We start from the raw sequence: 57,671 nt of genomic DNA on the forward strand, positions 1-57,671 counted from the left end.
TGGAGGCGCATTATAGGGAGCTGCCGAGGAATGACAAGCGGAAATATGCATTTTTATTTCGACCGCTCACCTTTTCGCCAAAAAGGCTATTTCTGATGCTTTTTTATCTCTTTTGGCAGCTCTGCCAGACTATTAATCACCCAATCCGCTGCACTTTCTGCTTCTGGCGTTACGGGCTTACCGGTACGCACTAATATTTTGGTACCCACTCCCGCCGCTGCGGCCGCCTGCATATCTTCCAGCTTATCGCCCACCATATAAGAAGCAGCCATATCAATATGCAAGAACTCCTGCGCAGAGTTAAACATGCCCGGATGCGGTTTACGGCAGTCACAGGTCTGACGATATTCTTCTACCGTTCCCTGCGGGTGGTGCGGGCAGTAGTAAATGCCATCAAGATCGACACCGCGATCGGCCAGCGACCAGTCCATCCACTCCGTCAGCGTCTCAAACTGCGCTTCGGTGAACTTACCGCGCGCGATGCCGGACTGGTTCGTTACGACCACCAGCGCATAGCCCATCTCTTTTAGCTGGCGCATTGCCTCTATAACGCCGTCGATAAATTCGAATTCATCGATCTCATGCACATAACCGTGATCCACATTAATAGTGCCATCACGGTCGAGAAAAATTGCGGGTACTGATTTTGCCACCGGTTTGCTCCTGAAAAAGGCCTGTTGAGCTAGTATCTCATGAATCGCAGCGCAATAAAGTGCTCATCGTACAGAGTTGGATTGATTTAGACGTCTGGATGCCTTAACATCCGTTTTGTTTACGGTCATCACCCGTATCTGGCAGAAGAAAATGCCACGGCTAACTTACATACGATAAAAATAATCTAATGATTAAACTTTCCAATATCACCAAAGTGTTCCAGCAGGGGAACCGAACCATTCAGGCGCTGAACAACGTCAGCCTGCATGTTCCTGCTGGTCAAATTTATGGCGTCATTGGCGCATCGGGTGCGGGTAAAAGCACGCTGATCCGTTGTGTTAACCTGCTTGAGCGCCCAACCCAGGGCAGCGTAGAAGTTGGCGGTCAGGAACTTACCGCCCTTTCAGAAAAAGAACTCACCAAAGCGCGCCGTCAAATTGGCATGATCTTCCAGCACTTTAACCTGCTGGCTTCCCGCACGGTGTTCGGCAACGTCGCCTTACCGCTGGAGCTGGATAACACGCCGAAAGAAGAAGTGAAGCGTCGCGTTACCGAACTGCTCGACCTCGTGGGTCTGGGTGATAAGCATGATAGCTACCCGGCAAATCTGTCCGGTGGGCAGAAGCAGCGTGTTGCTATTGCCCGCGCGCTGGCCAGCAACCCAAAAGTACTGCTGTGCGACGAAGCTACCAGCGCACTGGATCCGGCCACCACGCGTTCTATTCTGGAACTGCTGAAGGACATTAACCGTCGCCTGGGCCTGACGATCCTCCTTATTACGCACGAGATGGACGTGGTGAAACGCATCTGCGACTGCGTGGCGGTCATTAGCAATGGTGAACTGATCGAGCAGGACACGGTAAGCGAAGTGTTTTCCCATCCGAAAACGCCGCTGGCGCAGCAGTTTATTCAGTCCACGCTGCATCTGGATATTCCAGAAGATTATCTGGAGCGTTTGAAAACCGAGGCAACGGCGGACAGCGTCCCGATGTTGCGTATGGAATTCACCGGTCAGTCCGTTGATGCCCCTCTGCTTTCCGAAACCGCGCGTCGCTTTAACGTGAACAACAACATTATTAGCGCGCAGATGGATTACGCCGGTGGCGTGAAGTTCGGCATCATGCTGACGGAAATGCACGGCACTCAAGAAGAAACCCAGGCCGCAATCGCCTGGCTGCAAGAACATCATGTAAAAGTAGAGGTACTGGGTTATGTCTGAGCCGATGATGTGGCTACTGGTTCGCGGCGTTTGGGAAACGCTGGCAATGACCTTTGTATCGGGTTTCTTTGGTTTTGTGATTGGCCTGCCGGTAGGCGTACTGCTGTACGTGACGCGTCCGGGTCAAATCATTGAGAACGCGAAGCTCTACCGTACGCTCTCCGCGCTGGTGAATATCTTCCGTTCCATCCCGTTTATTATTCTGCTGGTGTGGATGATTCCGTTTACCCGCGTGATCGTCGGCACATCGATTGGTCTGCAGGCGGCTATCGTTCCGCTGACCGTAGGCGCTGCGCCGTTTATCGCCCGTATGGTGGAGAACGCCCTGCTGGAGATCCCAACCGGTTTGATTGAAGCTTCTCGTGCAATGGGGGCAACACCTATGCAGATCGTCCGCAAGGTTCTGCTGCCTGAAGCACTGCCGGGCCTGGTGAACGCGGCAACGATTACGCTTATTACTCTGGTAGGGTATTCCGCGATGGGCGGTGCAGTTGGCGCTGGCGGTTTAGGACAGATTGGTTATCAGTACGGCTATATTGGATATAACGCTACCGTGATGAATACCGTTCTGGTATTGCTGGTTGTTCTGGTTTACTTAATCCAGTTCTCTGGCGATCGCATCGTCCGGGCTGTTACTCACAAATAACGTTACACACAACACAAACTCGACGAGTTAAGGATAAAACATGGCGTTTAAATTAAAGACCTTTGCAGCAGTAGGCGCGCTGATTGGCTCTCTGGCACTGGTGGGTTGCGGTCAGGACGAAAAAGATCCAAACCATATTAAAGTGGGCGTTATCGTAGGTGCAGAACAGCAGGTTGCTGAAGTTGCTCAGAAAGTGGCGAAAGAAAAATACGGTCTGGACGTTGAGCTCGTAACCTTCAACGATTACGTTCTGCCGAACGAAGCGCTGAGCAAAGGCGATATCGACGCCAACGCCTTCCAGCATAAGCCATACCTGGATCAGCAGATCAAAGATCGCGGCTATAAACTGGTAGGTGTCGGTAACACCTTCGTCTACCCGATTGCAGGCTACTCCAAGAAAATTAAATCGCTGGACGAACTGCAGCCGGGTTCTCAGGTAGCCGTGCCTAACGATCCAACCAACCTCGGACGCTCCCTGCTGCTGCTGCAGAAAGTGGGCCTGATCAAACTGAAAGACGGCGTTGGCCTGCTGCCAACCGTTCTGGATGTCACCGAGAACCCGAAAAATCTGAAAATTGTTGAACTGGAAGCACCGCAGCTGCCGCGTTCTCTGGACGATGCGCAGATCGCCCTGGCCGTTATCAACACCACTTACGCCAGCCAGATTGGCCTGACGCCAGCGAAAGACGGTATCTTCGTTGAAGATAAAGACTCTCCGTACGTTAACCTGATCGTGACTCGCGAAGATAACAAAGACGCGGAAAACGTGAAGAAGTTCGTCCAGGCCTATCAGTCAGACGAAGTTTACCAGGAAGCCAACAAAGTGTTTAACGGCGGCGCTGTTAAAGGCTGGTAATCTCACCTCAGTGTAATATCATCAGGACGGGCTTATGCCCGTCTTGTCATTTGTGCAGTCACCTGATTCAATATCTGACGTTTTGATTATCCATTGAGGAATTATTATGCGTGCTTTACCGATCTGTCTTTTAGCACTCATGCTGAGCGGCTGTTCTATGCTAAGCAGATCTCCTGTTGAACCCGTTCAAAGCACGGCAACCCCGCCAAAAACAGAGCCTGCAAAACCGAAAGTGGTTCGCCCTGCGCCGGTTCGCATTATCACCAAGGCTGACGAACTGGTCGGCAAACCGTTCCGTGAACTGGGTGAAGTGAGCGGTGAATCCTGTCAGGCAACCAATCAGGACTCTCCACCGAATATCCCGACTGCGCGTAAACGCATGCAGATTAACGCCGCAAAAATGAAAGCTAACGCGGTGCTGCTGCACAGCTGCGAAGTCACCAGCGGCACGCCGGGCTGCTACCGTCAGGCGGTTTGCATCGGTTCTGCGCTGAACATTACGGCGAAATGAGTGCATTTCAGTTTGAGCAAATAGGCGTTATCCACTCTCCGTATAAAGAGAAGTTCGCCGTGCCCCGCCAGCCCGGTCTGGTCACCAGCGGCAGCGGCGAGCTTCATCTTCAGGCACCTTATAACCAGGCCGATGCGGTACGCGGGCTCGAGTCTTTCAGTCACTTATGGGTGGTATTTGTTTTTCACCAGACAATGGAAGGCGGCTGGCGTCCCACCGTGCGTCCCCCGCGCCTGGGCGGAAATGCGAGAATGGGCGTGTTTGCGACTCGTTCGACCTTCCGCCCAAATCCGATCGGGATGTCGCTGGTTGAACTGAAAGGCATACGTTGCCAGAAGGATCAGGTCATCCTTGAGCTGGGCAGCCTGGACCTGGTTGACGGCACGCCGGTTATCGACATTAAACCCTATTTGCCTTTCGCCGAATCCCTCCCGAATGCGCGTGCAAGCTACGCTCAGGACGCACCGCAGGCGGATATGCCAGTCTCGTTTACGCCTGAGATAGCCTTACAGCTGAGTCAGCTGGAGAAACGCTATCCTCGCTTACGGCATTTCATCACTGAAGTTCTGGCACAGGACCCCCGTCCGGCCTACCGTAAAGAAGAGGAAGCAGGAAAGACGTACGCCGTCTGGCTGCTGGATTTTAACGTGCGCTGGCGCGTCACTGGGGCAGGTTTCGAAGTGTTTGCCCTTGAACCCAGGTAATTTTGTTCTCCTCTCTTTTGGCATCTTTGCCACACTGGTAAACTAAACCACTTTTTTTGTGTCAGGCTGGCGTTTCAGCCTGTTCCAATCGTCGAAATGGAACCGTAACAACATGCGTACTAGCCAATATCTGCTCTCCACTCTGAAGGAGACACCTGCCGACGCCGAAGTGATCAGCCATCAGCTGATGCTGCGCGCCGGGATGATCCGCAAGCTGGCCTCCGGGTTATACACCTGGCTGCCGACCGGCGTGCGCGTCCTGAAAAAAGTCGAAAACATCGTGCGTGAAGAGATGAACAACGCCGGTGCTATCGAGGTGTCCATGCCCGTCGTTCAGCCCGCTGACCTGTGGCAGGAGAGCGGTCGTTGGGAGCAATATGGCCCAGAACTGCTGCGCTTCGTCGATCGCGGCGAGCGTCCGTTCGTTCTCGGTCCAACGCATGAAGAAGTCATTACCGATCTGATTCGTAACGAGCTGAGCTCTTACAAACAGCTGCCGCTGAACTTCTTCCAGATCCAGACCAAGTTCCGTGACGAAGTGCGCCCACGTTTCGGCGTGATGCGCTCTCGCGAATTCCTGATGAAAGATGCCTACTCTTTCCATACGTCACAGGAATCGCTGCAAGAGACCTACGACAAAATGTACGAGGCTTACAGCAAAATCTTCTCCCGCATGGGTCTGGATTTCCGCGCTGTGCAGGCTGATACCGGCTCCATCGGCGGTAGCGCGTCCCATGAGTTCCAGGTTCTGGCGCAGAGCGGTGAAGACGATGTGATCTTCTCTGACTCTTCAGACTACGCGGCGAACATCGAATTTGCAGAAGCGCTGGCACCAAAAGAACCTCGCGGCGCGGCAACGCAAGAGATGACGCTGGTTGATACGCCAAATGCGAAAACCATCGCCGAGCTGGTTGAGCAGTTCAGTCTGCCAGTCGAGAAAACCGTGAAAACGCTGCTGGTGAAATCCACCGAAGGCAGCGCTTACCCGCTGGTTGCCCTGCTGGTGCGTGGCGATCATGAACTGAACGAAGTGAAAGCCGAAAAGCTGCCGCAGGTCGCCAGCCCGCTGACGTTCGCCACGGAAGCGGAAATCCGCGCCGTCGTGAATGCCGGCCCAGGCTCTCTCGGTCCGGTGAATATGCCGGTTCCTGTCGTTATTGACCGCACGGTTGCTGCAATGAGCGACTTCTCCGCGGGTGCTAACATCGACGGTAAACATTACTTCGGCATTAACTGGGATCGCGACGTGGCGACGCCAGAAGTGGCAGACATCCGTAACGTGGTTGCAGGCGACCCAAGCCCGGACGGCCAGGGTACGCTGATGATCAAGCGCGGTATCGAAGTGGGCCACATCTTCCAGCTGGGTGATAAATACTCTCGTGCGCTGAACGCCGCCGTTCAGGGTGAAGATGGCCGTAACCAGATCCTGACCATGGGCTGCTACGGTATCGGGGTAACGCGCGTGGTGGCTGCGGCCATCGAGCAGAACTACGACGAGCGCGGCATCGTCTGGCCGGACAATATCGCGCCGTTCCAGGTGGCCATTCTGCCAATGAACATGCACAAGTCTTACCGCGTGCAGGAGCTGGCCGAGAAGCTGTACGCCGAGCTGCGCGCTCAGGGTATCGAAGTGCTGATGGATGACCGTAAAGAGCGTCCGGGCGTGATGTTTGCCGATATGGAACTGATCGGTATCCCGCACACCGTCGTCATCGGCGACCGTAACCTCGACAGCGAAGAGATTGAATACAAATACCGTCGCAGCGGCGAAAAACAGATGATCAAGACCGGCGATATTCTTGATTACCTGGTGAAAGCCATCAAAGGCTAAACAAAAAACCCCGCTCTGGCGGGGTTTTTTAATGGCTCAACGTCAATTTATTTACTGTTACAGTCTTTACCCGCGACAAACTTCGCGTCTTTATCTGCCACCAGCGTTTTCACCATCTCCCCGCTATCCGGGTTTGGCTCCAGCGTAAAGTGGCCATCAACCGTCAGCAATACCGGCTTGCTGTCATTGCCGCGCGCCACGGCGTAATCACGTTCAAGCTGCGCATTGTTTGCCACGCTGACTTTCTTACCGGTAGCGCAGTCGGTAAAGATCGCCGCATCCGCCATATAGAAATACATCCCCCGCATCGCCATTGGCGTGGCTGGCAGCGACGCTTTCACCGGCGTCAGCGTGTAGTTGAGCTGGGATTCAATCGGATTGCCTTCCCGGTCGAGCATTTCCATGTTCTCACCTTTTGGGCGGAACCAGGTTTTGTCACCGGAGGTATCCGTCAGGACCAGCTTCTCCGCCGTACGCGCCCATGTCCCGTAGGTGGCAAATGAAGAGGGTTCTTTCGCCCCCTGGTAGCGCTGGTTCATCACCCAGGTACCGTCTTTTTGCAGGAACAGTGACGTTTCAATGCCTTCGCAGTCCGCGCAAGGCAATACGCCGCGCCAGCTCTGCTGCATTGGCTTTAACTCTTCATTCTGCGCTGGCTGCAAAACCTGCGTTTCAGAACGGTTGTTACACCCGAAAAGCGCAAACAGTGTACTCACTGCCAGCGCTGAAAATAATGCTTTTTTCACAATGAATTCCTTATGAAAATTGTGTTCCCTTTCGTCACTCCATCGGGCGACGAACTTTACCGCGTAATGCTTTCACTGTGGATTTTTGGGCTTTCGAGGACAGCCGACGCTCTTTCGATGCGCGGGTTGGCCGCGTTGCCCGGCGGCTTTTTTGTACTGCCGTTAACTCTTTGATGACCGCCACCAGCCTGGCTAGCGCCGCTTCCCGGTTTAATTCCTGGCTGCGGTACTCCTGGGCTTTGATCACAATCACGCCATCGCTGGTAATCAGATGATGGCTGGCGGCAAGCAGACTTTCTTTATAATACTCTGGCAGGCTTGAGGCCCGAATGTCAAAACGCAAATGGATAGCCGTCGACGCCTTGTTGACGTGCTGCCCGCCCGCGCCCTGAGCACGGATGGCGGCGATCTCCAGCTCGCTATCAGGGATGCTGACGCTTCGGGACAAGACGATCATGGCGCAGGCTGCCAGGCTGTCAGATGAATTTCCAGATTATTCTGAGAATCAGAAAGCCAGATGGCTCCGTCCTGAATCGTTGCCTGCAGCGCCATCGTCCGGCTGGCGAACTCGCTCAGCTGCGCCAGCTGTTCATCATCCAGATACCAGACGGCGAGATTTTTAAACTGCGCGCATTTATTCTTATTTTGCTGCCACCAAATCTCCGCCGCGCGCTGGTTATAGGCGAATAACGCCACTTCCGCAGACTGAGTACACGCCTTTTTAATCCTGCGCTCATCCGGCAGACCGAGTTCAATCCATAAATCGATCCCCAGATGGTCGTTGCGCAGCCAGGCTTCAGGCTCGTCTTCCGCGCTTAACCCACGGGTAAACTGCAGACGTTCATCAGCATACTTAATCCACGCCAGCAGGCGCAGCATCATACGCTCCTGTGTTTCGGAGGGGTGGCGTGCCAGCGTAAGCGACGCGTCCAGAAACTGGTTGCGATCAAGATCGGCCACGTTGACCACTGCTTTATAAATTGTCGCTTTCAGCGCCATGAGAGAACTCCATTCGAATCAGCCGCACATTGTAGCGAAAACGGAGGCAAAAGGCTGTTACGGAGTAATAAATACACCGCTATCAAGGCGCTGATATTGCTTAGATGAGTATGGTATAGTCACCTTGCTAAACCGAGTTTATCTTCGTAGGCTTAATGATATCTCACAGTAAGTCAGTGCGCTGGCGGGAGGGGATGTGAATAATTATTGTGAGTTAATTCGCAAACGGTATGCGGAAATCGCCAGCGGAGATCTGGGGTATGTCCCGGACGCGTTGGGCTGTGTATTGAAGGTGCTTAATGAAGTGGCCTCTGATGAGAGCCTTTCAGAGTCGGTCAGGGAAAAAGCAGCGTATGCTGCGGCGAATTTACTGGTGAGCGATTATGTCGATGAATGATACTTATCAACCCATCAATTGTGATGACTATGACAACCTCGAACTCGCCTGCCAGCATCATTTAATACTGACGCTGGAGCTAAAAGATGGCGAAGTGTTGAAGGCGAAGGCCAGCGATCTGCTTTCACGCAAGAATGTGGAATACCTGGTCGTGGAAGATGCTGGTGCGACGCGCGAGCTGCGTCTGGACAAAATAGCCAGCTTCAGCCACCCGCAAATCGGCACCGTCGTGGTGAGCGAATCCTGATGACACTAACGGGCAGCCGGGCTGCCCGTTACGCTTTCCGCCACTCGAAGCTGGCACCCTCTTCTGTCCACCCCTCTTCCGTGATGAACACCCCTGCAGCAGCAATCAGCGTTTCACCGTAGAACAGCAGCGGCGTGGTGTCGCGCAGCCACGGCGGCACGTTGTACTCTTGCCATATCTTTTTCAGCTTCCGTCCCCCGTTGCGTCCGACGATATGCAGCAAGCCGCCAGCCTTAAAGCGCACGCTGACGGGTTCACCGGGCTTTGGCAGACGCACATGACCAGTCGGCATCAGAGAGACACTCCCCGCGTCCTGGGGCAATATCAGCGGTGCCTCTGGTGAGGTCCAGTGAAGCACCACATCGGTCAGCGAGGGGGAGTATTTTACCCACCAGAGTTTGCCTTTATAGCGTCTGACCTCATATCCACTCAGGTGTACGCAGGGGGAAGCATCTTCCCGCGCCTGCGCGACTTCGTCCCAGATACGGCTAAGCATTGCCCGCGACGGCATCGCAGCATGATGCGTGGCGAGCCAGCGACGTAACAGCGCGGCCCGACGCGCCGGGCTTATCGCCTCCAGAGGCGCAATTGCCAGCGCTCCGTCTTCTGAAATGAGGTCAGACAGCTCCTCGCTGAGTAACTCATCCAGCAGGCTCTCCTGTTCGGCACACAGCATGGCGCTTCTTGCCGTCGCGTCGGCGAAATGCGGCCAGCGCTCGCTTAAAAGCGGGAGGACGCGCAGACGCAGGAAGTTACGATCGTAGCTATCGTCCTGGTTGCTCTCATCTTCGATCCAGCTCAGCTGATGTTCCCGCGCCCAGGCTTCCAGCGACGCGCGTGTCTCGCCAAGCAGCGGCCGTAATAATTGCGTTCCGGCAAAATCAGAACGCGCCGGCATGGCGGAAAGCCCCGCGGGTCCGCTGCCACGCTTAAGCGCCAGCAAAAAAGTTTCGCACTGATCGTCCAGATGCTGCGCCGTGACCAGCGCTTCGCCGGGCAGCAATACGCCGGCAAAAGCGGTATAGCGGGCTTTACGCGCCTGCGCCTCAATACCCAATCCTTCATCAGCAAGCGTGACGCGCTCAACGATGAGCGGGATAGCCCACGCCTCACACAAAGCTTCACAGTGCGCCACCCACTCCTCTGCATGACGGCTTAGTCCGTGGTGGATATGTATAGCCCGAAGCTGGACGCCAGGGTCCCGGTCGCGCCAGCACTTAAGGCGATGTAGCAACACGGTGGAATCCAGGCCACCGCTAAACCCCACCAGCAGCTGGCGGTACGGTGAAACGGCTTGTGCGATAGCAGGTAAGGTCATAGGAAATTACACATAAAAAATGCCCGAACTGAGCGGGCATTATCACACAGGACAAACATTACTGCTGGTAAAGCTCCAGCGGCAGGCCGTCCGGATCGTTGAAAAAGGTGAAACGCTTATCGGTAAACGGATCGACGCGAATCGCTTCACAGGCCACGCCGTGGGCTTCCAGATGTTTTACTGCGCTATCAAGGTCATCAACGCTGAAAGCCAGATGACGCAGGCCGCAGGCTTCCGGGCGGGACGGACGCGAAGGCGGGAAAGGAAAAGAGAACAGCTCAATCACATACTGCCCGTTTAGCGCGAGATCGCCCTTCCAGGAGTCACGCTCCTCGCGGTAGGCCTCGCTCATGAGCGTAAAGCCAAGAATGTCGCAGTAGAAGGCCTTACTTTTCGCGTAATCGGTGGCGATGATCGCAATATGGTGAACCGCTTTTAAACCCAGCATAGCTTCTCCTTTTTATGATGCCTGAACGTTACAACCGAAAACCCACACCTGGCAAGCGGTCACCTTTATTTTAGGACTCGCACCCAGTACACGCCGTTTTCATCGCGTTTCGCGCCGTGGATATCCGTTTCAAAGCCTGGATAGTGACGTCCTACCGAACAGAGCATCAGCAGAAAATCGAGCACCGCCCGGCTCTCCTCGGTGATCATCTCACCCGGCATCAGCAGCGGCACGCCCGGCGGATACGGCAGGATCATGTTGGCCGATACCCGCCCGACCAGATTTTCCAGCTCAACGGTTTCGACTTCGCCTTTCACCTGCCGCTGCCAGGCTTTGTGCGGCGTCAGCTTCATATCAGGCAGGACGTCAAACGCCTGGAGCATCAGGCGCGGCAGATCGTGCTGGCGGATCAGCCGGTGGATCCCCTGGGCCAGATCCTGAATGCGCATGTTGCGGTAAAAGTCAGGATCTTCCGCGTAGAGATCCGGCAGCATGTTCTTCACCCGCAGGTTGAGATCATAGGCGCGCTTGAACTCCATCAGCCCGCGGAGCAAACCCATCGCCCGTGTTTTATCGATCCCGATGCTGAACAGGAACAGCAGATTGTAAGGACCGGTTTTTTCCACCACCACGCCGCGCTCGTCAAGGAACTTCGCTACCAGTGCAGCAGGGATCCCCTCCTCGCCCATCACGCCCTGTTCGTCCATGCCCGGCGTCAGGATCGTCACCTTAACAGGATCGAGAAACATGTGGTCCGCATCGGCATCCCGGAAGCCGTGCCAGCTCTCTCCCGGCGCGACGGGCCAGCACTCCGCCTCGTCGATCTCTTCCGGCTGCCAGATATCGAAGAACCAGCCGTCGGCCTCATCCTTCAGCCGCTGGACCTCTTTACGGAAATGCAGCGCCCGTTCCACCGAGCGGTTAATCAGGCGTTTACCCGGATTGCCGCGCAGCATCGCCGCCGCCGTCTCGATAGAGGCCACCAGCGGATAGCTCGGTGAGGTGGTGGTGTGCATCATAAAGGCTTCGTTAAACGTATCCTCGTCGTACTCGCCTTTAATATGGATTAACGAAGCCTGCGAAAACGCGGCCAGCATTTTGTGCGTCGACTGCGTTTCGAAAAAGACCTTGCCCGGCACGCGCTCGCCGCTCATCCCGCTTTTGCCCGAGTAAATCGGGTGGAAGTTGGTATAGGGCACCCACGCGGAATCGAAGTGGATCGACGGTACGTCCAGCGTCTGCTTGATCCAGTTCGTGTTATACAGCAGACCGTCATAGGTGGAGTTGGTGATTACCGCATGGACAGGCCACCTTGCGTCGGGGATCGCCGCAACCTTACTTTCGATGGCCTGGTGCGTGAACTCCCGGCGCGGAATGCCGCCGAGGATACCGAGCGCGTTACGCGTGGGTGACAGCCAGATCGGGACGACGTCGCTCATCATCAGCAGGTGCGCCAGCGATTTATGGCAGTTACGGTCAATCAGCAACGTGCTTCCGGTTGGCGCGGCGTACATCCCGACGATTTTGTTCGAGGTCGAGGTGCCGTTGGTCACCATATAGCTCTGCTCGGCGCCAAAGGTGCGGGCGATATACTCTTCAGCTTCAAGATGTGGGCCGGTGTGATCCAGCAGAGAACCCAGTTCTGTCACTGAAATCGACACGTCTGCTTTCAGGGTGTTGCCGCCGAAGAAATCATAGAACAGGCACCCCACCGGGCTTTTTTGATAGGCCGTTCCGGCCATGTGTCCCGGCGTACAGAAGGTGTATTTCCCCTCTTTCGCATAGGTGAACAGCGCGCGCGTAAACGGCGGCGTGATGTTATCCAGGTATTCACCGGTGTACTGCTGAATGCGGGTCGCAATGTCCTCGGCCACGCCGAGCGCGTATTCGAAGAACCACAGCGCCATGCGCATATCGTGCGCGCTGACGTCCATGGTCGAGTGAGTGTTGATAAAGGCGTAGAGCGGAAGGTATTCATTCAGCCTGTTGATCTCGCTGCACAACTCCATGTCGTATTCGTCCCAGTCGAATATCACGCCACAGATGCGCGGATTATGTTCGATGAATTTCAGCAGATCGGCGCTGTTTTGCGGCCAGATTAGCTGATATCCGCGTGCTTTAAGAGCTTGCTCCAGCTCCTTGATGGGCTCGTCTTTATAAAAGACGCCGTGTGGCCCCATGATGGCAATGATGTTCATGGTTTACCTCCTTGAAAAACATCAGATAAGCATAGTTAAGGTAAACGGCAGGTATAAAAAAAGCCGCAACAATGTGCGGCTTTTCAGATAATTGTGAAGCTTACGCGTAACCGTAGGTCATCAGACGCTGGTAACGACGGTTGAGCAGGTCTTCTTTGCTCAGGACGTCCAGATCGGCCAGGTCGGCCAGCAGCTGTGCTTTCAGGGAAGCAGCCATCACTTCCGGCTTACGATGCGCGCCGCCCAGAGGCTCCGGGATAACGGTGTCGATCAGCTTCAGCTCTTTCAGACGCGGCGCAATGATGCCCATCGCTTCCGCGGCCAGCGGCGCTTTGTCGGCGCTTTTCCACAGAATGGACGCACAGCCTTCCGGGGAGATAACGGAATAGGTGCTGTACTGTAGCATATTCACTTTATCGCCCACGCCAATCGCCAGCGCACCGCCGGAACCACCCTCACCGATAACGGTACAGATGACCGGAACCTTCAGGCGAGACATCTCGCGCAGGTTGCGTGCGATAGCTTCAGACTGGCCGCGCTCTTCCGCGCCTACGCCTGGATATGCACCCGGGGTGTCGATGAAGGTGATGATTGGCATGTTGAAACGCTCAGCCATCTCCATCAGACGCAGGGCCTTACGGTAGCCTTCTGGTGCTGGCATACCGAAGTTACGACGGATCTTCTCTTTGGTTTCACGGCCTTTCTGGTGACCAATGATCATCACCGGACGTCCGTCCAGACGCGCGATACCGCCAACGATAGCTTTATCGTCAGCGTATGCGCGGTCTCCTGCCAGTTCGTCAAATTCGTCAAACGCCAGGCGGACATAATCCAGGGTGTACGGACGCTGTGGATGACGCGCCAGCTGCGCGATCTGCCATGCGCCGAGATCGGCAAAGATTTTGCGCGTCAGCTCTACGCTTTTTTCGCGCAGACGATGCACTTCTTCGTCGATGTTAATATCCAGTTTTTCATCCTGACGGCTTACCGCTGTCAGAGAATCGATTTTCGCTTCCAGCTCAGCAATCGGCTGTTCGAAATCAAGGAAATTCAGACTCATAGTATTCCTGTATTAGTCAAACTCCAGTTCCACCTGCTCCGAACCAATGAGGCCACGGAGATCGTTCAGTAAACGATCGCTCGGAGAGACACGCCACGTTGCACCAAAGCGCAACCGCGCACGTGCATCCGCCCTCTGATAGTAGAGATGTACTGGAATGGTCCCCGAGCGGTGGGGTTCCAGAGACTGACGGAGTCGGTTTAAAAGCTGGTCATCAATTTGCCTGTCCGTCAGCGAGATAGCAAGCCCGCGAGCATATTTTTCCCGGGCTTCGTCAATGTCCATCACTTCGCGGGCGGTCATTTTAAGCCCCCCGCTGAAGTCATCAAAGCTGACCTGTCCGCTGACGATAAGTATGCGGTCTTTTTCCAGCAATTGCTGGTATTTATCCAGCGCGTCGGTGAACAGCATCACCTCCAGACGCCCGGAACGGTCATCTAACGTACAGATGCCGATACGATTGCCGCGCTTGGTGACCATTACCCTTGCAGCAATCACGAGCCCCGCAGCCGTGGTGATCTTACCACGTTCTGTCGGATGCATGTCTTTGAGCCTGTGGCCGCCGACATAGCGCTCAATTTCTTTAAGATACTGGTTGATCGGGTGACCCGTCAGGTACAGACCTAACGTTTCCCGCTCTCCATCCAGCACCACCTGTTCTGGCCACGGCTGGCAGTTGGAATAGGACTGCTCGATCTGCTCTGGCTCTTCCGCCAGCACGCCGAACATATCCGCCTGTCCAATGGCTTCCGCTTTTGCATGCTGATCTGCAGCTTTAAGCGCATCGCCGAGCGAGTTCATCAGCGCGGCACGGTGTGGCCCCAGCCTGTCAAACGCGCCAGACATGATCAGTTTTTCCAGCACGCGGCGGTTCAGTTTTTTGGTATCGGTACGGGCGCACAGATCGAACAGCTCACGGAAGTAGCCGCCGTTATTACGCGCTTCGATGATCGCCTCGATCGGCCCCTCACCCACGCCTTTTATCGCGCCGATCCCGTAGACGATCTCCCCGTCATCGTTAACGTGGAAATGGTACAGACCCGAGTTAATATCCGGCGGCAGGATCTTCAGCCCCATGCGCCAGCACTCGTCCACCAGGCCAACCACCTTTTCAGTGTTGTCCATATCGGCGGTCATTACCGCCGCCATAAACTCAGCGGGATAGTGGGCCTTGAGCCACAGCGTTTGATACGAAACCAAAGCATAGGCGGCGGAGTGAGATTTGTTAAATCCGTACCCGGCGAATTTCTCCACCAGGTCGAAGATTTTCATCGCCAGTTCGCCATCGACGCCGTTTTTCTTCGCCCCATCTTCAAAGATGGAGCGCTGCTTGGCCATCTCTTCCGGCTTTTTCTTACCCATCGCACGACGCAGCATGTCCGCGCCGCCAAGGGTATAGCCGGAAAGCACCTGGGCGATCTGCATGACCTGTTCCTGATACAGGATGATGCCGTAGGTCGGCTCCAGCACCGGTTTCAGGCTTTCATGCTGCCACTGCACGTCCGGGTAGGAAATCTCTTCGCGCCCGTGTTTACGGTCGATAAAGTTATCCACCATCCCTGACTGCAGCGGGCCCGGACGGAACAGGGCCACCAGCGCGATCATATCTTCGAAGCAGTCGGGCTGCAGGCGTTTAATCAGATCTTTCATGCCGCGGGATTCAAGCTGGAAGACGGCTGTCGTCTCCGAGCGCTGCAGCATGTCGAAACTTTTCTTGTCATCCAGCGGGATGGCCGCAATATCCAGCGGCGGCTCGCCGTTCTTCTCGCGGCGGGCGTTGATCATCTCCAGCGCCCAGTTGATGATGGTCAGCGTGCGCAGGCCGAGGAAGTCGAACTTCACCAGCCCGGCGTATTCCACGTCGTTTTTATCGAACTGGGTGACCGGGTGCTGGCCCGCTTCGTCGCAGTAGAGCGGCGCAAAGTCGGTGATTTTGGTCGGGGCGATAACCACGCCCCCCGCATGCTTACCGGCGTTACGCGTCACGCCTTCCAGCTTGCGCGCCATGTCGATCAGCGCTTTTACCTCTTCATCAGCTTCGTAGATTTCCGGCAGCTGAGGTTCGGCTTCAAAGGCTTTTGCCAGCGTCATGCCCGGATCGGGCGGCACCAGCTTTGAAATACGATCGACAAAACCGTACGGGTGGCCCAGCACGCGGCCCACGTCGCGGATAACCGCTTTCGCCGCCATGGTACCGAAGGTAATGATCTGCGAAACCGCGTCACGACCGTACATATCGGCCACGTGCTCAATCACCTGGTCGCGTTTTTCCATGCAGAAGTCGACGTCGAAGTCGGGCATGGAAACACGTTCCGGGTTAAGGAAACGTTCGAACAGCAGGTCAAATTCCAGCGGATCGAGGTCGGTAATTTTCAGCGCATACGCCACCAGTGAGCCCGCACCCGAGCCACGGCCTGGACCTACCGGCACGCCGTTATCCTTCGACCACTGGATAAACTCCATTACAATCAGGAAGTAGCCCGGGAAGCCCATCTGGTTAATCACCTGGAGTTCAATATCCAGGCGTTCGTCATACTCCGGACGACGTTTTTTACGCTCTTCTTCATCCGGGAACAGGAATTCGAGACGCTCTTCCAGACCTTCTTTCGATTTCATGACCAGGAAATCTTCCGTGGTCATGTCCCCGGTCGGGAACTGCGGCAGGAAGTATTCGCCGAGGCGCACGGTCACGTTACAGCGCTTGGCAATCTCTACGCTGTTTTCCAGCGCTTCCGGAATGTCAGAGAAGAGCTCGCACATCTCCTCTTCGCTGCGCATATACTGCTGCGATGAGTAGTTCCGAGGACGCTTTGGATCGTCGAGAGTGAAGCCATCGTGGATAGCGACGCGAATTTCATGCGCGTCAAAATCGCCGGACTCCAGGAAACGCACGTCATTCGTTGCCACCACAGGCAAGCCGCGCTCTTCTGCCAGTGCGACAGCAGCGTGCAGATAGTTCTCTTCATCCTGGCGGCCGGTGCGAATCAGCTCCAGATAGTAACGATTCGGGAAGTACTCTTCATAGAACGAGACGCACTGATCCACCAGCGCGCTGTTACCGCGCAGCAGTGATTTACCGACATCGCCCATACGGCCGCCGGAGATCAGCAGCAGCCCTTCGTTCAGCTCAGCCAGCCATTCCCTGTCAATCCACGGACCCAGCGCCCCATAACCGCGCTGATAGGCTTTTGAGATAAGCAGAGTGAGGTTTTGGTAACCCGTATTGTTCATCGCCAACACGGAGATTTGCGTCAGTTCATCGCCGATGAGATCGCTCTGCACATGGAAATCCGCACCGACGATAGGCTTCATCCCCGCGCCATGCGCCGTCCCGTAGAACTTAACCAGGCCGCACAGGTTGGTAAAATCGGTGATCGCCAGCGCAGGCATGCCAAGCGAGGCCGCCTTTTTTACCAGCGGCCCGGTCTTTGCCAGCCCATCGATCATGGAGTAGTCGCTATGCACCCGCAGGTGTACGAAACGTGGTTCAGCCATCTTCAGATCCCGCGTTACTTAATTGCTTGCGTCTTGATTCAGGACACCAGTCCCAGCGCGCGCTTCACCGGGCCAAAGCTGCGCCGATGATGTTCAGTTGCGCCATGTTCAGCCAGCTTTTCCAGATGGAAAGCCGTTGGATATCCCTTATGCTGGGCGAAACCATACGCGGGATAAGTGAGGTCCAGCGCGGCCATTTCGGCGTCGCGCGTCACTTTGGCAATAATAGACGCTGCACTGATCTCTGCGACGCGGCTGTCGCCTTTAACGACGGCCATCGAAGGCATCGGCAGCGCCGGGCAACGGTTACCGTCGATCAGCACATATTCTGGCACAACCTTCAGGCCAGCAACGGCTCGCTGCATTGCCAGCATCGTGGCGTGCAGAATATTCAGATCGTCGATTTCATTCGGCTCTGCGCGCCCGACGCTCCAGGCCAGCGCCTTCTCTTTAATTTCATCGAACAGCGCCAGACGGCGCTTCTCACTGAGTTTTTTTGAGTCGTTCAGACCCATAATCGGGCGCGTTGGATCGAGGATCACCGCCGCGGTCACCACGGCACCGACCAACGGGCCGCGCCCGACTTCATCCACTCCGGCAACGAGGTGCGTGTGGGGATAAGTAAATTCCATCATTTTGCTAACTCCAGCACTGCATCAGCCGCCTGCTCATCAGCATTACAACGGATCTGCTGATGCAGTTCACGGAAAGTATCGTGCATCTGGTGGCTGGTCTTGCCGTTGGCCAGCAGCGGCAGCAGGGCATCCGCAAGCGCCTGCGGCTGGCACTCATCCTGCAACAGCTCTTTAACCAGCTCGCGCCCGGCAAGCAGGTTTGGCAGGGAGACATAATCCGTTTTCACCAGACGTTTTGCCAGCCAGAAGGTAAACGGCTTCATGCGATAACCGACCACCATCGGGCACTTCGCCAGCATACACTCCAGCGCCGCCGTACCGGAGGCCAGCAGCGCGGCATCGCTCGCATACATGGCTTCCCGCCCTTTCCCGTCGAGAAGACGAACGTGAAGATCCGGGGCAACGTCGGCTTTGATACGCTCAAACTGCTCGCGGCGTTTGGCATTCACCAGCGGCACGACCACTTCAAGATCGGGCCAGGTCTGGCGAAGAATCTGCGCGGTCTTCAGGAAATCAGCGCTCAGCATCTCGACCTCTGCGCCACGGCTGCCCGGCAGCAGCGCCAGACAGTGCACATCATGCGGGATGCCCAGCACGTCTCGCGCCGCGTTTTTATCCGGGTCCAGCGGCATCGCATCCGCCATGGTATGACCGATAAAACGGCACGGAACATTAAATCTGTCGTAAAACGCTTTTTCGAAAGGCAGGAAAGCCAGCACCAGATGGGTGGAGCGTCCGATTTTGAAAACGCGTTTCTGTCGCCACGCCCACACGGACGGACTGACATAATGAATGGTTTTGATGCCCTGCTTTTTCAGATTACCTTCGAGGGTAATGTTGAAATCAGGTGCATCGATACCGACAAACACATCGGGTTTGAGTTCGGTAAAGCGGCGGGTGAGATCGGCACGAATATGCAGCAGGCGTCGCAGGCGCCCCAGCACCTCGACGATGCCCATCACGGCCAGCTCTTCCATTTCATACCAGGCTTCACAGCCTTCGGCCTGCATCAGCGGGCCTGCCACGCCAACAAAGCGAGCATTGGGTACGCGCGCCTTAAGCGCCCGGATGAGACCTGCACCAAGAATATCGCCGGAGGTTTCTCCGGCGACCAGGGCTATCGTAAGCGGACGACTGTCGACCATTAACGAATCAGACCCCTCGTGGAACGGTCAAAGAACTCCATGAACGCGTTCACTTCAGGATGCTTATTCGCCAGCTCGGCAATTTCCGGCTTCGCCTCTTCCAGCGTTTTACCGCTACGGTACAGCAGCTTGTACGCGTTGCGGATAGCAGTAATCGCTTCGCGGCTAAAGCCACGACGCTTGAGGCCTTCGATGTTCACGCCAAACGGCGTGGCATGGTTGCCCTGCGCAATCACATACGGCGGGACGTCCTGCGCCACACCGGAGCATCCGCCGACCATCACGTGTGCACCAATGATGCAGAACTGATGGACTGCGGTCATGCCGCCAATAATTGCGAAGTCATCAACCGATACGTGTCCTGCCAGCGTTGCGTTGTTGGCAAGAATACAGCGATCGCCCACGGCACAGTCGTGCGCAATGTGCGCATTCACCATGAACAGGTTGTCGCTGCCCACCTTCGTCAACCCACCACCCTGCACTGTTCCACGATGAATGGTGACGCTTTCGCGAATACGGTTACGATCGCCAATTTCCAGACGGGTCGACTCACCAGCATATTTCAGATCCTGGTTAACTTCGCCGATGGAAGCGAACTGATAGATCTCGTTATTGCAGCCAATGGTCGTGTGACCATTCACGACAACGTGAGATTTCAGTACTGTACCCTCACCAATTTCGACATGGGGTCCAACAATACAGAACGGGCCAATGTGGACGTTTGCGCCAATAATGGCACCGGTTTCCACAATAGCGGTAGGATGAATAAAGGCGGATTTATCAATCACGTATCAGGACTCCCGGCTACGAGCACACATCATCGTCGCTTCGCAAACAACTTTGCCGTCAACCAGCGCTACGCCTTTGAAGCGAGTCAGGCCACGACGCGTTTTTTCAAAAGTGACTTCCATGATCATCTGATCACCAGGTACGACAGGGCGCTTAAAGCGCGCTTCATCAATACCTGCGAAGTAATACAGTTCACCCGGCTCCAGCTTACCGACGCTTTTAAACGCCAGAATACCGGTAGCCTGAGCCATCGCTTCCAGAATCAACACACCCGGGAAGATAGGCTTACCCGGGAAGTGTCCCTGGAAGAACGGCTCGTTCACGGAAACATTTTTCACTGCGCGCAGAAAACGACCTTCTTCAAAATCCAGCACACGGTCTACCAGCAAAAACGGGTAGCGGTGCGGCAGAAGTTCTAAAATCTCTTCAATATGCAGAGTATGAGTGTCAGTAGTCAAAATACTCTTCCTGTCAAAATGTACTGATAACAATAATAACACGGCCTGCCGGTTTATTAGAAAGCCGACAGGCCGGGAAAGATAGCGTTAAACGGGTGACGTTTAGTCTTGTTGATCGATCTTACGCTCAAGAGACTTGAGTCGCTTGCTCATATCATCAATGTTCATCACCAGAGCTGCTGTTTTACGCCATACCTTGTTGGGTTGCAGCGGAATACCGGAGGAATAGACGCCAGGTTCAGTGATAGGACGCATTACCATGCCCATGCCCGTCACCGTCACCTTGTCGCATATTTCCATATGACCATTAATCACGCTCGCGCCGCCAATCATGCAGTAACGACCAATTTTCAGGCTGCCCGCCATGATGACGCCCCCCGCAACCGCGGTATTGTCGCCAATCACAACGTTATGCGCAATCTGGCACTGGTTATCGATGATAACACCATTGCCAATGATCGTGTCGTCGAGTGCACCACGATCGATCGTGGTACAGGCTCCGATCTCCACGCGATCGCCAATAATAACGCGACCAAGCTGCGGGATCTTAACCCAGTTACCGCGATCGTTCGCGTAACCAAAGCCATCAGAACCAATCACGGTACTGGACTGGACGAGGCAATTTTCGCCGATTTCAACTTCATGATAAACGGACACATTGGCCCATAAACGGGTGCCAGCGCCGATTTTCGTATTTTTCCCAACGAAGCATCCGGGGCCAATGACGACGTTATCGCCCAGCTCAACGCCAGATTCAATAACCGCATTCGCGCCAACGGCCACGTTGTTACCCAGCTTAGCCGTCGGATCAATCGCTGCACTGGCAGCAATGTTCTGCGCCGGCTGCGGCGTGGTATCAAGAATTTGAGCCATGCGTGCATACGTCAGGTAGGGATTTTTCACTACCAGCGCGCTTCCAGTGGCAAAAGGAAGATCGTCCTGCGTCAGAACAACAGCTGACGCCTGGCATTGAGCCAGTTGTTCACGGTACTTAGGGCTTACCATGAAGGTAATCGTGCCAGCTTTAGCAGATTGCATGGACGCAACAGCGGTGATGACGATATCGCCATCACCGTGTAATTCTGCATCCAACTGCTGAGCTAAATCAGCCAGTCGAATTGAAGGCATTACTTATTTAACCTGTTTCAGAACATCAGCGGTGATGTCTTTAACATCGCTGCTGTTGAAAGCAACGGCGTTCGCATCAACAACCAGATCGATGCTCTGATCGGCAGCAACTGCTTTAACAGCAGTCTGAATGCGAGTCACCAGCTTGCCGCGCTCTTCGTTAGAACGACGCTGACGATCCTGCTCGAAAGCCTGCGCTTTCTGGGAGAAGGTCTGGCGCTGAGCCATAACGTCTTTTTCCAGTTTGCTGCGATCGCTTGCTTTCATGGTAGAACCATCACGCTGCAGACGCTGCATTTTGGACTGAAGATCGCCTTCCATACGCTGCAGTTCGCTCGCACGGCCTTTGAATTCGTTTTCCAGAGTCGCAGAAACACCTGTTTTCTGAGCGACCTGCTGGAACAAATTACCCATGTTGACGATTGCGATTTTGTCTGCTGCCTGAGCAGAAGTTGCCATCGCTAAACCGAGACCTGCAGCTAATAACCACTTTTTCACAATTAACTCCTTACCATCCCATTGGCACCAGAAGGTACCGTTCTTTGCGTGGCAAGGCGACCGTTTTACCGATCGCCGGTTGTCAGCGCTACACTGCCAACGCATTCCATTGCAGCGAATTATTACCAGGTTTTACCAATGTTAAACTGGAATTGCTCCGCTTTGTCTCCATCGTATTTCTTAAACGGCTGGGCGTAGGAGAAGACCAACGGCCCCAGCGGTGACATCCATTGTAATGCGATACCGGCAGACATGCGAATATTGCCCGGATCGCTATAGTCTGGAACGCCAGCCGCGCGCATCTGGGCAGTATTCTCCCAGTTGGTATCCCACACCGTACCCGCATCCCAGAAGAAGGACGTACGTACGGAGTTCGCGTATTTATCACTGATAAATGGCGTTGGGGTGATGAACTCCAGGCTGGCCACGGCCATGGCGTTACCGCCTACAGCATCATCAGAGCTACATACTTGTTTTGGATCACGGCTTGCGCAGTTATCTTCATCATTACCGCCGTAATAAACCGCTTTCGGACCAATGTTGTTAGACTGGAAGCCACGCACGGTGCTTGAACCACCCGCGTAGAAGTTCTCATAGAACGGCAACTCTTTACTGCCGATACCGTCACCATAGCCCCAACGGGTACGACCCAGCACCACCCACTTGTGATCGTCATCAATCGGGAAGTAGGACGCGGTATCCAGCGTCACCTTGTAGAACTCGTTATCGGAACCAGGAATGGTCACCTTACCGTTCAGGTTGACGCGAGAGCCTTCCGTTGGGAAGAAACCGCGGTCAAGACGGTTGTAGGTCCAGCCATAGTTGAAGGTGAAGTCATCTGCAGCAAAACCGTTGTCATCGCTGGAGGTACTCGCCGACTGGCCGATGGAATCCAGATAACGCCACATCGCCACCTGCGGCTGCATGTTGGACAGGTCGTTATGCACGTAACCTAAGCCCGCTCGCAGGGTGTTGTATTCGTTAACCGGGAAGCCAAGCGTTCCGTCCACACCGTAACTTTTGTTGGTGTAGGAAGACAGATCTGCATCATCCGCTTTAAAGTCGTTATAGAAGATACGACCGCCCAGGCTCACACCGTCAACGGTGAAGTATGGGTTGGTAACGGAGAACTCAGAGTAGGTCTGGTAGTCGTTTTTGGTACCGTTAATACCAACAGAGTAACCCGTACCCAGCCAGTTATCCTGCTGGACGCCTACCTGGAAACTCACGCCGCTTTCCGTGCCGTAGCCCACGCCGAAGTTAAAGCTACCGGTGTTACGCTCTTTCACTTTATAAACGACATCAACCTGATCCGGGCTGCCCGGTACACGCTGAGTTTCAGTATCTACGGTTTCAAAATAGCCCAGACGGTTCAGACGCTCTTTACCCTGGTCGACCAGGTCGCTGCCCAGCCACGCCCCTTCCATCTGACGCATTTCACGACGCAGAACGGAGTCTTTAGAGGTGTCATTACCGACGAAGCGGATCTTACGCACGTAGAAACGGTTACCCGCATCAACGTTAACGTGCAGCTTAACGGTTTTATCCGCATCGTTGATTTCCGGCTGAGTTTGTACGCGCGGATAGGCATAACCATAGCGGCCGAGCAGCTTCTTAATGCTGTCTTCCATTTTGGTGACTTTGGATCCGCTGTACAGATCGCCCGGCTGAATTTTGGTCAGCGATTCGATCTCAGCAGAATGCCCCGCCAGGTTACCACTCACTTCAACACCAGAAAGCTTGTACTGATCGCCTTCAGTGATGTTAACCGTAATGTAGATACCTTTCTTGTCCGGAGTCAGACTGACCTGAGTCGAGTCGATGTTGAAGCGGGCATAACCGCGATCCAGATAGTAGCTGCGCAGGGTTTCAAGGTCGCCCGCCAGCTTCTGTTTCTGGTATTTACGATCGCCAACCACGTTCCACCACGGCACTTCATCGCGCAGCTGGAAGGTCGAGATCAGTTCGTCGGTGCTGAACGCGTGGTTACCCACGATGTTGATCTGCTGGATCTTCGCAGAAACACCTTCCTGGAAGACCAGCTTCAGGTCAACACGGTTACGCGGGAGCGGAGTGACAACCGCTTTCACGCTGGCGCTGTATTTACCGACGCTGTAGTAGAAGTCTTCCAGACCTTTTTCAATGTCTGAAAGGGTTGTGCGGTCCAGAGATTCACCCACACGAACACCCGATGCTTCAAGGTTTTGCTTGAGCATGTCATCTTTCACCGACTTGTTGCCGGAGAAAGTGATACTGGCGATCGTTGGACGTTCTTTTACCTGTACCAGCAGCGTATCACCATCGCGCAGGACACGGACGTCCTCGAAGTTGCCGGTGGCAAACAGAGCACGGATGGTGTTACTGATATCTTCATCATTAACCGTATCGCCGGGGCGCACAGGCATACTGAGGAGGGCCGCACCAACGGCGACACGCTGAAGGCCTTCGAAATGAATATCTTTCACTACGAACCCGTCAGCACCGTATACGGTGGCGCTGCTAAACAGCAGCGACGCTATGAGCAACTTTTTCATCGCCATCGTTATTATGCGTTCTTCCTAACTAACTCTCTTACAACCGAGAGAAATCATTGAAAAGTGCAAGCCCCATTAACAGCACCAGCAAAATCGAGCCAATGCGATAACTAAAGTCTTGAACTCGCTCGGATACCGGCCCGCCTTTTAGCTTTTCAATCGCTAAAAACAGCAGATGACCCCCGTCTAAAACGGGAAGCGGGAACAGGTTGATAATCCCAAGGTTCACGCTAATAAGCGCGAGGAACATGAGATAGTAAATCACCCCGAACTCCGCTGACATCCCAGCCCCCTGAGCAATCGAGATTGGCCCACTGAGGTTGTTCAGTTTCACATCACCGGTTATCAATTTCCCCAACATGTTGACCGTCAGCTTCATCAGTTGCCATGTTTTATCCGTGGCTTCAAGAATGGCGCTAAACGGCCCATACTGGCGTATTGTCTTGTACTCATCTGGCAGCGGGATCACTTTTGGCACAACGCCTGCAAACCCTTCTGCCTTTTTGCCGACCGACTTCGTATCCGGGATCAGCGTCAGCGAAAGCGGACTGCCTTGCCTTTCAACTTCCAGCGCGAGGGACGTCCCCGGATTATCGCGCACCAGAGTAACAAAGGTCATCCACTCTGTTAATGTTTGACCATCGACTTTAACGATCCTGTCGCCAGCTTGCAAACCCGCTTTGCTCGCCGCCGAATTTGCCTGTACTTCGGCTAATACCGGCTCAATCTGCGCGCCGCGGGGACGAATGCCCAGCGCAGCGACGGGATCCTCTTTGTCTGGCTCGAAACGCCAGTGGCGTAAATCCAGTACTTTGTCCTGACGCGCGTCTGACCCAAACGGCGATACGCTGATAGTTGTCTGCGGATCGCCAATTTTGGCTACCAGCTGCAGTCGCACGGCATCCCAATCAGGGGTTTCGATGCCATCAATCGCTTTAAGTTCCATCCCGGAGGTAATTTGCGCACTCGCCGCGATGGAGTCAGGGGCAATATCCCCCACTACCGGACGCACGCCAGGGACGCCGATGATAAACACCAGCCAGTAAGCGAAAATCGCAAAGATGAAGTTGGCTACCGGTCCGGCAGCGATGATGGCGGCGCGTTGTCCAACGGTTTTGTTGTTAAACGCACTGTGTCGCAGTTCGGGAGCGACAGGCTCAACACGTTCGTCGAGCATTTTGACGTAGCCGCCAAGCGGGATAAGGGCGATGACAAATTCCGTGCCGTGACGGTCGGTGCGCGTCCAGAGTGATTTGCCAAAACCAATGGAGAATCGCTCTACCCGCACACCACAACGGCGAGCAACCCAGAAATGGCCAAATTCATGCACGGTAATCAGTACACCCAGTGCAACAATGAACGCCGCCAGATTCCAGAGAATGCTCAGCATAAAACCTTCCGTTAAATCGTCCCGAATACCAGTAAAAGCAGGCAAGCAAATACTGGAACAGCCGCTGTCAGGCTGTCAATGCGATCCAGTATACCGCCATGCCCTGGAATAAGATGTCCGCTGTCCTTAATCCCTGCTTCACGCTTAAACATACTTTCGGTTAAATCACCGAGCACTGAGGCAAGTGCAGCAAAAATCGAGCACACCAGCAGTATTGATGGTGCCACGGCCAGATCTGCCCAGACGCCATAGCCCCAGGAGATGATCGCTGCCGTAAACAAGCCGCCGATGAAGCCTTGCCAGGTTTTTCCCGGCGAAACTTTTGGTGCCAGCTTATGTTTGCCAAACAGTTTACCAAACATATAGGCCCCGGAGTCAGCCCCCCAGACGAGAATCATCACATAAAGCAGCCAGATCGCACCGCTGTAGTGATTTTCGTCATAGTGCCAGGCGCGCAGCGCGACCATGCCCCAGAAAAACGGAACAATGGTGAGCAAACCAAAAATCAGTCGCAGCACTTTTGAATGACGCCAGATTGCGGCCGAACCTGGATAAAAAAGCACCAGCAACAGCGCAACAACCCACCAGGCCAACGACATCCACAAGGAGCCGGCAACCAGCGGTTGATGAATATCATGGTGATATTCAGGCAACGTAAACAGCATTATGGCCAGGATAAAGCCACAGAGTACCGCAAGCCATACTCGCTGACTGCGCGAGGTAAAGCCGCTAAACTGTCCCCATTCCCACGCGGCAAGCATGCACACTACCAGCGTGACAATGGCGAATCCCACCGGGGGCAGTAAAAACAGCGCCGCAATGACAATGGGTATTAAAACAAAAGCGGAAATCAGGCGATACTTCAGCAAAAGCTACCCCCATCAGGCTTTGTCGCCACCTGGCTCGGTGCCGCCGAAACGACGCTCTCGATTGGCAAAGGCATGCAGCGCACCTTCAAAGTCTTGTTCATCAAAATCGGGCCAGAGAACATCTGTAAAGTAAAGTTCAGCATAGGCAATTTGCCATATCAGAAAGTTACTTATGCGATGTTCCCCCCCTGTCCTAATTACCAAATCCACAGGTGCCAGTTCATTCATGCAGATTTGCTTGCTCAGCGCCTCTTCATCAATCTGGTCGGGTCTCAACAGCCCTTCCTGAACCTGTTCGGCCAGATGCCGAACGCCCTGGATAATATCCCAGCGTCCACCGTAATTCGCCGCAACGTTGAGCGTCAGACCGGTATTATTTTCCGTCAGCGCTTCTGCTTTACGAATCCGCTCCTGCAAACGTGAGTTAAAACGACTGGTATCGCCAATGATGCGCAGGCGAACGTTGTGGCGGTGCAGGCTTTTTACTTCGCTGTCTAGCGCCCACACGAACAATTCCATCAACGCAGTCACTTCCTGCGGAGGTCGATTCCAGTTTTCACTGCTAAAAGCATAGAGCGTTAACGCATCAATGCCGTTATTGGCGGCAAAAGAGACGGCGCGGCGAACAGATTTCGCTCCCGCTTTATGCCCAAAGGCTCGTATTTTCCCTTGTCTTTTCGCCCAGCGCCCGTTGCCATCCATAATGATTGCTACATGACGGCAGCCATGAGCTGGCAAGTTTTCGCTTATTGGTTGATTCGCAGACAACATAACGCGTTTTTTGTCCCTGAAAGGATTTAACGGTACTCAGGAATACTTAAGCCTGTACATAAAAAAGCCGTGTCAAACCACGGCTTACCTGACCACATAAAGTCAAATTCCTGCGATCAGGTGGCGCAGACTATATCACTGAAGCCCAACGCTAACAAATAGCACGACCACTAGTGCTTGCTTTATCACCAGCTTGCGAGACGTGTCACCTGTTTACGCGCAATATCACGAGCAGCTGTATCCACCGCCAGCACCTCTTCCACGCTTTGTGGCTCACGCAAATCAATCATTTCCAGTACCGATAAATTTAAGGTCGCGATATCGGTAAAACGGATCTGCTGATTCAGAAATGCGTCAACGGTAATTTCATTGGCTGCATTCAGTGCCGTCGTCGCCGCCTGCCCCTGGTCAAAGGCGTTCATTGCAAGCTTCAGACAAGGATAACGATCGTAGTCTGGTTCACTGAACGTCAGAGAACTGAGCTTACAGAAATCAAGCGGCTTCACGCCGGATTTCACCCGGTTCGGCCATGCCATTGAATGGGCAATAGGCGTACGCATATCCGGCTCGCCGAGCTGTGCCAGCACGCTGCCATCCTGATAGCGCACCATCGAGTGAATCACCGACTGCGGGTGGATCAGTACTTCCATCTGTTTCGCCGACGCATTAAACAGCCAGCGCGCTTCAATGTATTCCAGACCTTTGTTCATCATGGTGGCAGAATCCACGGAGATTTTACGCCCCATTGACCAGTTCGGATGACGGCACGCCTGATCCGGCGTCATTGCGCGCAGTTCAGAGAGTGGCGTTTCACGGAACGGGCCACCAGACCCGGTAAGCAGAATCGACACAACGCCATTCTGCTCCAGGTCAGCGTACCCCAGGTTCTGTTGAAAAGGTTGCGGTAAACTCTGAAAAATGGCGTTGTGCTCGCTGTCGACCGGTAAAAGACGCGCCCCGCGCTGTATTACCGCGTCCATGAACAGACGTCCGCAGGTCACCAGCGACTCTTTATTGGCGAGCAAAACATCTTTACCGGCATCGATCGCAGCAAGTGTCGGCAGCAGCCCGGCTGCGCCGACAATGGCCGCCATAACCTGGTCAACCTCATCCAGCGCCGCCATCTCGCAGGCCGCCTGCTGGCCACTCAGCACCTCGGTTCGGCTGCCCTTCTCACGCAGTTGGGCTTTTAGCAGGCGTGCGCTCTCTTCGTCATCCATCACCGCATAGCGGGGCATAAACTCCAGGCACTGCTCGACCATACGCTGCACATTCTTACCGGCCACCAGCGCTGTCACGGTGTAAAGTTCAGGATTATGGCGGACGACGTCGAGAGTACTGCAACCAATGGAACCGGTTGAGCCGAGGAGTGTTAAATGCTTCATGAGATGCCCGAAAAAGTTAGACCAGATAAAAGCAAAACGCCGCCAGCAAGACCCGAAGTCCCTCTGAACGGCGTTTATCAGTGTACGACAGAAATCAGAACTGCATCAGTTCCGCTTCTTTTTCTGCCAGCGCCGCATCAATTTTCTTGATGGCAGCGTCGGTCATTTTCTGAATGTCGTCCTGAGAACGGCGATCGTCATCTTCGCTGATCTCTTTTTCTTTCAGCAGTGCTTTCACTTTATCGTTCGCATCGCGACGCACGTTACGCACGGAAACACGACCCTGCTCAGCTTCACCGCGAACCACTTTGATGAGATCTTTACGACGCTCTTCCGTCAGCGGAGGCAGCGGAACGCGGATGTCAGCACCCGCTGAGCTTGGGTTCAGACCCAGGTCAGAAGCCATGATCGCTTTCTCAACGGCCGGGCTCATAGAGCGATCGAAGACGTTGATTTTCAGCGTACGGGTATCTTCAACCGTCACGCTCGCGAGCTGACGCAGAGGGGTTGGCGTACCGTAGTATTCTACGATGATGCCATCCAGCAGGCTTGGGGAAGCACGGCCAGTACGGATTTTGCTGATTTGGTTTTTGAACGCTTCTACGCATTTGTCCATGCGTACTTCAGCATCTTTTCTGATGTCGTTAATCACGTTACGAATCCTTGAAAACTTGTCTCAGGCAGACTATCCGCCAGCACAGCGCTACAGGTGTGCTAAGTATAGTCGCGTTTAATTCATGACAACGCCAAAGGCGCGTCCAGGTAAGATACCACTACAAAGTAAAGCGGAATCTTACCTGTATTTATCGTCGACGGAAATTATTCCGTGATCAAAGTGCCTTCTTTTTCGCCCATGACCACGCGACGCAGTGCGCCAGGCTTGTTCATGTTGAAGACTCGGATCGGCAGTTTGTGGTCGCGAGCCAGCGTGAAGGCGGCAAGATCCATCACTTTCAGCTCTTTATCCAGCACTTCGCTGTAGCTCAGCTGATCGTACATGGTCGCAGAAGGATCTTTTGCCGGGTCGGCAGTAAACACGCCGTCTACTTTGGTCGCTTTCAGCACCACGTCGGCTTCAATTTCGATACCGCGCAGGCAGGCAGCGGAATCGGTGGTAAAGAACGGGTTACCCGTACCGGCGGAGAGGATCACCACGCGGTTGTTGCGCAGCAGGCTGATGGCCTCTGCCCAGCTGTAATTATCGCATACGCCATTCAGGGGAATCGCGGACATCAGGCGGGCATTCACGTAGGCGCGATGGAGCGCATCACGCATTGCCAGGCCATTCATCACGGTTGCCAGCATACCCATGTGGTCGCCCACAACGCGGTTCATCCCCGCTTTCGCCAGACCAGCACCACGGAAAAGGTTGCCACCGCCAATGACCACGCCAACCTGGATACCCAGTTCGACCAGTTCTTTGATTTCCTGTGCCATGCGATCAAGGATGCTTGCGTCAATACCGAAGCCTTCCGATCCCTGCAGCGCTTCGCCACTCAGCTTAAGCAGAATGCGTTTGTACACGGGTTTTGCATTGGTAGCCATGTTTCTTTCCTGAGACTGTCAACGATTAAGATGGGAGTTAATTCTGGCGACATAATATGCCGCAAATCAGCACGGCGATACTGGAGCCTGTCTGATTTCCTGTGACGGGTGACAAAAAGAAGCCGCCCTCAGGCGGCTCCTTTTCAATCATTAAGACTGCTTGGACATTGCAGCAACTTCTGCTGCGAAGTCAGTCTCAACTTTCTCGATGCCTTCGCCCACTTCGAAGCGGATGAAGCCAGTTACGTCAGCGTTGTGCTCTTTCAGCAGCTGAGCAACAGACTTGCTTGGATCCATAACGAAAGGCTGGCCAGTCAGAGAAACTTCGCCGGTGAATTTCTTCATGCGGCCTTCAACCATTTTCTCTGCGATTTCTTTTGGCTTACCAGACTGCATCGCGATGTCCAGCTGAACCTGGTACTCTTTCTCTACCACTTCAGCAGACACGTCTTCTGGCTTAACGAATTCTGGTTTGCTTGCAGCGATGTGCATTGCCAGCTGTTTAACCAGCTCTTCGTCAGCGCCTTTAGCCGCAACCAGAACACCGATACGTGCGCCGTGCTGGTAAGAACCCAGTACTTCACCTTCCAGGGAAGATACGCGACGGATGTTGATGTTCTCACCGATTTTAGCAACCAGCGCAACACGTTCTTCTTCGAACTGTGCTTTCAGAACTTCAACGTCAGTGATTTTGCCAGCAACCGCTGCGTCCAGAACTTTGTTCGCAAATGCCTGGAAACCGCCATCTTTAGCAACGAAGTCAGTCTGGCAGTTAACTTCCAGAATGATGCCGTAGGTGCCGTCGATTTTAGTGATGATCACGCCGTCAGCAGCAACGTTGCCTGCTTTCTTAGCTGCTTTGATCGCACCGGATTTACGCATGTTTTCGATTGCCAGCTCGATGTCGCCGTTCGCTTCAGTCAGCGCTTTTTTGCAATCCATCATGCCTGCGCCAGTACGCTCGCGCAGCTCTTTTACCAGGGATGCGGTAATTTCAGCCATTCTTAAATCCTCGGGAGATGTGAACTGCCCGGCCGGAGGCCAAACAGTGTAAATTGAAAAAAGGGGCCGATAATGGGCCCCTATTCATACACGGTACTAATAAGGGGTAAAACCTTATTATTCAGCTTCTACGAAGCTTTCTTCCGCCTGAGAAGCCAGATCCTGGGAACGGCCTTCACGAACGGTAGCAGCTACAGCGCTCAGGTACAGGCTAACAGCACGGATTGCGTCGTCGTTACCCGGGATAACGAAGTCAACACCGTCCGGATCGGAGTTGGTATCAACGATAGCGAATACCGGGATACCCAGGTTGTTAGCTTCTTTGATAGCGATGTGCTCGTGGTCTGCATCGATAACGAACAGCGCGTCTGGCAGGCCGCCCATATCTTTGATACCGCCCAGGCTGTTTTCCAGCTTGTCCAGTTCACGAGTGCGCATCAGCGCTTCTTTCTTAGTCAGCTTGTCGAAAGTACCGTCCTGAGACTGGGTTTCCAGATCTTTCAGGCGCTTGATGGACTGACGAACAGTTTTCCAGTTGGTCAGCATGCCGCCCAACCAGCGATGGTTCACGAAGAACTGGTCGCAGCTGTTAGCAGCATCTTTCACAGCTTCGCTTGCAGCGCGCTTAGTACCAACGAACAGAATCTTACCTTTACGGGAAGAGATCTTGTTCAGCTCAGCCAGGGCTTCGTTGAACATTGGTACAGTTTTCTCAAGGTTGATGATGTGAACTTTGTTACGCGCGCCGAAGATGAAAGGCTTCATTTTCGGGTTCCAGTAACGGGTCTGGTGACCAAAGTGAACACCAGCCTTGAGCATGTCGCGCATGGAAACAGTTGCCATGTTTTAAAACCTCTATATTGAAAGTTGGGGTTATGCCTCCACGTATCCCATATTACCGACCCCGAAGGGCACCCCGGAATATGTGCCGATACGTGTGTGTTGTTACACAAAGTGAGATTTGTCGCTTCCGTCCAGCCTGTGTATCTGAGATGGATCGGAAGTCCGGCGCGCTTTATACCACAAAACACGACCAGAAACCAACAGTTGTTGGCGGAGTGTGCTGTTAATGATTCTCAATTTGGCACGGGGCGTGCCTGACTGATACCATTGACGACACTTAGACTAGTATTGTCGAAAAAATCGACACCGATGGACAGATTACATGGCTATCTCTATTAAGACACCTGAAGAAATTGAAAAGATGCGCGTCGCCGGTCGTCTGGCCGCGGAAGTGCTGGAAATGATCGAGCCGTTCGTGAAGCCGGGCGTCAGCACCGGCGAACTGGATCGCATCTGTAATGACTATATTGTTAACGAGCAGCACGCGGTTTCCGCCTGTCTCGGCTACCACGGCTTCCCGAAATCCGTCTGCATCTCTATTAATGAAGTGGTTTGCCACGGTATTCCGGACGACGAAAAACTGCTGAAAGATGGCGATATCGTCAATATCGACGTGACCGTTATTAAAGACGAGTACCATGGTGACACCTCGAAGATGTTCATCGTTGGTAAACCAACGATTCTGGGCGAGCGTCTGTGCAAAGTGACGCAAGAGAGCCTGTACCTGGCGCTGAAAATGGTTAAGCCGGGCATCCGCCTGCGCACTCTCGGTGCCGCAATTCAGAAATTCGTGGAAGCGGAAGGTTTCTCCGTGGTGCGCGAATACTGCGGTCACGGTATTGGCCGCGTCTTCCATGAAGAGCCGCAGGTTCTGCACTATGATGCCGATGACGGCGGCGTGGTGCTGCAAAAAGGGATGACCTTCACCATCGAACCGATGGTCAACGCCGGCGACTACCGCATTCGCACCATGAAAGACGGCTGGACGGTGAAAACCAAAGACAGAAGCTTGTCTGCCCAGTATGAGCATACTATTGTGGTAACGGACAACGGCTGCGAAATTATGACGTTGCGCAAGGATGACACCATCCCGGCGATACTGACGAATATTGAGTGATAAGAAGCCGGCAAATGCCGGCTTTTTTAATGGCGATAGCTTTTTCTTATGGGTGGCGCACGATGAGTAATCTATTACCCGAACAGTATGCTAACACAGCACTTCCCACCCTCCCCGACCAGCCCGATAACCCGGGCGTCTGGCCGCCGCACGAGCTGACCTGCGCGCACATAAAAGCCCATATGGATGTTTTCCACCGCTGGCTGGGCAGCGCGTTCGACGCGGGCGTCTCTGCCGAGCAGCTCATCGAAGCGCGCACCGAATTTATCGATCAGCTCCTGCAGCGTCTGTGGATCGACTACGGTTTCGGGCAAGTGAGCGACGTCGCACTGGTTGCCGTCGGGGGCTATGGCCGCGGGGAGCTGCATCCGCTTTCCGATATCGACCTGCTGATCCTGAGCCGCAAAAAGCTGCCGGACGAACAGGCGCAGAAAATAGGCGAGCTGCTGACTCTGCTGTGGGACGTCAAGCTTGAAGTGGGCCACAGCGTGCGCACCCTGGAAGAGTGTCTGCTGGAGGGGCTCTCGGACCTGACCGTCGCCACCAACCTGATTGAAACCCGCCTGCTGATTGGCGACGTCGCGCTGTTCCTGGAGCTGCAAAAGCATATTTTCAGCGACGGCTTCTGGCCATCTGAGAAATTCTTCGCCGCCAAGGTCGAGGAGCAAAACCAGCGCCACCAGCGCTACCACGGCACCAGCTATAATCTTGAACCCGATATTAAAAGCAGCCCCGGCGGCCTGCGCGACATCCACACGTTACAGTGGGTCGCCCGTCGTCACTTTGGCGCCACCTCGATGGACGAGATGGTCGGCTTTGGCTTCCTGACCGAGGCCGAGCGTAACGAGCTAAACGAGTGTCTGCACCTGCTGTGGCGCATCCGTTTTGCCCTGCATCTGGAAGTTACCCGCTACGATAACCGCCTGCTGTTTGACCGTCAGCTCAGCGTAGCGCAGCGGCTGAACTATCAGGGCGAAGGCAACGAGCCGGTTGAGCAGATGATGAAGGATTTCTTCCGCGTCACCCGCCGGGTCACCGAGCTGAACCAGATGCTGTTGCAGCTGTTCGACGAGGCCATTCTGGCCCTGACTGCCGACGAAAAGCCGCGCCCGATTGATGACGAATTCCAGCTGCGCGGCACGCTTATCGATCTGCGCGACGAAACGCTGTTTATCCGCGAGCCGGAAGCGATCCTGCGGATGTTCTATACCATGGTGCGCAACAGCACCATCACCGGGATCTACTCCACCACCCTGCGCCATCTGCGCCACGCGCGCCGCCATCTGACGCAGCCTTTGTGTTATATCCCGGAAGCGCGCTCGCTGTTCCTGAGCATGCTCCGCCATCCGGGTGCCGTCAGCCGCGGTCTGCTGCCGATGCACCGCCACAGCGTGCTGTGGGCCTATATGCCGCAGTGGTCACACATCGTTGGGCAGATGCAGTTCGATCTGTTCCACGCCTACACGGTGGATGAACACACCATCCGGGTGATGCTCAAGCTGGAAAGCTTTGCCAAAGAAGAGACGCGCTCCCGCCACCCGCTGTGCGTGGAGCTGTGGCCGCGCCTGACCCATCCGGAACTGATCCTGATTGCCGCCCTGTTCCACGACATCGCCAAGGGCCGCGGCGGCGATCACTCGGTGCTGGGCGCGCAGGACGTACTGAAATTTGCCGAACTGCACGGTCTCAACTCACGCGAGACGCAGCTGGTCGCCTGGCTGGTGCGCCATCACCTGCTGATGTCGGTCACCGCCCAGCGTCGCGATATTCAGGACCCTGAGGTTATTAAGCAGTTCGCCGAAGAGGTACAAACGGAAAACCGCCTGCGCTATCTGGTCTGCCTGACGGTGGCCGATATTTGCGCCACCAACGAAACCCTGTGGAACAGCTGGAAGCAGAGCCTGCTGCGCGAGCTGTACTTCGCCACCGAAAAACAGCTGCGACGCGGGATGCAAAACACCCCGGACATGCGCGAGCGCGTGCGTCATCACCAGCTGCAGGCGCTAGCGCTGCTGCGGATGGATAACATTGATGAAGAAGCGCTGCATCAGATTTGGGCCCGCTGCCGTGCCAACTATTTTGTGCGCCACAGCCCAAACCAGCTTGCCTGGCACGCGCGGCACCTGCTGAAGCACGATCTGTCTCAACCGATGATCCTGCTGAGCCCGCAGGCCACGCGCGGCGGAACGGAGATATTCATCTGGAGCCCGGACCGGCCTTATCTGTTTGCTGCCGTCTGCGCCGAGCTGGACAGGCGTAACCTGAGCGTTCACGACGCGCAGATTTTTACCACCCGCGACGGCATGGCGATGGATACTTTTATCGTGCTGGAGCCGGACGGCAGCCCGCTGTCGTCGGACAGGCATGAAGGGATTCGCTTCGGTCTGGAGCAGGCGATCACGCAGCGCAGCTGGCAGCCACCGCAGCCGCGCCGTCAGCCGGCGAAACTGCGTCATTTTACTGTCGATACCGAGGTCAACTTCCTGCCGACCCACACCGACCGTAAATCGTTCCTGGAGCTGATCGCGCTCGACCAGCCAGGGCTGCTTGCCCGCGTCGGCCAGGTTTTTGCCGATCTGGGAATTTCGCTTCATGGGGCCCGAATTACAACCATTGGCGAGCGAGTAGAAGATTTATTTATAATCGCCACCGCCGACCGGCGTGCCCTTAATAATGACCTGCAGCTTGAAGTGCAACAACGGTTGACAGCAGCCCTCAATCCAAACGATAAAGGGTGACGTGTTTTTTAGTAAAATGGAAAGAGTAAACAATGCAGCAGTTACAGAACGTTATTGAGTCCGCTTTTGAGCGTCGCGCCGAGATCACTCCGGCAAATGTGGATACCGTGACCCGTGAAGCGGTAAACCAGGTTATTTCCCTGCTGGATTCCGGCGCCCTGCGCGTGGCAGAAAAAATCGACGGTCAGTGGGTCACTCATCAATGGCTGAAGAAGGCCGTGCTGCTCTCTTTCCGCATCAACGATAACCAGGTTATCGACGGAGCAGAAAGCCGCTACTTCGATAAAGTGCCAATGAAATTCGCGGATTACGACGAAGCGCGTTTCCAGAAAGAAGGCTTCCGCGTAGTCCCACCAGCGGCAGTACGTCAGGGTGCATTCATCGCACGCAACACCGTGCTGATGCCATCCTATGTGAACATCGGTGCATACGTTGACGAAGGCACCATGGTCGATACCTGGGCAACCGTCGGTTCCTGCGCGCAGATCGGTAAAAACGTTCACCTGTCCGGCGGCGTCGGCATCGGTGGCGTTCTGGAGCCACTGCAGGCTAACCCGACCATCATCGAAGACAACTGCTTCATCGGCGCGCGTTCAGAAGTGGTTGAAGGCGTGATCGTGGAAGAAGGCTCCGTGATCTCCATGGGCGTTTACATTGGCCAGAGCACCCGCATTTACGATCGCGAAACCGGCGAAGTGCACTACGGTCGCGTTCCGGCGGGCTCCGTGGTGGTTTCCGGTAACCTGCCGTCAAAAGACGGTAAATACAGCCTGTACTGTGCCGTTATCGTGAAGAAAGTGGATGCGAAAACCCGCGGTAAAGTGGGCATCAACGAACTGCTGCGCACCATCGACTAATCCCCGACGCGTTGATAAACCGGGACGCGCCTGTGCGTCCCGGTATAATCATCAAAAACGTCCGTTTCCGCAGTCGCGATTGCCATTCCCTTTTTTCTCAACCCTGCGATATCCGCCGCCATACGCTGGCTCCCCAGCCAGAAAAGCCCGTCGAGAGCCGTCACGGCCAGTCCCGACTCAAGCGCCAGCTTCAGTCGCTCACGCGGCGCTTTTACCTCTTTGGCGATCTGCCGGAAGGGCTCTGCAGTAAGCCCGGTGGGATCGATCCGCCGAATGCGGGTGCTCATGCGGTACTGAAAAGCCTCAGGAATCGCATTGAGATCGGCTTTCAGGCTGTAGACGCAGCCAAAGCGCTTGCCGTTAAAGATGACGTTCTTCTGGCTTAGCTGAAACTCATCGCGCAGCCCGGCGATAAGCTGAGGGGCGCGGGTCAGCACCAGTCGGAACGGCAGTTCGAAGCTGGTGACATAATCCACGTTCAGTAAGGCAATACGTAAACGCTCTTCCGCACCCGCCTTTAGCTGGCGGCACTCTGCGGCAACTTCTGCCCACTGGTGCGTGAGCCTTGGGCTCTCATCTGCGGCGCCAAAGCTGTATTTTTCGATCTGATAATCAATGCGTCCTGACATGTCATTATCCCCGCGGGCTACGCTTTCGTGCGATAACTTTGCCTCATTTCCCCGCTTTTGAATACCCGTCTCGCTCGCCTTTTCTCAGCTGAAGTAACAATGATGAATCTCTTTACAAGGAAGTTTGCCTCGTTACTTAATGCAAATTTTTTCTTTTAAAACATAGGTTTGTTGAAAAACAGGATTAACGATATTATTCGTGAACAGCAAATAATAATCTGGCCTTGCGGGCAATAAACGGGAATCGTGCAATGAGTCATTACGGCAAAATAATTGGTGCGGGGATCGCAGGTCTGGTCACTCTGGCCGGGACGTATTTATGGGGAAAAAATAACGGCAAAGACGAAGGGATTGCTGAAGGGCAGCAGATCGCAAAAGCTGAATACGCCGAAAAGATCAAAAAACTCCAGACTGAACTGGCGGACAAGATGCGCGATATCAGTAAACGGGATGACTTTATCCTCGCGGCGTATGCGCTGGGGACATGCTGCATCAAGGCTAATGGCAAGCCCCCGGCGGAAAATATTGCCCTGCTGGATGACGCAGTGTCTGGTCTTGTTCCGCGGGAAAAGTTACCTCAAGCCGTTCAGCAGAAGATCGTCGAGATGGTCGAAACACCGCCCAATCTGCCAACGGTTTGGTCACTTATAAATGAATATCAGCTTAACGATGCGAAAAGCCTGGAGAGGTTTAGCCTCATTGTTGGCATGATGGCAAGTCAGGATGAGCTAAGAACACAAAGCGAAAGTGATTTTATGGCCTCCTGGAACTTACTGGTTGCGGCCTGAGGACGACGGATGACAAATCTTAATGCACATCTCGCCAGAATGAAAAAGCTGCAACAGGTGCGGAATGCCCCTGCGCTAAAATCCGTGGCGACGGCGTCCGCCATCGAAGCTCATCTGACCGGAGAAGTCGATGCTGCATTTATAAAGGGGTGCGATACCGGCAGCATTTACCGCGAAGCGATCATAGGGGCCAACCTGACGGTCAGCAACGACGACGTTATGGCCCGCCTGGACGTAATCTCAACGGGCAGCGCCATCGACAATATCCTCGAACCCGTGTTTCTCAGCCTGCTCGACGGCACAATGCGCGCCTGCAATATCGGCACCCGACAAGGTGTTACCCCGTCCCGCCTGTACCAGGAGTGCCGGGCGTTCAGTTACGAAGCGCCCGAAAGAAATGCCTTTATGCTGGATAGCTACAGCGAGCACTTGAACGAGCGTCAAAACATTGACCGTTTTTCTGAACAATCGTCGTTTAACGGCGGCGAAATGACGCGCAACAACGATTCTCTGAACATGCGCGATGGTGCAAAAATGAAGGCCCGTAAAGAGAACCATTTCTCCGGTAATCTGCGCGCTGAGGATGAATATGGTAACGGCACGATCTACCAGTACAAAAAACATGCGAAAAGCGAGGGAGAGCAGAAGCAGGCTGCCGAAGTCGATCATGTCGTCTCCTGCGCCGAAGTATGCAACAACCTCAAAAGCAACAAGGCTCTGAAGCTTGATGACATCAAAAATATTCTCAATATTGAAGAAAATTATGCTGTTACCAGCATGCAAAACAACCGTGGCGAGAAAACCGGTAAGTTCGCTAAAACCCGCGAAGAACTCCAGCAGGAGATCGATCAGGGCTTTGTAGTTGTCAAAAAAGGGAAAAAAGATGTCGCGCATCCGCTGACAGAAGAGGAAATCAAAACGCGGCAGGTGATGGTCGAGAAAATGGACATCGCGCAGCAAACGATGGATACCAAAACCAATGAAACCGTATTTGATAATATCCGCAAGGATCGCGACGTCCAAAAAGTTCTGGCGAAAGATGCGGCCCAGGCATCAGGTCATCAGTCGCTGGGCGATCTCATTCTCTTCATTATCAAGCCTCTTTACTATGAGCTGCGCAGCTGTTTAACGCACGGTATTGAAGCTGGCGTAGGTGCGAGCGATTTTTCGCAGGCTCTGTCGATTCGTCTTGGTCGCATGAAAGATCACATTCTCAAAAACGCTGTCGTTTTATTAAAAGATGTTGCCGTCGGCTTTATTAAAAATTTCGTGTCGATGCTGCTGGAAGGGATTGTTAACTGCTTCGTTGGCGTGTTCAAAAACATCATGCGAATGGTAAAAGAAGGCTTTAAGGTCCTGATGCAGACGGTACCGATCCTCAGGGATAAACACAGCAGTATGACCCAAAAAGGCGATGCCATTCTTAAGCTTGTAGCAGGTTCTCTTTCCATCTTTGCGGCTATTGGCCTTGAGTCATGGCTCAGCGGCCTTGGTCTACCAGGACCGCTCCCCATTTTACTTTCATCAGTCCTGACCGCCGTGATTACGGCGCTGGTGATGTTCCTGCTGGATAAGCTCGATCTGTTCGGCGTCAATCAGGCAATCAAAAAACAGCGGATCGACGAACTGTTGGAACAGGAAATTACCACCACGGAAAGCGAAATGCTGGCCTCCATCGCCTTACTGCGCTAGCGCTCAGATCGTCAGGTTTTGGTATTAAATTGATTTCCACTTGACGTAGTCGTTAAAAACAACAATAAACGAGTGGGGGCAATGCACCTTCCCTGCCCGGTAATTTCAGTGAAATGTAATCAGGATCGACCCCGCTTTTTTTATATATGAGGGTGGCAAAAAGGAATTTTTTCATTAATTATTCAAAGGTTATGTTGAGATAAGGGTACCGCTATGTACGATAATCTGAAAAGTCTGGGCATTACCAATCCTGATGAAATCGATCGTTACAGCCTTCGCCAGGAAGCCAACAACGACATTTTAAAAATCTATTTTCACAAGGATAAAGGAGAGTTTTTCGCCAAGAGCGTGAAGTTTAAATATCCACGCCAGCGTAAGACCGTCGTCGCTGACGGCGTAGGACAAGGGTACAAAGAGGTGCAGGAAATCAGCCCTAACCTGCGCTATGTGATCGATGAACTCGATCAGATTTGCCAGCGCGATCGCACCGAAGTCGATCTCAAGCGTAAGATCCTCGACGATCTGCGTCACCTTGAAAGCGTTGTCACCAACAAGATCAGCGAGATTGAAGCGGATCTTGAGAAATTAACGCGGAAATAAAAGCAAAACGGCAATCCCTGATTGCCGTTTTTAGTGTTTGCGCCCTCTCCCCGTGGGAGAGGGATGGGGTGAGGGCACCAGACCGCACTCAGTCATCTCTGTTCGTCCAGCTGCAACGCGACATAGAGCAGCAGCCTGTCGTCAAAGTTTCCCAAATCCAGCCCCGTCAGCTCCGAGATCCGGTTTAGCCGATACTCAAGCGTATTGCGGTGAATAAACAGCGCTTTTGAGGTCGCCAGCGGTTGCACGTTATGGCGAAACCACGCCTGCAGCGTCCGGCGCAGCAACCCATTGTTGTCCATCGCCTTCAGGCGCGCTAATGGCCGGGCCAGCTCATTGGCCTGCCAGCCGCCGCGCAGGCTGTCGAGCAGCACCGGCAGCATCAGATCCTGATAGAAATAACTGCGGCTCTCCGGCATCCGCTGCTTGCCCACCATCATGGTGGTGCGCGCGGTACGCCAGGACCGGGCGATGCTGCCCGGCCCGGTAAAGTAATTGCCCAGGGCAACGCGAAAACGCAACTGGCCGTTCTCCTGCATACGGGAAATCAGCAGTTCCACGCGACGACGATGATCTTCCGCATCCCAGCGGCCGAACGCATTGAGCGCGGGTTTGAGTACCACCATTTCCGTCAGCGAGACGATCGCCACCAGGTTGTCGCGCTCCGGCGTCGCCAGCGCATTTTGCAGCTGCTGCAGCTCGGCCATCGCGCTGTCTACGCCAAGCTGTCCGCTATCGACCTCAATCACCGCCACCACGCGCGGCTGGTTCAGGTCGATCCCCAGACGCTGCGCCCATTCGCTGAGTGCAGGCGTATGTTCTTCCGCCTGAATCAGGTTCATCACCAGCTCTTCACGTAAACGACTGTCCTGGGCAAGCAGATGCATCAGGCGCGACTGCTCCAGCATCATTTCCGCCGTCATACAGACCAGCTCGCCGTATTTACGCAGGGATTCCGGTTCGCCCGTCAGGCCGATGACGCCAACAATTTCCCCTTCCAGACGCAGCGGCAAGTTGATCCCCTGACGCACGCCGTGCAGATGTTTCGCTACCGCATCATCGATATCAACCACGCGACCCTGAGAGAGCACCAGCAGGGCTCCTTCGTGCAATTCCCCAATACGCTCGCGATCGCCGCTGCCAATAATGCGCCCGCGGGCATCCATTACGTTGATATTGGTATCAATGATGCGCATGGTGCGCGCCACGATATCCTGCGCCATTTTGGTATCAAGATGCCAGCCAGCCATGTAACCCTCCTGTGAGCAGAGCTCAAGCATAGGGAAGTTCAGCAGCGACTGCATTGTGCGAATGCACAAAGTGAGAGGGGGAAGTATGGAGTTGCGGTAGGCGTCACAGAAACAAGAAAGCCCCTGCGTACAGGGGCTTAAGAGAATTACTGCATCAGCAGGTAAATTGAGGTGTCACCGCGCTGGATATTCAGCGCCAGCACGGACGGTTTGCTATCGAGAATTTTGCGCAGTTCAGCGATGTTTTTCACCGGTTGCTGGTTAGCCCCCATGATCACATCGCCTTTTTTCAGGCCGATACGGGCAGCAGGTGAATTTGCTTTCACGTTGTTCACCACCACGCCTTTGTCCTGGCCCTTGTTACTCATCTCTGCGCCTTCAATTCCGCTGAAGATGGTGCTGGAGTCCACCTGATTCTGGCTGCTCTGCTGCAGCTCCAGGCTTACGTTAACCGGTTTGCCGTCACGCAGCAGGCCAAGGGTCACTTTGCTGCCAATTGGCATCGAGCCCACTTCCGCACGCAGGGCGGCAAAGCTGCTGATCGGTTTACCGTTCAGAGAGGTGATCACATCACCCGCTTTAATGCCCGCCTTCGCTGCAGAGGAGTTCGGCATAACCTGGCTGACGAACGCACCGCGCTGCGCATCCACCTTCATCGCTTTCGCCAGCTCGGAGTTCAGCTCGGTACCCATAATACCCAGCTCACCGCGTTTCACCTGGCCATACTGCACCATCTGAGCAGTCAGGTTTTTCACCATGTTGCTCGGAATAGCAAAGCCGATACCGATGTTGCCGCCGTCCGGTGCCAGAATAGCGGTGTTGATACCGATCAGCTCGCCGTTCAGGTTCACCAGCGCACCGCCGGAGTTACCACGGTTAATGGCCGCATCCGTCTGGATGAAGTTTTCATAGTTTTCCGCATTCAGGCCGCTACGGCCCAGCGCAGAGACAATACCGGAGGTCACGGTTTCACCCAGACCGAACGGGTTACCGATAGCGACGGTGTAATCGCCCACGCGCAGCGCATCGGAGTCGGCAATTTTAATCGCCGTCAGGTTCTTCGGATCCTGAATCTGGATCAGCGCGATGTCGGAGCGCGGATCTTTACCCACCACTTTAGCGTCGAATTTACGACCATCGCTCAGCTGTACTTTAATGGTGCTGGCGTTATCCACAACGTGGTTGTTGGTAACCACGTAGCCTTTTGCGGCATCAATAATCACACCGGAACCAAGCGCCATGAATTTCTGTTGCTGGCCGCCGCCCTGGCCGTCATCCCCTGCGCCACCGCCCTGACAGAACGGAGAACTCTGGAACGGCGAACCGTCCTGGCAGAACGGTGAATTGTCACCGAAGAACTGCTGGAAGTTACGCGGCATGCGCGGCGTATTGACGGTCGTGCTGCCCTCAACGTTAATACTCACCACCGATGGCATCACTTTTTCGAGCATCGGTGCCAGGCTTGGCATCTGCTGCGCGGTTGCTGCCGACGACGCGGTCTCGGCTGCAGTAGCAGTCAGAGGAGACAGCGCTAAACCTAAACTCAGAGCCAGTGCACTCATTGCTAATGTGGTTTTTTTCATGTTTCTCAATCTCGATTTACAGGTAACGCAAAATTGCTGTGTAACTCAGATTCATTTTATACCGCTTAGTTCCGGCCATAAGTTTATGGAAAAGGTAAAAATTTATTGGCCTTCTTTACAAAACTCCGGAATTATTCCACGGCCATGAGCTTGCGGTATTCATCCCAGGCATACAAATCGGTCATGCCGCTGATATAGTCCTGGATTAGACGGCAGCGATAATAATATTCCATCACCGGCCATTCCAGAGCGTGGCGATCCAGCTTACCCATCGCTTCGACATACGCCAGCCGATGGCGGGTAGAAAGTTTCTGATAAAGCCGGGATTCGATAGGAATGCGTCGCACGCGTTCTTTTTCCACCAGCTCGCTAAACTCCTCGACGGAGAGCTGAAGCAACGGGGAATAAATTTCCAGTAATCCACTAATTACACGGTATCCCTGCAGTTCCAGTTGCTCGACATCAGGATGGCTGAACACATGCCGCATCGCCACATGTTTATAAAGCTCAAGGAGTTGGCTGAAACTGCTGTCATCTTCCAATAGCGCGTGATTGAATTCCCCACTAAAGATTTGCGGCAAATTATCAATAAAGCGCGAGGCGGCATACGGCACCAGTTTATTTAATGTATTGACCCGCAAATACATAAAGAACTGATCTTCCGTACTGCGGCTCAACGTATTTGAGCGCGATTTTTCCCAGGCATTTTCGACAACCTGCGCAAACAGCGATCCTTTTTCATGGGTTCCCCATGCCGCATAAAGATGCTGATAAAGCTCCTCGACGCTGAATATTCTTTTCTCAACGGCATCTTCCAGGTCAGCCACGCAATAGGAAATATCGTCGGCGGCTTCCATAATCCACGTCAATGGGAATCGGCCGTTTGGCGTCAGGGAAAGTTCTTTACGCAGCCGTTCTATATAGGCCTCTTCGGAAAGGTAATAGCCCGGCTTTTTCATTAAATAGCTGTGGGATGCGGGCGTCTCCCCCATCCACCACGCGGGACGCGTATATTTCAAAATGCAGCCAACCTGCGCCCAGGTCAGGTTCATACGCATCAGGGAGTGCACCAGCCGGATCCCCTGCGCGTTGCCCTCAAAGTGACAGAGATCCTGGCGCACTTTGCGGCGCAGATCGTTCAGCCCTTCTTCGCCTTCACGCAGGCGTAAATCGCGCACGATGCAGCGGTCATCGCTGAGCGGCTGGCTTGCCGCATCCGACGGATAAAGCCGTTGTTTAAACCAGTCATTAATAGCCGCCTCGCCAAAATGGCCAAAAGGCGGGTTGCCGATGTCATGCATCAGGCAGGCCATCTCAACGATGCTCTCGAAAGGCCCCGTCAGCTCATCCAGGCCATAGGTTTCCAGTAAACGCTGCTCTTTGAGGCGGCTTAAAATCTCTTTGGCAATATAACGCCCGACCTGCTGCACTTCCATGGAGTGGGTTAAGCGCGTGCGCACCGCGGCGTTACGCTCCAGCGGGAATACCTGGGTCTTTTGCTGCAGACGTCGGATGGCGGGCGAGTTAATAATCCTGCCGCGATCGCTTTCGAAGATGCGCAGGATCTCGTGTTCGCTCTTTTCGCCCTGCGGCGAACGGAAACGTCGGTGCCAGTTAATTTTGGTACGAAAATCGATTGGTGACATGTGCTCCCCCGCGTGAGAATGCGTTTCCCCTTAACCGCATGATAGACTATGCCTCTTAACAAGGCACATCACGAGTAAATCTATGAAAATCGGCATTATTGGTGCAATGGAAGAAGAAGTTACGCTCCTGCGTGACAAAATTGAGAACCGTCAGACCCTCTCTCTCGGGGGTTGTGAGATCTACACCGGACAGCTGAACGGTGTTGAGGTGGCTCTGCTGAAATCAGGCATCGGTAAAGTGGCTGCTGCGCTGGGTGCGACCCTGCTGCTTGAGCGCTGCAAGCCGGACGTCATCATTAACACGGGCTCGGCGGGCGGTCTGGCACCGACGCTGAAAGTGGGCGATATCGTTGTCTCCGACGAAGCGCGTTACCACGATGCTGACGTCACCGCGTTCGGCTACGAATACGGCCAGCTTCCGGGGTGCCCGGCAGGGTTTAAAGCTGACGATAAACTGATTGCGGCGGCTGAAGCCTGCATAGCTGAGCTCAATCTCAACGCGGTACGCGGCCTGATTGTCAGCGGTGATGCGTTCATCAATGGCTCCGTCGGTCTGGCGAAAATCCGTCATAACTTCCCGCAGGCGGTTGCCGTAGAGATGGAAGCGACCGCGATTGCGCACGTTTGCCACAATTTCAGCGTACCGTTCGTGGTGGTTCGCGCCATCTCTGACGTGGCAGACCAGCAGTCTCACATCAGCTTCGACGAGTTCCTGGCCGTTGCGGCAAAACAGTCCACCGTGATGGTGGAACGCCTGGTGCAGAACCTGGCGCGTGGCTAAACGGTCTATCAGGGCGCTGGCCGCCCTGCTGCTGCTTGCACCGGCGTGGCTGTTCGCCGCGCCGCGTGTGATTACCCTCTCTCCCGCTAATACCGAACTGGCGTTTGCCGCCGGGATCACCCCCGTTGGCGTCAGCAGCTTTTCAGATTACCCCCCACAGGCGGCCGGCATTGAGCAAGTGGCCACCTGGCAAGGGATGAACCTTGAGCGCATTGTGGCACTTAAGCCGGATCTCGTGCTGGCCTGGCGCGGCGGTAACGCCGAGCGGCAGGTTAACCAGCTCACCTCGCTTGGCATCAAGGTCATGTGGGTTGACGCGGTAAGTATTGAGCAGGTCGCTCAGGCTCTGCGCGCCCTGGCCCCTTATAGCCCTGCGCCTCAAAAAGCCGAGAGTGCGGCGAACCAGATGCTCAGCGACTATGCCGCGCTGAAAGCCCAATACGATACGCCTGTTAAAAAGCGCATCTTCCTGCAGTTCGGCAGCCAGCCGCTGTTTACCACAGGAAAAGGCTCGATTCAGAACCAGGTGCTGGAAGTGTGCGGCGGTGAAAATATCTTTGCTGCCAGCCGGGTACCGTGGCCTCAGGTCAGCCGTGAGCAGGTGCTGGCGCGCCAGCCGCAGGCCATCGTCGTGGTCGGTAATGCGAGCGAGATTCCTAAAATTAAACAATTCTGGCAGAGCCAGCTAAAAATTCCGGTGATCCCACTCAACGGTGACTGGTTTGAACGCGCCAGCCCGCGTATTATCCTCGCCGCAAAACAGCTCTGTGCCGCCCTGGCAGAGGGTCATTAACATTTGTTCGAGGATTTAACGATGCTCGTTTATTGGCTGGATATTCTTGGTACAGCCGTTTTTGCTATCTCCGGCGTCCTGCTCGCCGGAAAACTACGCATGGATCCGTTTGGCGTGCTGGTGCTTGGCGTGGTGACCGCCGTTGGCGGCGGGACAATCCGCGATATGGCGCTGGCGAATGGCCCGGTGTTTTGGGTGAAAGATCCGACCGATCTTGTGGTCGCGATGGTCACCTGTCTGTTAACCATTGTGCTGGTTCGCCAGCCCCGCCGATTACCCAAATGGATATTGCCGGTGCTGGATGCCGTGGGTCTGGCCGTGTTTGTCGGTATTGGCGTCAATAAGGCGTTTAATGCGGGCACCGGCCCGATGGTGGCGATCTGCATGGGCGTGTTAACCGGCGTGGGCGGCGGCATCATTCGCGACATTCTGGCGCGTGAGGTGCCTATGATCCTGCGTACTGAAATTTACGCAACGGCCTGTATTGCGGGCGGCATTGTCCACGCGACCGCGTACTACACGTTTGCACTTCCGCTGGAAAACGCCGCGATGCTGGGGATGGTCGTTACGCTGGTGATTCGTTTAGCGGCGATACGCTGGCACCTGAAGCTGCCGACGTTTGCGCTGGATGAAACTTCAAGATAGACGTCGTTTATAAGCCCGGTGGCGCTTCGCTTACCGGGCCTACAATCCACATTCAGGCTTAAATGCTGAACGAAGAACCACACCCGCAGGTGCTTGTTGCGTTCGGGTTGGTCACCACAAAACGCGAACCTTCCAGACCTTCGGTGTAATCCACCGAACCGCCCACCAGATACTGCAGGCTCATCGGGTCAACTACCAGCGCGACGCCTTGCTTCTCGATGGTCATATCGCCGTCGTTCACCTGATCGTCAAAGGTAAAACCGTACTGGAAGCCGCTGCAGCCGCCACCGGTAATATAGACACGCAGTTTCAGATCCGGATTGTCTTCGTCGGCAATCAGGGTTTTCACTTTGTTGGCTGCTGCTTCGGTAAATTCCAGCGGCACAGCTACGTCATCACTCATCTTATGCTCCCATGAATACTGCTATTGGGTAAAATTCACCCAATTCTTTTCGTCATTATCTAATACCCTGGTAATTCATTCAAGTATTCTGCGTGGCGGCCCGCTCCGCCTCTTGTTTTGCCAGGGTACGCGCGAGGATGGTGGAGTATAGCGGTTTTCCACCCAGGAATTGGGCTAATAGTGTCGCGCCGAGACAGGTAATGATCATTGGCAAAATGAGCTGGTAATTATCCGTCATCTCCAGCACCAGCACGATGCCGGTTAACGGCGCGCGCAGGGACGCGGCCAGCAGCGCTCCCATCCCGGCCACTGCAAAGGTGCCGGCGTCCAGGTGGTAAGCGGGGAAACCTGCCTCAGCCGCCATACCAAACGCGGTGCCGAGCAGCGTTCCCAGCGCCAGCATCGGGGCAAAAATTCCGCCGGGCGCGCCGGAGGAGAAGCACAGTACCGTCGTAATGACCCTGGAGAAAAACATAAACAGCAGCAAACCCACGCTGAAATTCCCGGCTGCGGCAATGGGAATCAGCCCGAAACCGCCACCCGCGGCATTCGGTTCGATAAAGCCGAGCACGCCACAAATGCCGCCCAGCAGGCCACCCATCAGCACCCATTTCGTGGTATTGCCGCCGTGAACGCGCTGGAACATATCCTGAGCGCGTAAGATAAAGGTGTTAAACAGCGGGCCCACCACACCAAAAATCATGCCGAGGATCAGGTATAGCCACAGGGTGTTAACCGGTGCGTTGGTCAGTTTACCCACTTCAATCACCGCCCCTTCGCCATTAAAGATGCGAAAGACGATGCTCGACATAATAACGCCGGTAAACACCGCTTTAATGGAGATCAGGTTGTAGCGGAACTGCGCGCGCATCTCTTCGATGATGAACAAAATACCGGCCAGCGGCGCGTTAAACGCCGCAGAAAGCCCCGCCGCTGCACCGGTGGCCAGCAGCGTATGGCGCGCCTCGGCGCTGCGCATGCGGAACAGATCGCCCACCATGCGGCCGACATTCCCCCCCAGCTGCACCGTTGGCCCTTCCCGGCCGAGCACCATCCCTGCGCCCAGCGTCCCCATGCCGCCAATAAACTTAACCGGGATCACCCGCCACCAGCGCACCGGGCGCAGCTCCTCCAGCGCGCCTTCAATTTCCGGGATGCCAGACCCGCCCGCCTCCGGGGCGAATTTACGCACCAGAAAATACCCCACCATGGCAAACAGCGCAGACAGGCCGAATGCCGCTACCCAGACCAGCCATTCACGATCGGCAAAACCGGCTACGGTACCCACTCGCCAGTTGAGTACGGCGTTAACCACTTTTTCAAACGCCACGCCAACCAGCCCTGCAAGGGTACCCACCACCGCAGCGGCCAGCAGGATCGCCAGCGGCGTTTTATCGCGATTGAGCAGCCGCCGAATGCTGATTCGGTGCTGGACGCGCGTAAACTGTTGTTCTTCAAAAGACGGGGAATCTGATTTCATGTCCTGTTCTTATTCATCATACAAAAAGCCGCGAAGATTTTACCAGAGACCTTCCCTGCGACGCCTGAAAAATACTTAACAAATCTTAAAGCATTAACAGGCTAAAAATTTCATAACCTTCTGCGGATCACTTAGAATAGTGTGCTTAATCATTTTATACGAACCAGGAACGACGCCATGAGCAAGTCTGAAAACCTCTACAGTGCAGCCCGCGAGCTAATCCCCGGTGGCGTGAACTCGCCAGTACGCGCCTTTACCGGCGTGGGCGGCACGCCGCTGTTTATTGAACGTGCTGACGGCGCGTATCTGTATGATGTCGATGGCAAAGCCTATATCGATTACGTCGGTTCCTGGGGGCCGATGGTTCTCGGACATAACCATCCTGCCATTCGTAACGCGGTCATCGAAGCCGCGCAGCGCGGCCTGAGCTTCGGTGCGCCGACCGAGATGGAAGTGAAAATGGCGGAGCTGGTTACCGAACTGGTGCCGACCATGGACATGGTGCGTATGGTGAACTCCGGTACCGAAGCCACCATGAGTGCCATCCGTCTGGCGCGCGGCTTTACCGGTCGCGACAAAATCATCAAATTCGAAGGCTGCTACCACGGCCATGCGGACTGCCTGCTGGTGAAAGCGGGCTCCGGCGCGCTGACCCTCGGCCAGCCAAACTCGCCTGGCGTACCTGCTGATTTCGCGAAGCACACCCTGACCTGCACCTACAACGATCTGAACACCGTTCGCGCGGCGTTCGAGCAGTATCCGCAGGAGATCGCCTGCATTATCGTTGAACCGGTTGCGGGCAATATGAACTGCATCCCGCCGCAGCCTGACTTCCTGCCGGGCCTGCGCGCGCTGTGCGATGAGTTCGGCGCGCTGCTGATCATCGATGAAGTGATGACCGGCTTCCGCGTGGCACTGGCGGGCGCCCAGTCTTATTATGAGGTTGAGCCGGACCTGACCTGCCTCGGCAAAATCATCGGCGGCGGCATGCCGGTCGGTGCTTTCGGCGGTCGTAAGGACGTGATGGAAGCCCTGGCACCAACCGGCCCGGTTTACCAGGCGGGCACGCTATCCGGTAACCCAATTGCCATGGCTGCAGGCTTCGCCTGTCTGACCGAAGTGGCGCAGCCGGGTATTCATGAAACCCTGACGGACCGTACCACGCAGCTGGCAAACGGTCTGCTGGAAGCCGCAGAAGAAGCGGGAATTCCGCTGGTTGTTAACCACGTGGGCGGCATGTTCGGGATTTTCTTCACCGATGCGAAAACCGTGACCCGCTATCAGGACGTGGTGAAGTGCGACGTTGAACGCTTCAAGCGCTTCTTCCACCTGATGCTGGAAGAAGGCGTGTACCTGGCACCGTCCGCGTTCGAAGCGGGCTTTATGTCCGTGGCGCACAGCGAAGAAGATATCAATAACACCATCGACGCGGCGCGTAAGGTGTTTGCGAAGCTCTAAGGGCATTGCTAAAACGGCAATCTAAGGATTGCCGTTTATTTTTATTAGCGGCTCTGCTTTCTCAACAGATAAATAAAATACGGCGCGCCGATAAAGGTCGACAGCAGTCCTGCCGGGATCTGATACGGGAACAGCACCATCCTTCCACACCAGTCGGCAAACACCAGAATGACCCCGCCCGTCAGGGCCGACATCACAATATGTGGCATCGTCCGTCGGAAACCCATCATTCTGGCGATATGCGGCGCCATCAACCCTACAAAGCTTAGTGGACCGATGGTCATGGTGGCGGTTGCCGTCAGACACGCCGCCAGCAGAAGAAGCGCGACGCGCGTTGGCGTCAGCGCTAAGCCAACCGCACGCGCGGTTTCGCCCCCCAGCGGCAGAATGGTCATCCAGCGACGGCATAGCGGTACCATCGCCAGCAGCACGATCATAACGCTTCCTGACCAGGCAACCTGGCTGGCGGTGGCGTTGTACGTTGAGCCGGAAATCCAGGTCAGGATCTTCGCCATGCGCGGATCGCCGCTCGCCTGCAGCATCATCAGCAGCATAGTAAAGGCGGTGCTGAGCGCCATACCAGCCAGCAGCATGCGGTGTGGAGAAAATCCGCCGCGGCCAGAGGCAACCAGAATAATCATCAGCGTGGCCGCCGCACCGATACTCCCGGCAGGCATCAGCCAGCCAAACGCATTGCCCGGCACCAGGAAGAGCATCAGCACCACGCCAAAGGCCGCGCCGGAGCTGATCCCCAGCACTTCAGGGCTTGCCATCGGGTTACCGGTCAGACGCTGAATAATACAGCCCGCCACCGCCAGCATCACCCCGGCAATCAGCGCGGAGAAAATACGCGGCCAGCGCCACTGCAGCAGTTCGTTGAGTAAGTCTCCCGTTGCCCAGTGCCAGCCTGCGGCATCGCGCCCAAATGCGAGGGCGGCAAACGAGGCGATAAGCAACACCGCCAGACCGGCAAGGCTGAACCACAGCACCGACTGACGTTCAGCGTAGACCTTATCACCCGCGTCCATCGCTGGGGCGCTGATGCTGCGCAGGCGCGGGAGCAGCCACAGCAGCAGCGGCGCACCGATAAGCGCCGTTGCCGACCCGGTAGACACTTCCATCCAGACGCGCGCCAGCCAGAGAATGATCTGATCGGAAAGCCAGAGGATCAGCGCCCCGATCAGCGGCGCCAGCAGCAGACGTGCCAGAAGGCGACGCGCCCCGAGCATTTTCGCCAGCAGCGGCGCAAAGAGGCCGATAAACCCGATGATGCCAACCGCGTTAACCAGCAGAGCGCTTAACACAATCGCCAGCGTGAGCGCCGCCAGACGAGCCAGCGACAGCGCCAGCCCCAGGTTGCGCGCCACGCCATCATCCAGCCCCATCAGAGTGAGCGGGCGCAGCAGCAGCAGCGTGAGCACCACACCGCCAAACAATTGTGGCCACAGGCGCTGGACGATACTCCAGTCGGTCTGGGTGAGCGTGCCGGTGCTCCACATAAACATGCTTTGCAGCTGGTCGTGGTGAAACAGCACCAGAAGCTGGTTGATCGCGCCGCAGTAGAGGCTGACGACCAGCCCGGCGAGGATCAGCGTGACCGGCGAGAGACGTTTTCCCCAGGCCACGCCAAAGACCAGCGCGCCCACGACGCAGGCACCTGCCAGCGCGGCAAACTGCGAGGTTAATGCCCCCGGCAGGGTCCAGAGGGTGGTGATGGTGATCCCCAGCTGTGCACCCGTCGCCACGCCCAGCGTGGTTGGCTCCGCCAGCGGGTTACGCAGCACCTGCTGGAACAGCACGCCCACCAGCCCCAGCCCCGCCCCGACCAGCAGGGAGATGCTAAGACGCGGCAGCAGGCTGTAGTGGAACAACATCTGCTGAATATTGTCGATATCCGGAGCGGCAAACGCGGCCGCCCACTCCTCGCGCGGCAGTGCCGTGGAGAGGTTGAACCCGGTTAGCGCCAGCGCCGCCAGAAAAATCAGCCCCAGCAGCAGCGCCGGGAAACGGGCAATACGCGTACTCATGCTTTGCCCCCCATCACGTTGTCCAGCACGCGGGCAAAGTGCATTGCCGACAGCGTCGCGCCGTAAAACCATACCGCAGGGGCGCGCAGGAAGCGCTGCTCGCGCACGAACGGCATCGCCTGCCAGAGCGGGGTCGCCATCAGGGTTTGCATTTCACGCTCGTTGCCGTGGTCAAAGCACAGCACGTCGACGTCGCGAAACGCCGCCAGGCGGTCGATGCCCACGGCGGTGCTTCCCCAGAACGTCATCTCGCCTTCCCAGGCGTTGCGAATGCCGAAGTTGTCGAGCACTTCCTGGAACAGGCAGTTCTTTCCAAAGACCAGCATATGGCGGGCATCCAGCAGCGTCACCATCAGCAAAGGCCGATCGCCACGGCGGGCAAAGCGCGGCTTAAGGGACTCAATCAGCGCGTCAAACTCATCGAGATGCTGTTTTGCTTCCGCTTCCCGGTTGAGGAACTGGGCCATCTCGTGGATAGAATTTTTTGCCATGGTCAGCGGCTTTTTACCGTCGCTAAAGGAAAAGCCTCGTCCCGGCGCAATCTTCGCCATGATCTCTTCCGACGGGCCATACCCCGCAGACCAGAACAAATAAGACGGTTTCATCTGCGTGAGAAGCTCAAGGTTTGGCTCCGTGCGCAGACCGATGTCGATGACCGAGTCCGGCAGTTTTGGCTCATTCACCCACAGGGTGTAGTTGGGAATGTCGGCCACGCCGTAGGGCGTGATACCCAGGGCCATCATCAGCTCGACGGGTAACCACTCCAGCGCCACGATGCGGTGCGGATCGATAGCGGCGGCGCGGGCCGGGGCCATCTTCAACAGCAGCGGCGAGAGCGCCATGGCCGTCAGCAGGCGACGGCGGCTAATGTATGTTGAATCCAGCATCAGTAGACAAAGCTCACGGGAGCAGCCCCGGCCGGGTGAGGCAAAATACCCATCGGAATACCGTAAATATGTTCCAGCGTTTCGCTGCGCATCAGCTCAAACGGCGTGCCCTGAGCGATCATTTCACCGCCGCGCAGCGCGACGAGGTAGTCACAGTAGCGCGCCGCCATATTGATGTCATGCAGAACGGCAATCACCGTCAGGCCGCGCTGCTGGCTTAAGCGATGCACCAGCGCCAGCACGTCGACCTGATGGGCGATATCCAGCGCAGAGGTCGGTTCATCCAGCAGCAGGCAGCGGCTGTCCTGCGCCACCAGCATCGCAATCCACGCCCGCTGACGTTCACCGCCGGACAGACTATCCACCAGGCGATGCGCCAGCGGTTTTAGCCCTACCAGCGCAATCGCCTCTTCTACTTTCTCCCGGTCGGCGACGCCGAAGCGGCCAAGCGCCCCGTGCCACGGATAGCGGCCAATCGCTACCAGTTCACGCACCGTCATCCCTTCCGCCTGCGGCAGCTGCTGCGGCAGATAGGCCACTTTGCGGGCAAAAGCTTTACTGCTCCAGCCCTCCAGCGGCCGATCGTCCAGCAGAATGTCCCCTTCAGAAGGCGGCTGGTGGCGACCCAGCATCTTGAGCAGCGTGGATTTACCGGAACCGTTGTGGCCAATCAGGCCCGTCACTTTACCGGCAGGAAACGTCAGAGAGAGCGGATGCAGCAGGGTGCGCCCGGGTACGCGAAAGGAGAGATTATTGAGCGTAAAGGTGGTGTCGGATTGCGTTTTATTATCCTGCATGTCAGCCAACTTAAATAAAAAGGGCACGGCGAACCGTGCCCATAAAGAGGTTAGAAGCGGAAGGTCGCGGTGGCGACAACCTGGCGTTCAGCACCCCAGAAGCAACCGTAGGTGTTGAAGCAGCTGGCAACGTACTCACGATCGAACAGGTTGTTCACGTGAAGCGCGACGTTTGATCCGGCCATGCCTACACGCGCCAGATCGTATCTGACCAGTGCATCAACCAGTGTATAGCTTCCAACAGTGAAGCTATTCGCCGGGTCACCTTTGCTGGAGCCGGTATAACGCACGCCGGTACCCAGCGTCAGGCCAGACAGTGGGCCGTCAAACATCGTGTAATCTCCCCACACGGATGCCATATGTTTTGGCACCTGCGCCGGCGTGTTGCCTTTGTAGTTGGTGTCGGTGGTGTATTCCGCATCGGTATAGGTATAAGAACCGACAACGTTAACGCTTGCAGAGAGCGCCGCTTTGGCTTCCAGCTCTACGCCACGGGCGCGGATCTCGCCGCCTTCAACAGAGAAGAAGGACCCCGCAGGGTCGGCCATCAGGTTGTTGGTTTTAGTCAGCTGATATACCGCACCGGTGATAACGATCGGACGATCGTTGGGCACGTATTTCACGCCCGCTTCGTACTGCTTGCCTTTAGACGGTGCAAAGACGTTGCCGTTCGCGCCGGTCTGAGAAGCCGGTTCAAACGACTCGCTGTAGCTAAAGTACGGGGTGACGCCGTTATCGAACAGGTAGTTAACACCGCCACGCCAGGTGAACTGGGTGTCATCACGCGCGGAAGTCGTATTCGTCACGCGGTTGTAAGATTCCTGATTGGCCCAGTCGTATCGACCGCCCAGCGTGACCAGCACCTTATCCCACTCGATCTGATCCTGAGCATAAATACCGGTCTGTTTTTGCTTGTTCAGCACCTGATAAGCGCCTGACGGACCAGGATGAGAACCGAAATCGAAGTCGCCACGATCGAGGTTATAGATATCCGATGACGCAACGGAACCGGCATAGCCGAACCACGAGTCGATGTCGTTACGCATGCGCATGAAATCCACGCCTGTCAGCAGCGTGTGATCGAGAGTGCCGGTCGCGAACTTGCTCTGCAGCTGCGTGTCAACAGAGAAGTTTTCCAGCTTCTCGTTGTCAATGACATACTGGCGAGTCAGCGTGTGTCCCCACTGAGACTGAGGAACGCTCGCGCAAGGGCTGGATGCCGGATTGCTTGAATAGAGCGGATCGGAACACATGCCGTAGCCGTAGACGCTGTTTTGCGAGGTTTTATTCTGCGCGTAGCGCAGGTTCTGGCGCACGGTAAAGGTATCGTTGAACTCGTGGTCGACGCTGTATCCCACCATTTTCTGGTTACGGGAATAGGTGTTGTTCTTCGCGCCTTCATTGAAGTTCGTCGGCAGACGATCGCCGTTTGGCAGCGGGTCAACCGTCCCCTCTTTTGGCAGCCAGCCGTAGTAGCCCGTTTCAGGCTCGTTCTGGAAGTAGGAAAGGAACGTGAAGGTGGTTTTGTCATCCGGACGCCAGGAGAAGGATGGCGCGATGGCATAACGCTGCTCGCCCTTATCTTCCTGCTGCGAATTGTTTGAGCGCGCAACTCCCGTCAGGCGGTATGAATAGACACCGTCATCGTCGATCGCATCGCTGAAGTCAAAGCCTGTCTGGAACAGGCTGTCGGTACCCACTTTAAACTGGATCTCTTTCAGCGGCTCGGTTGTTGGGCGCTTACTTACCATGTTCAGCAGGCCGCCCGGGCTGCTTTTACCGTACAGAACGGAAACCGGACCGCGCATGATTTCGGCGCGCTCCAGCATGTACGGGTCTATCACCGCGTCGTTATAGAAGTTGCCCTGCATCTTCATGCCGTCGAGGTAGTTGTTCTGGCTCTGGCCATCGGCCGCGAAACCGCGAATAACCAGATAATCATAGGTGTTGGACGCACCACGCGTGCCCACCGCAACGCCCGGCGTGTAGCTCAGGGCTTCTTTAACCGAACGCGGCTGGTGCAGCGCCATCTCTTCGGCCGTCACCACAGAAATAGACTGTGGAACCTTTTGAATTGGGGTGTCTGTTTTGGTACCGGTCGCAGATTGGCGGGCGGCGATAGTCGCAGCAGGTCCCCAGGCACTTTCCTGTGCAGCAGGTGCAGCGGTAACGGTAATAGTATCTTCTTTTTTCGGGGTTTCGGCAGCGTGAGCAAATGCAGACATGCCGGCAACCGCTGTGGCTACGACAACCGCGACTTTACGCAGCGACGTGTTAATTGGCTGAGCAGTATTGGAAAGCGCCATGTTTATCTCTGATGGAAAAGTGAATGATAACGTAAACGAGAATTATTATTATGACCGCAGAATAATATGCGAAACGCTGGTTGCATAGCAAGCAGTAAGCGGCCCTACAAGATTTAAGGGTTTAAGAATTAACCAGATGAAAAGAGAGGGTTAACGAAGTTAGTGAAATGATCCTTAGCCCGCCAGAGCGGGCAGGATGAATCAACGGTAAAAGAGCTCGAACGTCGCGACAGAATCGACTTTGCCGGCTTTTATCTCCCCCGTCCTGACGTAGCGAGCCTTGAGTGGGATCTCGACGGGGACGTTGTCCTGCGTGCCGGTTATCGCCGTGTAGTTCCGATCGAACTGCAGCACCGTATCATTCTGGTCAAGGATCTGAATGCCGACGCCTTCAGCGGCGGAATCTCCGGAGGCGATCCCCAAAATATTGCCGTTCGTGACGCCCGTTGATCCCGCGCTGGTAAATTGATAATCCACCTTTGTGCCTGCCGCGCAGTCGGTGATCTCAATCTTAAAGCTGCCGTCCGTTAGGATGTCAGAGTATTGGCCGCTAAAGTCCTGGGTATTGACCGTTTTCAGCGGCACATAGATATTGCGATCGACAAGGTTACAGGTATTGGTGGTGATGTGAACGCTGGTGGGAGAGAAGCGCATTTCACCGATCGGCGCGTTGCCCAGGATATCCATCGAGGTTAACCGTGAGGTATCAAGATCACCCTCCTGGATAGCGCCCGTGACGACCAGCTGGGCAGCGGCGCGGAATACAGATGTACTTGTCGAATAGCCATGGATCGATCCCACAAAGTGCATGGGCCGGACAAGATCTTGTCCAGTGTAACCGGGAAGCCGTTCGGTCGACGACGCCGCGCGGAT

Annotated in this window: 53 protein-coding genes (1 of these 53 running past the window's edge); 18 read left to right on the forward strand and 35 right to left on the reverse strand. The window is 55.1% G+C overall.

Going from position 1 to position 57,671, the window contains the following annotated elements:
- Positions 1–86 precede the first annotated feature (86 nt).
- Positions 87–653 (reverse strand): D-glycero-beta-D-manno-heptose 1,7-bisphosphate 7-phosphatase, encoded by a 567-nt coding sequence (gene gmhB, locus INF73_RS06950; protein ID WP_028015601.1) that lies wholly within the window; start codon positions 651–653, stop codon positions 87–89.
- A 188-nt stretch (positions 654–841) separates the two neighbouring features.
- Between gmhB and metN the strand changes: the two genes are divergently transcribed.
- From metN to proS, 6 genes are all read left to right on the forward strand, one after another.
- Positions 842–1,873 (forward strand): methionine ABC transporter ATP-binding protein MetN, encoded by a 1,032-nt coding sequence (gene metN, locus INF73_RS06955; protein WP_028015600.1) that lies wholly within the window; start codon positions 842–844, stop codon positions 1,871–1,873.
- On the forward strand, positions 1,866–2,519 hold the full coding sequence (locus INF73_RS06960; RefSeq protein ID WP_003856130.1) for a methionine ABC transporter permease MetI: 654 nt from the start codon (positions 1,866–1,868) through the stop codon (positions 2,517–2,519). The genes metN and INF73_RS06960 overlap by 8 nt, the downstream gene beginning before the upstream one ends.
- A 40-nt stretch (positions 2,520–2,559) precedes the next feature.
- Entirely contained in the window at positions 2,560–3,375 is an 816-nt protein-coding gene (gene metQ, locus INF73_RS06965) for a methionine ABC transporter substrate-binding lipoprotein MetQ (protein WP_014168729.1), read from the forward strand.
- A gap of 106 nt (positions 3,376–3,481) precedes the next feature.
- The gene (gene rcsF / locus INF73_RS06970; RefSeq protein ID WP_008501883.1) at positions 3,482–3,886 is read left to right on the forward strand and encodes an Rcs stress response system protein RcsF; all 405 of its coding nucleotides are present in this window, start codon (positions 3,482–3,484) and stop codon (positions 3,884–3,886) included.
- A complete protein-coding gene (gene tsaA / locus INF73_RS06975; RefSeq protein ID WP_041911179.1) occupies positions 3,883–4,590 on the forward strand; it encodes a tRNA (N6-threonylcarbamoyladenosine(37)-N6)-methyltransferase TrmO in 708 nt (235 codons plus the stop codon). Before rcsF ends, tsaA begins: the two co-directional genes overlap by 4 nt.
- A 112-nt stretch (positions 4,591–4,702) precedes the next feature.
- Positions 4,703–6,421 carry a proline--tRNA ligase gene (gene proS, locus INF73_RS06980; RefSeq protein WP_193540319.1) on the forward strand — a complete coding sequence of 573 codons (1,719 nt, stop codon included), beginning with the start codon at positions 4,703–4,705 and terminating at the stop codon, positions 6,419–6,421.
- Positions 6,422–6,468: 47 nt separating this feature from the next.
- Here the strand turns inward: proS and nlpE are convergent, their stop codons facing one another.
- From nlpE to INF73_RS06995, 3 genes are read right to left on the reverse strand one after another with little or no spacing between them, the layout of a single operon-like run.
- Positions 6,469–7,167, reverse strand: a complete 699-nt coding sequence (gene nlpE, locus INF73_RS06985) for an envelope stress response activation lipoprotein NlpE (protein WP_045259503.1) — start codon at positions 7,165–7,167, stop codon at positions 6,469–6,471.
- Between the two features lie 34 nt (positions 7,168–7,201).
- On the reverse strand, positions 7,202–7,624 hold the full coding sequence (gene arfB / locus INF73_RS06990) for an alternative ribosome rescue aminoacyl-tRNA hydrolase ArfB (protein ID WP_028015595.1): 423 nt from the start codon (positions 7,622–7,624) through the stop codon (positions 7,202–7,204).
- On the reverse strand, positions 7,621–8,166 hold the full coding sequence (locus tag INF73_RS06995) for a YaeQ family protein (RefSeq protein WP_028015594.1): 546 nt from the start codon (positions 8,164–8,166) through the stop codon (positions 7,621–7,623). Before INF73_RS06995 ends, arfB begins: the two co-directional genes overlap by 4 nt.
- Before the next feature lie 196 nt (positions 8,167–8,362).
- Here INF73_RS06995 and INF73_RS07000 point away from each other — a divergent pair, with 196 nt between their 5' ends.
- On the forward strand, positions 8,363–8,563 hold the full coding sequence (locus INF73_RS07000; RefSeq protein WP_008501889.1) for a YaeP family protein: 201 nt from the start codon (positions 8,363–8,365) through the stop codon (positions 8,561–8,563).
- Positions 8,550–8,810, forward strand: a complete 261-nt coding sequence (rof, locus tag INF73_RS07005) for a Rho-binding antiterminator (RefSeq protein WP_028015593.1) — start codon at positions 8,550–8,552, stop codon at positions 8,808–8,810. The genes INF73_RS07000 and rof overlap by 14 nt, the downstream gene beginning before the upstream one ends.
- 28 nt (positions 8,811–8,838) lie before the next feature.
- Here the strand turns inward: rof and tilS are convergent, their stop codons facing one another.
- The 20 genes from tilS to rpsB form a co-directional block, all read right to left on the reverse strand.
- Entirely contained in the window at positions 8,839–10,128 is a 1,290-nt protein-coding gene (gene tilS, locus INF73_RS07010; RefSeq protein ID WP_193540317.1) for a tRNA lysidine(34) synthetase TilS, read from the reverse strand.
- Between the two features lie 58 nt (positions 10,129–10,186).
- Entirely contained in the window at positions 10,187–10,576 is a 390-nt protein-coding gene (locus INF73_RS07015; RefSeq protein ID WP_047367363.1) for a VOC family protein, read from the reverse strand.
- Positions 10,577–10,641: 65 nt separating this feature from the next.
- The gene (locus INF73_RS07020) at positions 10,642–12,774 is read right to left on the reverse strand and encodes a lysine decarboxylase LdcC (protein ID WP_193540315.1); all 2,133 of its coding nucleotides are present in this window, start codon (positions 12,772–12,774) and stop codon (positions 10,642–10,644) included.
- A 100-nt stretch (positions 12,775–12,874) separates the two neighbouring features.
- Positions 12,875–13,834 carry an acetyl-CoA carboxylase carboxyl transferase subunit alpha gene (gene accA, locus INF73_RS07025; protein ID WP_013095666.1) on the reverse strand — a complete coding sequence of 320 codons (960 nt, stop codon included), beginning with the start codon at positions 13,832–13,834 and terminating at the stop codon, positions 12,875–12,877.
- A 12-nt stretch (positions 13,835–13,846) separates the two neighbouring features.
- Positions 13,847–17,329, reverse strand: coding sequence for a DNA polymerase III subunit alpha (gene dnaE / locus INF73_RS07030; protein WP_041911187.1), 3,483 nt, complete (start codon positions 17,327–17,329; stop codon positions 13,847–13,849).
- Positions 17,330–17,367: 38 nt separating this feature from the next.
- On the reverse strand, positions 17,368–17,964 hold the full coding sequence (gene rnhB / locus INF73_RS07035) for a ribonuclease HII (RefSeq protein WP_028015588.1): 597 nt from the start codon (positions 17,962–17,964) through the stop codon (positions 17,368–17,370).
- Positions 17,961–19,109, reverse strand: a complete 1,149-nt coding sequence (gene lpxB / locus INF73_RS07040) for a lipid-A-disaccharide synthase (RefSeq protein WP_088204395.1) — start codon at positions 19,107–19,109, stop codon at positions 17,961–17,963. Before lpxB ends, rnhB begins: the two co-directional genes overlap by 4 nt.
- Positions 19,109–19,897 carry an acyl-ACP--UDP-N-acetylglucosamine O-acyltransferase gene (gene lpxA, locus INF73_RS07045; RefSeq protein ID WP_041911189.1) on the reverse strand — a complete coding sequence of 263 codons (789 nt, stop codon included), beginning with the start codon at positions 19,895–19,897 and terminating at the stop codon, positions 19,109–19,111. The genes lpxB and lpxA overlap by 1 nt, the downstream gene beginning before the upstream one ends.
- Positions 19,898–19,900: 3 nt before the next feature.
- A complete protein-coding gene (gene fabZ, locus INF73_RS07050) occupies positions 19,901–20,356 on the reverse strand; it encodes a 3-hydroxyacyl-ACP dehydratase FabZ (RefSeq protein ID WP_010426706.1) in 456 nt (151 codons plus the stop codon).
- 102 nt (positions 20,357–20,458) lie between these two features.
- Positions 20,459–21,484, reverse strand: coding sequence for a UDP-3-O-(3-hydroxymyristoyl)glucosamine N-acyltransferase (gene lpxD, locus INF73_RS07055; RefSeq protein ID WP_041911190.1), 1,026 nt, complete (start codon positions 21,482–21,484; stop codon positions 20,459–20,461).
- A gap of 3 nt (positions 21,485–21,487) precedes the next feature.
- On the reverse strand, positions 21,488–21,982 hold the full coding sequence (gene skp, locus INF73_RS07060; protein ID WP_014882635.1) for a molecular chaperone Skp: 495 nt from the start codon (positions 21,980–21,982) through the stop codon (positions 21,488–21,490).
- Positions 21,983–22,104: 122 nt separating this feature from the next.
- The gene (gene bamA, locus INF73_RS07065) at positions 22,105–24,522 is read right to left on the reverse strand and encodes an outer membrane protein assembly factor BamA (RefSeq protein ID WP_028015584.1); all 2,418 of its coding nucleotides are present in this window, start codon (positions 24,520–24,522) and stop codon (positions 22,105–22,107) included.
- Between the two features lie 31 nt (positions 24,523–24,553).
- Positions 24,554–25,906: a sigma E protease regulator RseP gene (gene rseP, locus INF73_RS07070; RefSeq protein ID WP_028015583.1), complete on the reverse strand. Its 1,353-nt coding sequence runs from the start codon at positions 25,904–25,906 to the stop codon at positions 24,554–24,556.
- A gap of 11 nt (positions 25,907–25,917) precedes the next feature.
- Positions 25,918–26,775: a phosphatidate cytidylyltransferase gene (gene cdsA / locus INF73_RS07075; RefSeq protein WP_041911193.1), complete on the reverse strand. Its 858-nt coding sequence runs from the start codon at positions 26,773–26,775 to the stop codon at positions 25,918–25,920.
- 12 nt (positions 26,776–26,787) lie between these two features.
- Positions 26,788–27,546 carry a (2E,6E)-farnesyl-diphosphate-specific ditrans,polycis-undecaprenyl-diphosphate synthase gene (ispU, locus tag INF73_RS07080; RefSeq protein WP_028015581.1) on the reverse strand — a complete coding sequence of 253 codons (759 nt, stop codon included), beginning with the start codon at positions 27,544–27,546 and terminating at the stop codon, positions 26,788–26,790.
- Between the two features lie 185 nt (positions 27,547–27,731).
- Entirely contained in the window at positions 27,732–28,931 is a 1,200-nt protein-coding gene (gene ispC / locus INF73_RS07085; protein WP_193540313.1) for a 1-deoxy-D-xylulose-5-phosphate reductoisomerase, read from the reverse strand.
- Positions 28,932–29,025: 94 nt separating this feature from the next.
- On the reverse strand, positions 29,026–29,583 hold the full coding sequence (gene frr / locus INF73_RS07090) for a ribosome recycling factor (protein WP_003856180.1): 558 nt from the start codon (positions 29,581–29,583) through the stop codon (positions 29,026–29,028).
- A gap of 167 nt (positions 29,584–29,750) precedes the next feature.
- Positions 29,751–30,476, reverse strand: a complete 726-nt coding sequence (gene pyrH, locus INF73_RS07095) for a UMP kinase (RefSeq protein WP_008501910.1) — start codon at positions 30,474–30,476, stop codon at positions 29,751–29,753.
- A 150-nt stretch (positions 30,477–30,626) separates the two neighbouring features.
- Entirely contained in the window at positions 30,627–31,478 is an 852-nt protein-coding gene (gene tsf / locus INF73_RS07100; RefSeq protein WP_028015579.1) for a translation elongation factor Ts, read from the reverse strand.
- A 117-nt stretch (positions 31,479–31,595) separates the two neighbouring features.
- Positions 31,596–32,321, reverse strand: a complete 726-nt coding sequence (gene rpsB, locus INF73_RS07105; RefSeq protein ID WP_003856207.1) for a 30S ribosomal protein S2 — start codon at positions 32,319–32,321, stop codon at positions 31,596–31,598.
- Positions 32,322–32,643: 322 nt separating this feature from the next.
- Between rpsB and map the strand changes: the two genes are divergently transcribed.
- The 3 genes from map (at position 32,644) to dapD (ending at position 37,033) form a co-directional block, all read left to right on the forward strand.
- Positions 32,644–33,438, forward strand: coding sequence for a type I methionyl aminopeptidase (gene map / locus INF73_RS07110; RefSeq protein ID WP_028015578.1), 795 nt, complete (start codon positions 32,644–32,646; stop codon positions 33,436–33,438).
- A gap of 62 nt (positions 33,439–33,500) precedes the next feature.
- Positions 33,501–36,176 (forward strand): bifunctional uridylyltransferase/uridylyl-removing protein GlnD, encoded by a 2,676-nt coding sequence (gene glnD, locus INF73_RS07115; RefSeq protein ID WP_008501914.1) that lies wholly within the window; start codon positions 33,501–33,503, stop codon positions 36,174–36,176.
- A 32-nt stretch (positions 36,177–36,208) separates the two neighbouring features.
- Positions 36,209–37,033 (forward strand): 2,3,4,5-tetrahydropyridine-2,6-dicarboxylate N-succinyltransferase, encoded by an 825-nt coding sequence (dapD, locus tag INF73_RS07120; RefSeq protein WP_008501915.1) that lies wholly within the window; start codon positions 36,209–36,211, stop codon positions 37,031–37,033.
- Here dapD and INF73_RS07125 read toward each other — a convergent pair.
- The gene (locus INF73_RS07125; RefSeq protein WP_041911197.1) at positions 37,030–37,662 is read right to left on the reverse strand and encodes a DNA-binding protein; all 633 of its coding nucleotides are present in this window, start codon (positions 37,660–37,662) and stop codon (positions 37,030–37,032) included. The two genes, dapD and INF73_RS07125, sit on opposite strands and share 4 nt — an antisense overlap.
- Before the next feature lie 251 nt (positions 37,663–37,913).
- On the opposite strand from INF73_RS07125, the gene INF73_RS07130 reads away from it, so the two are divergent.
- The 3 genes from INF73_RS07130 (at position 37,914) to INF73_RS07140 (ending at position 40,742) form a co-directional block, all read left to right on the forward strand.
- Complete coding sequence (locus INF73_RS07130; RefSeq protein WP_193540311.1) at positions 37,914–38,450, forward strand: hypothetical protein; 537 nt, start codon at positions 37,914–37,916, stop codon at positions 38,448–38,450.
- A gap of 9 nt (positions 38,451–38,459) precedes the next feature.
- Positions 38,460–40,142, forward strand: coding sequence for a hypothetical protein (locus INF73_RS07135; protein WP_193540309.1), 1,683 nt, complete (start codon positions 38,460–38,462; stop codon positions 40,140–40,142).
- A gap of 213 nt (positions 40,143–40,355) precedes the next feature.
- Positions 40,356–40,742 carry a DUF3461 family protein gene (locus tag INF73_RS07140; RefSeq protein ID WP_014168696.1) on the forward strand — a complete coding sequence of 129 codons (387 nt, stop codon included), beginning with the start codon at positions 40,356–40,358 and terminating at the stop codon, positions 40,740–40,742.
- 92 nt (positions 40,743–40,834) lie between these two features.
- Here INF73_RS07140 and cdaR read toward each other — a convergent pair whose 3' ends face one another.
- The 3 genes from cdaR to dgt all read right to left on the reverse strand — a co-directional run bounded on the left by cdaR (position 40,835) and on the right by dgt (position 45,221).
- On the reverse strand, positions 40,835–41,992 hold the full coding sequence (cdaR, locus tag INF73_RS07145; RefSeq protein WP_032644978.1) for a DNA-binding transcriptional regulator CdaR: 1,158 nt from the start codon (positions 41,990–41,992) through the stop codon (positions 40,835–40,837).
- 146 nt (positions 41,993–42,138) lie between these two features.
- Positions 42,139–43,575, reverse strand: coding sequence for a serine endoprotease DegP (gene degP, locus INF73_RS07150; protein ID WP_028015572.1), 1,437 nt, complete (start codon positions 43,573–43,575; stop codon positions 42,139–42,141).
- Positions 43,576–43,706: 131 nt separating this feature from the next.
- The gene (dgt, locus tag INF73_RS07155) at positions 43,707–45,221 is read right to left on the reverse strand and encodes a dGTPase (RefSeq protein ID WP_028015571.1); all 1,515 of its coding nucleotides are present in this window, start codon (positions 45,219–45,221) and stop codon (positions 43,707–43,709) included.
- 82 nt (positions 45,222–45,303) lie between these two features.
- Here dgt and mtnN point away from each other — a divergent pair, with 82 nt between their 5' ends.
- Genes mtnN through INF73_RS07170 form a run of 3 tightly spaced genes read left to right on the forward strand, consistent with a single transcriptional unit; the run spans position 45,304 to position 47,440 of the window.
- Entirely contained in the window at positions 45,304–46,002 is a 699-nt protein-coding gene (gene mtnN / locus INF73_RS07160; protein WP_028015570.1) for a 5'-methylthioadenosine/S-adenosylhomocysteine nucleosidase, read from the forward strand.
- On the forward strand, positions 45,995–46,795 hold the full coding sequence (gene btuF / locus INF73_RS07165) for a vitamin B12 ABC transporter substrate-binding protein BtuF (RefSeq protein WP_045631184.1): 801 nt from the start codon (positions 45,995–45,997) through the stop codon (positions 46,793–46,795). Before mtnN ends, btuF begins: the two co-directional genes overlap by 8 nt.
- Positions 46,796–46,816: 21 nt before the next feature.
- Positions 46,817–47,440, forward strand: a complete 624-nt coding sequence (locus INF73_RS07170; protein WP_028015568.1) for a TRIC cation channel family protein — start codon at positions 46,817–46,819, stop codon at positions 47,438–47,440.
- Positions 47,441–47,498: 58 nt separating this feature from the next.
- On the opposite strand, the gene erpA is transcribed toward INF73_RS07170, so the two are convergent.
- Together erpA and clcA are read right to left on the reverse strand one after the other, a co-directional pair.
- Positions 47,499–47,843 carry an iron-sulfur cluster insertion protein ErpA gene (erpA, locus tag INF73_RS07175; protein ID WP_008501923.1) on the reverse strand — a complete coding sequence of 115 codons (345 nt, stop codon included), beginning with the start codon at positions 47,841–47,843 and terminating at the stop codon, positions 47,499–47,501.
- 79 nt (positions 47,844–47,922) lie between these two features.
- A complete protein-coding gene (gene clcA / locus INF73_RS07180) occupies positions 47,923–49,323 on the reverse strand; it encodes a H(+)/Cl(-) exchange transporter ClcA (RefSeq protein ID WP_192971622.1) in 1,401 nt (466 codons plus the stop codon).
- Between the two features lie 177 nt (positions 49,324–49,500).
- Here clcA and hemL point away from each other — a divergent pair, with 177 nt between their 5' ends.
- The gene (gene hemL / locus INF73_RS07185; RefSeq protein WP_041911201.1) at positions 49,501–50,781 is read left to right on the forward strand and encodes a glutamate-1-semialdehyde 2,1-aminomutase; all 1,281 of its coding nucleotides are present in this window, start codon (positions 49,501–49,503) and stop codon (positions 50,779–50,781) included.
- A 44-nt stretch (positions 50,782–50,825) separates the two neighbouring features.
- Here hemL and fhuB read toward each other — a convergent pair whose 3' ends face one another.
- The 5 genes from fhuB to INF73_RS07210 all read right to left on the reverse strand — a co-directional run.
- On the reverse strand, positions 50,826–52,808 hold the full coding sequence (gene fhuB, locus INF73_RS07190; RefSeq protein ID WP_193540307.1) for a Fe(3+)-hydroxamate ABC transporter permease FhuB: 1,983 nt from the start codon (positions 52,806–52,808) through the stop codon (positions 50,826–50,828).
- Positions 52,805–53,695 carry a Fe(3+)-hydroxamate ABC transporter substrate-binding protein FhuD gene (fhuD, locus tag INF73_RS07195; protein ID WP_028015564.1) on the reverse strand — a complete coding sequence of 297 codons (891 nt, stop codon included), beginning with the start codon at positions 53,693–53,695 and terminating at the stop codon, positions 52,805–52,807. Before fhuD ends, fhuB begins: the two co-directional genes overlap by 4 nt.
- Positions 53,695–54,492, reverse strand: a complete 798-nt coding sequence (gene fhuC / locus INF73_RS07200) for a Fe3+-hydroxamate ABC transporter ATP-binding protein FhuC (protein ID WP_193540305.1) — start codon at positions 54,490–54,492, stop codon at positions 53,695–53,697. The genes fhuD and fhuC overlap by 1 nt, the downstream gene beginning before the upstream one ends.
- A gap of 50 nt (positions 54,493–54,542) precedes the next feature.
- Positions 54,543–56,798 carry a ferrichrome porin FhuA gene (gene fhuA, locus INF73_RS07205; RefSeq protein ID WP_193540303.1) on the reverse strand — a complete coding sequence of 752 codons (2,256 nt, stop codon included), beginning with the start codon at positions 56,796–56,798 and terminating at the stop codon, positions 54,543–54,545.
- 201 nt (positions 56,799–56,999) lie between these two features.
- On the reverse strand, positions 57,000–57,671 hold the 3' portion of the coding sequence (locus INF73_RS07210; protein ID WP_193540301.1) for a fimbrial protein. 333 nt of this gene lie beyond the right edge of the window; 672 of the gene's 1,005 nt are visible here — the last part of the coding sequence; the start codon falls outside the window, past its right edge; it ends in the stop codon at positions 57,000–57,002.

Source organism: Enterobacter cloacae complex sp. P6RS, from assembly GCF_014982245.1.
GTDB classification, from domain to species: Bacteria; Pseudomonadota; Gammaproteobacteria; order Enterobacterales; family Enterobacteriaceae; genus Enterobacter; species Enterobacter bugandensis.

Coding starts and splice junctions, on each gene's coding strand:
- hemL (WP_041911201.1), top strand. CDS start 49,501: ATGAGCAAGTCTGAAAACCTCTACAGTGCAGCCCGCGAGCTAATCCCC.
- rseP (WP_028015583.1), bottom strand. CDS start 25,906: ATGCTGAGCATTCTCTGGAATCTGGCGGCGTTCATTGTTGCACTGGGT.
- cdaR (WP_032644978.1), bottom strand. CDS start 41,992: ATGGCTGGCTGGCATCTTGATACCAAAATGGCGCAGGATATCGTGGCG.
- rnhB (WP_028015588.1), bottom strand. CDS start 17,964: ATGATGGAATTTACTTATCCCCACACGCACCTCGTTGCCGGAGTGGAT.
- dnaE (WP_041911187.1), bottom strand. CDS start 17,329: ATGGCTGAACCACGTTTCGTACACCTGCGGGTGCATAGCGACTACTCC.
- INF73_RS07140 (WP_014168696.1), top strand. CDS start 40,356: ATGTACGATAATCTGAAAAGTCTGGGCATTACCAATCCTGATGAAATC.
- degP (WP_028015572.1), bottom strand. CDS start 43,575: ATGAAAAAAACCACATTAGCAATGAGTGCACTGGCTCTGAGTTTAGGT.
- lpxD (WP_041911190.1), bottom strand. CDS start 21,484: ATGCCTTCAATTCGACTGGCTGATTTAGCTCAGCAGTTGGATGCAGAA.
- mtnN (WP_028015570.1), top strand. CDS start 45,304: ATGAAAATCGGCATTATTGGTGCAATGGAAGAAGAAGTTACGCTCCTG.
- map (WP_028015578.1), top strand. CDS start 32,644: ATGGCTATCTCTATTAAGACACCTGAAGAAATTGAAAAGATGCGCGTC.
- INF73_RS07015 (WP_047367363.1), bottom strand. CDS start 10,576: ATGCTGGGTTTAAAAGCGGTTCACCATATTGCGATCATCGCCACCGAT.
- ispC (WP_193540313.1), bottom strand. CDS start 28,931: ATGAAGCATTTAACACTCCTCGGCTCAACCGGTTCCATTGGTTGCAGT.
- rpsB (WP_003856207.1), bottom strand. CDS start 32,321: ATGGCAACTGTTTCCATGCGCGACATGCTCAAGGCTGGTGTTCACTTT.
- INF73_RS07130 (WP_193540311.1), top strand. CDS start 37,914: ATGAGTCATTACGGCAAAATAATTGGTGCGGGGATCGCAGGTCTGGTC.
- metQ (WP_014168729.1), top strand. CDS start 2,560: ATGGCGTTTAAATTAAAGACCTTTGCAGCAGTAGGCGCGCTGATTGGC.
- fhuD (WP_028015564.1), bottom strand. CDS start 53,695: ATGCTGGATTCAACATACATTAGCCGCCGTCGCCTGCTGACGGCCATG.
- INF73_RS07020 (WP_193540315.1), bottom strand. CDS start 12,774: ATGAACATCATTGCCATCATGGGGCCACACGGCGTCTTTTATAAAGAC.
- fhuB (WP_193540307.1), bottom strand. CDS start 52,808: ATGAGTACGCGTATTGCCCGTTTCCCGGCGCTGCTGCTGGGGCTGATT.
- tsaA (WP_041911179.1), top strand. CDS start 3,883: ATGAGTGCATTTCAGTTTGAGCAAATAGGCGTTATCCACTCTCCGTAT.
- erpA (WP_008501923.1), bottom strand. CDS start 47,843: ATGAGTGATGACGTAGCTGTGCCGCTGGAATTTACCGAAGCAGCAGCC.
- dgt (WP_028015571.1), bottom strand. CDS start 45,221: ATGTCACCAATCGATTTTCGTACCAAAATTAACTGGCACCGACGTTTC.
- ispU (WP_028015581.1), bottom strand. CDS start 27,546: ATGTTGTCTGCGAATCAACCAATAAGCGAAAACTTGCCAGCTCATGGC.
- arfB (WP_028015595.1), bottom strand. CDS start 7,624: ATGATCGTCTTGTCCCGAAGCGTCAGCATCCCTGATAGCGAGCTGGAG.
- INF73_RS06995 (WP_028015594.1), bottom strand. CDS start 8,166: ATGGCGCTGAAAGCGACAATTTATAAAGCAGTGGTCAACGTGGCCGAT.
- fhuA (WP_193540303.1), bottom strand. CDS start 56,798: ATGGCGCTTTCCAATACTGCTCAGCCAATTAACACGTCGCTGCGTAAA.
- INF73_RS06960 (WP_003856130.1), top strand. CDS start 1,866: ATGTCTGAGCCGATGATGTGGCTACTGGTTCGCGGCGTTTGGGAAACG.
- pyrH (WP_008501910.1), bottom strand. CDS start 30,476: ATGGCTACCAATGCAAAACCCGTGTACAAACGCATTCTGCTTAAGCTG.
- lpxB (WP_088204395.1), bottom strand. CDS start 19,109: ATGGTCGACAGTCGTCCGCTTACGATAGCCCTGGTCGCCGGAGAAACC.
- INF73_RS07170 (WP_028015568.1), top strand. CDS start 46,817: ATGCTCGTTTATTGGCTGGATATTCTTGGTACAGCCGTTTTTGCTATC.
- dapD (WP_008501915.1), top strand. CDS start 36,209: ATGCAGCAGTTACAGAACGTTATTGAGTCCGCTTTTGAGCGTCGCGCC.
- INF73_RS07135 (WP_193540309.1), top strand. CDS start 38,460: ATGACAAATCTTAATGCACATCTCGCCAGAATGAAAAAGCTGCAACAG.
- rcsF (WP_008501883.1), top strand. CDS start 3,482: ATGCGTGCTTTACCGATCTGTCTTTTAGCACTCATGCTGAGCGGCTGT.
- accA (WP_013095666.1), bottom strand. CDS start 13,834: ATGAGTCTGAATTTCCTTGATTTCGAACAGCCGATTGCTGAGCTGGAA.
- tilS (WP_193540317.1), bottom strand. CDS start 10,128: ATGACCTTACCTGCTATCGCACAAGCCGTTTCACCGTACCGCCAGCTG.
- rof (WP_028015593.1), top strand. CDS start 8,550: ATGTCGATGAATGATACTTATCAACCCATCAATTGTGATGACTATGAC.
- clcA (WP_192971622.1), bottom strand. CDS start 49,323: ATGAAATCAGATTCCCCGTCTTTTGAAGAACAACAGTTTACGCGCGTC.
- metN (WP_028015600.1), top strand. CDS start 842: ATGATTAAACTTTCCAATATCACCAAAGTGTTCCAGCAGGGGAACCGA.
- fhuC (WP_193540305.1), bottom strand. CDS start 54,492: ATGCAGGATAATAAAACGCAATCCGACACCACCTTTACGCTCAATAAT.
- bamA (WP_028015584.1), bottom strand. CDS start 24,522: ATGGCGATGAAAAAGTTGCTCATAGCGTCGCTGCTGTTTAGCAGCGCC.
- INF73_RS07125 (WP_041911197.1), bottom strand. CDS start 37,662: ATGTCAGGACGCATTGATTATCAGATCGAAAAATACAGCTTTGGCGCC.
- glnD (WP_008501914.1), top strand. CDS start 33,501: ATGAGTAATCTATTACCCGAACAGTATGCTAACACAGCACTTCCCACC.
- tsf (WP_028015579.1), bottom strand. CDS start 31,478: ATGGCTGAAATTACCGCATCCCTGGTAAAAGAGCTGCGCGAGCGTACT.
- proS (WP_193540319.1), top strand. CDS start 4,703: ATGCGTACTAGCCAATATCTGCTCTCCACTCTGAAGGAGACACCTGCC.